This window comes from Oceanicella actignis (assembly GCF_008124525.1).
Lineage (GTDB): Bacteria > Pseudomonadota > Alphaproteobacteria > Rhodobacterales > Rhodobacteraceae > Oceanicella > Oceanicella actignis.
Genome location: NZ_VNHJ01000003.1, coordinates 111,722 through 166,914, shown reverse-complemented (window position 1 = coordinate 166,914; position 55,193 = coordinate 111,722). Strand labels below are relative to the sequence as shown.

At 74.3% G+C, this 55,193-nt stretch carries 49 protein-coding genes and 2 tRNA genes (2 of these 51 running past the window's edge); 14 read left to right on the top strand and 37 right to left on the bottom strand.

What is annotated here, in order from left to right; translation table 11 throughout:
- From hisD to LY05_RS06015, 4 genes are all read right to left on the bottom strand, one after another.
- Positions 1–311 carry the start of a histidinol dehydrogenase gene (gene hisD / locus LY05_RS06030; RefSeq protein WP_148922491.1) on the bottom strand. 1,009 nt of this gene lie to the left of the window's left edge, so 311 of the gene's 1,320 nt are visible here — the first part of the coding sequence; its start codon is at positions 309–311; the stop codon falls past the left edge of the window.
- Positions 312–356: 45 nt separating this feature from the next.
- Positions 357–836, bottom strand: coding sequence for a DUF2948 family protein (locus LY05_RS06025; protein WP_148922490.1), 480 nt, complete (start codon positions 834–836; stop codon positions 357–359).
- Between the two features lie 235 nt (positions 837–1,071).
- Positions 1,072–2,352 carry a UDP-N-acetylglucosamine 1-carboxyvinyltransferase gene (gene murA / locus LY05_RS06020; RefSeq protein WP_072745870.1) on the bottom strand — a complete coding sequence of 427 codons (1,281 nt, stop codon included), beginning with the start codon at positions 2,350–2,352 and terminating at the stop codon, positions 1,072–1,074.
- Positions 2,353–2,413: 61 nt separating this feature from the next.
- Positions 2,414–2,608, bottom strand: a complete 195-nt coding sequence (locus tag LY05_RS06015; RefSeq protein ID WP_148922489.1) for a hypothetical protein — start codon at positions 2,606–2,608, stop codon at positions 2,414–2,416.
- Positions 2,609–2,837: 229 nt separating this feature from the next.
- On the opposite strand from LY05_RS06015, the gene LY05_RS06010 reads away from it, so the two are divergent.
- Both LY05_RS06010 and LY05_RS06005 read left to right on the top strand, forming a co-directional pair.
- Positions 2,838–2,912: transfer RNA gene (locus tag LY05_RS06010), tRNA-Thr, on the top strand.
- Positions 2,913–3,114: 202 nt separating this feature from the next.
- Positions 3,115–4,053, top strand: coding sequence for an alpha/beta hydrolase fold domain-containing protein (locus LY05_RS06005; protein WP_148922488.1), 939 nt, complete (start codon positions 3,115–3,117; stop codon positions 4,051–4,053).
- Positions 4,054–4,074: 21 nt separating this feature from the next.
- Here LY05_RS06005 and LY05_RS06000 read toward each other — a convergent pair whose 3' ends face one another.
- From LY05_RS06000 to LY05_RS15535, 11 genes are all read right to left on the bottom strand, one after another.
- Complete coding sequence (locus tag LY05_RS06000) at positions 4,075–4,914, bottom strand: alkaline phosphatase family protein (RefSeq protein WP_148922487.1); 840 nt, start codon at positions 4,912–4,914, stop codon at positions 4,075–4,077.
- A 9-nt stretch (positions 4,915–4,923) separates the two neighbouring features.
- The gene (locus LY05_RS05995) at positions 4,924–6,606 is read right to left on the bottom strand and encodes an ABC transporter ATP-binding protein (RefSeq protein WP_148922486.1); all 1,683 of its coding nucleotides are present in this window, start codon (positions 6,604–6,606) and stop codon (positions 4,924–4,926) included.
- The gene (locus LY05_RS05990; protein WP_148922485.1) at positions 6,599–7,417 is read right to left on the bottom strand and encodes an ABC transporter permease; all 819 of its coding nucleotides are present in this window, start codon (positions 7,415–7,417) and stop codon (positions 6,599–6,601) included. The genes LY05_RS05995 and LY05_RS05990 overlap by 8 nt, the downstream gene beginning before the upstream one ends.
- On the bottom strand, positions 7,414–8,370 hold the full coding sequence (locus LY05_RS05985; RefSeq protein WP_072746094.1) for an ABC transporter permease: 957 nt from the start codon (positions 8,368–8,370) through the stop codon (positions 7,414–7,416). Before LY05_RS05985 ends, LY05_RS05990 begins: the two co-directional genes overlap by 4 nt.
- A gap of 10 nt (positions 8,371–8,380) precedes the next feature.
- Positions 8,381–9,967 (bottom strand): ABC transporter substrate-binding protein, encoded by a 1,587-nt coding sequence (locus tag LY05_RS05980; protein WP_148922484.1) that lies wholly within the window; start codon positions 9,965–9,967, stop codon positions 8,381–8,383.
- Positions 9,968–10,097: 130 nt separating this feature from the next.
- Positions 10,098–10,475: a c-type cytochrome gene (locus LY05_RS05975; protein WP_148922483.1), complete on the bottom strand. Its 378-nt coding sequence runs from the start codon at positions 10,473–10,475 to the stop codon at positions 10,098–10,100.
- Positions 10,472–11,716: a PQQ-dependent sugar dehydrogenase gene (locus tag LY05_RS05970; RefSeq protein ID WP_148922482.1), complete on the bottom strand. Its 1,245-nt coding sequence runs from the start codon at positions 11,714–11,716 to the stop codon at positions 10,472–10,474. The genes LY05_RS05975 and LY05_RS05970 overlap by 4 nt, the downstream gene beginning before the upstream one ends.
- A 175-nt stretch (positions 11,717–11,891) precedes the next feature.
- Positions 11,892–13,775 carry a glycosyltransferase family 39 protein gene (locus tag LY05_RS05965; RefSeq protein WP_148922481.1) on the bottom strand — a complete coding sequence of 628 codons (1,884 nt, stop codon included), beginning with the start codon at positions 13,773–13,775 and terminating at the stop codon, positions 11,892–11,894.
- Between the two features lie 7 nt (positions 13,776–13,782).
- Positions 13,783–14,145 (bottom strand): preprotein translocase subunit SecG, encoded by a 363-nt coding sequence (secG, locus tag LY05_RS05960; RefSeq protein ID WP_072745862.1) that lies wholly within the window; start codon positions 14,143–14,145, stop codon positions 13,783–13,785.
- A 54-nt stretch (positions 14,146–14,199) separates the two neighbouring features.
- Positions 14,200–15,255 carry a tyrosine recombinase gene (locus LY05_RS05955; RefSeq protein ID WP_148922480.1) on the bottom strand — a complete coding sequence of 352 codons (1,056 nt, stop codon included), beginning with the start codon at positions 15,253–15,255 and terminating at the stop codon, positions 14,200–14,202.
- Between the two features lie 36 nt (positions 15,256–15,291).
- Positions 15,292–15,426, bottom strand: a complete 135-nt coding sequence (locus LY05_RS15535; protein ID WP_256598358.1) for a hypothetical protein — start codon at positions 15,424–15,426, stop codon at positions 15,292–15,294.
- 214 nt (positions 15,427–15,640) lie between these two features.
- Between LY05_RS15535 and LY05_RS05950 the strand changes: the two genes are divergently transcribed.
- From LY05_RS05950 to LY05_RS05940, 3 genes are all read left to right on the top strand, one after another.
- A complete protein-coding gene (locus tag LY05_RS05950) occupies positions 15,641–16,297 on the top strand; it encodes a shikimate kinase (protein WP_249041871.1) in 657 nt (218 codons plus the stop codon).
- Positions 16,294–17,424, top strand: coding sequence for a 3-dehydroquinate synthase (aroB, locus tag LY05_RS05945; protein ID WP_148922478.1), 1,131 nt, complete (start codon positions 16,294–16,296; stop codon positions 17,422–17,424). Before LY05_RS05950 ends, aroB begins: the two co-directional genes overlap by 4 nt.
- A 118-nt stretch (positions 17,425–17,542) precedes the next feature.
- A tRNA-Met gene (locus LY05_RS05940) sits at positions 17,543–17,619 on the top strand.
- 282 nt (positions 17,620–17,901) lie between these two features.
- Here the strand turns inward: LY05_RS05940 and ubiV are convergent.
- The 4 genes from ubiV to LY05_RS05920 are packed head-to-tail and all read right to left on the bottom strand — an operon-like array spanning position 17,902 to position 20,933.
- Positions 17,902–18,813 (bottom strand): ubiquinone anaerobic biosynthesis protein UbiV, encoded by a 912-nt coding sequence (gene ubiV / locus LY05_RS05935; RefSeq protein ID WP_148922477.1) that lies wholly within the window; start codon positions 18,811–18,813, stop codon positions 17,902–17,904.
- A 4-nt stretch (positions 18,814–18,817) separates the two neighbouring features.
- Entirely contained in the window at positions 18,818–19,816 is a 999-nt protein-coding gene (ubiU, locus tag LY05_RS05930) for a ubiquinone anaerobic biosynthesis protein UbiU (protein WP_148922476.1), read from the bottom strand.
- Positions 19,813–20,343, bottom strand: coding sequence for a ubiquinone anaerobic biosynthesis accessory factor UbiT (gene ubiT, locus LY05_RS05925; RefSeq protein ID WP_148922475.1), 531 nt, complete (start codon positions 20,341–20,343; stop codon positions 19,813–19,815). Before ubiT ends, ubiU begins: the two co-directional genes overlap by 4 nt.
- Positions 20,344–20,360: 17 nt before the next feature.
- Positions 20,361–20,933 carry a DUF2478 domain-containing protein gene (locus LY05_RS05920; RefSeq protein ID WP_148922474.1) on the bottom strand — a complete coding sequence of 191 codons (573 nt, stop codon included), beginning with the start codon at positions 20,931–20,933 and terminating at the stop codon, positions 20,361–20,363.
- Positions 20,934–21,129: 196 nt separating this feature from the next.
- On the opposite strand from LY05_RS05920, the gene LY05_RS05915 reads away from it, so the two are divergent.
- Positions 21,130–21,843 (top strand): Crp/Fnr family transcriptional regulator, encoded by a 714-nt coding sequence (locus LY05_RS05915; protein WP_148922473.1) that lies wholly within the window; start codon positions 21,130–21,132, stop codon positions 21,841–21,843.
- Positions 21,844–22,170: 327 nt separating this feature from the next.
- Here the strand turns inward: LY05_RS05915 and LY05_RS05910 are convergent, their stop codons facing one another.
- The 5 genes from LY05_RS05910 to LY05_RS05890 form a co-directional block, all read right to left on the bottom strand.
- The gene (locus LY05_RS05910; RefSeq protein WP_148922472.1) at positions 22,171–23,004 is read right to left on the bottom strand and encodes a universal stress protein; all 834 of its coding nucleotides are present in this window, start codon (positions 23,002–23,004) and stop codon (positions 22,171–22,173) included.
- A gap of 111 nt (positions 23,005–23,115) precedes the next feature.
- Positions 23,116–23,604, bottom strand: coding sequence for a cyclic pyranopterin monophosphate synthase MoaC (gene moaC, locus LY05_RS05905; RefSeq protein ID WP_072745846.1), 489 nt, complete (start codon positions 23,602–23,604; stop codon positions 23,116–23,118).
- The gene (trpC, locus tag LY05_RS05900; RefSeq protein ID WP_148922471.1) at positions 23,601–24,431 is read right to left on the bottom strand and encodes an indole-3-glycerol phosphate synthase TrpC; all 831 of its coding nucleotides are present in this window, start codon (positions 24,429–24,431) and stop codon (positions 23,601–23,603) included. Before trpC ends, moaC begins: the two co-directional genes overlap by 4 nt.
- A 29-nt stretch (positions 24,432–24,460) precedes the next feature.
- On the bottom strand, positions 24,461–25,480 hold the full coding sequence (gene trpD / locus LY05_RS05895; protein ID WP_148922470.1) for an anthranilate phosphoribosyltransferase: 1,020 nt from the start codon (positions 25,478–25,480) through the stop codon (positions 24,461–24,463).
- On the bottom strand, positions 25,480–26,091 hold the full coding sequence (locus tag LY05_RS05890) for an anthranilate synthase component II (protein ID WP_148922469.1): 612 nt from the start codon (positions 26,089–26,091) through the stop codon (positions 25,480–25,482). Before LY05_RS05890 ends, trpD begins: the two co-directional genes overlap by 1 nt.
- 166 nt (positions 26,092–26,257) lie before the next feature.
- Here LY05_RS05890 and LY05_RS05885 point away from each other — a divergent pair, with 166 nt between their 5' ends.
- Entirely contained in the window at positions 26,258–27,928 is a 1,671-nt protein-coding gene (locus LY05_RS05885; RefSeq protein WP_148922468.1) for a hypothetical protein, read from the top strand.
- Between the two features lie 240 nt (positions 27,929–28,168).
- Here LY05_RS05885 and trpE read toward each other — a convergent pair whose 3' ends face one another.
- The 4 genes from trpE to LY05_RS05865 form a co-directional block, all read right to left on the bottom strand.
- Positions 28,169–29,674: an anthranilate synthase component I gene (trpE, locus tag LY05_RS05880; protein ID WP_148922467.1), complete on the bottom strand. Its 1,506-nt coding sequence runs from the start codon at positions 29,672–29,674 to the stop codon at positions 28,169–28,171.
- 81 nt (positions 29,675–29,755) lie between these two features.
- Positions 29,756–31,636, bottom strand: coding sequence for a peptidylprolyl isomerase (locus tag LY05_RS05875; protein WP_148922466.1), 1,881 nt, complete (start codon positions 31,634–31,636; stop codon positions 29,756–29,758).
- A gap of 67 nt (positions 31,637–31,703) precedes the next feature.
- Entirely contained in the window at positions 31,704–32,897 is a 1,194-nt protein-coding gene (locus LY05_RS05870; RefSeq protein WP_148922465.1) for a DNA cytosine methyltransferase, read from the bottom strand.
- Between the two features lie 4 nt (positions 32,898–32,901).
- On the bottom strand, positions 32,902–34,146 hold the full coding sequence (locus LY05_RS05865; protein ID WP_148922464.1) for an aminotransferase: 1,245 nt from the start codon (positions 34,144–34,146) through the stop codon (positions 32,902–32,904).
- An 801-nt stretch (positions 34,147–34,947) separates the two neighbouring features.
- On the opposite strand from LY05_RS05865, the gene LY05_RS05860 reads away from it, so the two are divergent.
- Complete coding sequence (locus tag LY05_RS05860) at positions 34,948–36,792, top strand: ABC-F family ATP-binding cassette domain-containing protein (RefSeq protein WP_148922463.1); 1,845 nt, start codon at positions 34,948–34,950, stop codon at positions 36,790–36,792.
- 79 nt (positions 36,793–36,871) lie between these two features.
- Here the strand turns inward: LY05_RS05860 and LY05_RS05855 are convergent, their stop codons facing one another.
- From LY05_RS05855 to LY05_RS05830, 6 genes are all read right to left on the bottom strand, one after another.
- On the bottom strand, positions 36,872–37,420 hold the full coding sequence (locus tag LY05_RS05855) for a hypothetical protein (RefSeq protein WP_148922462.1): 549 nt from the start codon (positions 37,418–37,420) through the stop codon (positions 36,872–36,874).
- Positions 37,417–38,016 carry a hypothetical protein gene (locus tag LY05_RS05850; protein ID WP_148922461.1) on the bottom strand — a complete coding sequence of 200 codons (600 nt, stop codon included), beginning with the start codon at positions 38,014–38,016 and terminating at the stop codon, positions 37,417–37,419. The genes LY05_RS05855 and LY05_RS05850 overlap by 4 nt, the downstream gene beginning before the upstream one ends.
- A gap of 140 nt (positions 38,017–38,156) precedes the next feature.
- The gene (locus LY05_RS05845) at positions 38,157–38,939 is read right to left on the bottom strand and encodes a hypothetical protein (RefSeq protein WP_148922460.1); all 783 of its coding nucleotides are present in this window, start codon (positions 38,937–38,939) and stop codon (positions 38,157–38,159) included.
- A 22-nt stretch (positions 38,940–38,961) separates the two neighbouring features.
- Positions 38,962–40,989 carry a DNA topoisomerase IV subunit B gene (parE, locus tag LY05_RS05840; protein ID WP_148922459.1) on the bottom strand — a complete coding sequence of 676 codons (2,028 nt, stop codon included), beginning with the start codon at positions 40,987–40,989 and terminating at the stop codon, positions 38,962–38,964.
- Positions 40,990–41,215: 226 nt separating this feature from the next.
- Positions 41,216–42,139: an alpha/beta fold hydrolase gene (locus LY05_RS05835; protein WP_148922458.1), complete on the bottom strand. Its 924-nt coding sequence runs from the start codon at positions 42,137–42,139 to the stop codon at positions 41,216–41,218.
- A gap of 144 nt (positions 42,140–42,283) precedes the next feature.
- Positions 42,284–43,402 carry a bifunctional alpha/beta hydrolase/OsmC family protein gene (locus LY05_RS05830; protein WP_148922457.1) on the bottom strand — a complete coding sequence of 373 codons (1,119 nt, stop codon included), beginning with the start codon at positions 43,400–43,402 and terminating at the stop codon, positions 42,284–42,286.
- A 190-nt stretch (positions 43,403–43,592) separates the two neighbouring features.
- Between LY05_RS05830 and LY05_RS05825 the strand changes: the two genes are divergently transcribed.
- On the top strand, positions 43,593–44,825 hold the full coding sequence (locus tag LY05_RS05825; RefSeq protein ID WP_148922456.1) for a class I SAM-dependent methyltransferase: 1,233 nt from the start codon (positions 43,593–43,595) through the stop codon (positions 44,823–44,825).
- Complete coding sequence (locus tag LY05_RS05820; protein WP_249041870.1) at positions 44,822–45,781, top strand: heme-dependent oxidative N-demethylase family protein; 960 nt, start codon at positions 44,822–44,824, stop codon at positions 45,779–45,781. The genes LY05_RS05825 and LY05_RS05820 overlap by 4 nt, the downstream gene beginning before the upstream one ends.
- A 280-nt stretch (positions 45,782–46,061) precedes the next feature.
- On the opposite strand, the gene LY05_RS05815 is transcribed toward LY05_RS05820, so the two are convergent.
- Complete coding sequence (locus LY05_RS05815) at positions 46,062–47,012, bottom strand: radical SAM protein (RefSeq protein ID WP_148922455.1); 951 nt, start codon at positions 47,010–47,012, stop codon at positions 46,062–46,064.
- A 559-nt stretch (positions 47,013–47,571) separates the two neighbouring features.
- Here LY05_RS05815 and LY05_RS05810 point away from each other — a divergent pair.
- Positions 47,572–48,531 carry an alpha/beta hydrolase fold domain-containing protein gene (locus tag LY05_RS05810; RefSeq protein ID WP_148922454.1) on the top strand — a complete coding sequence of 320 codons (960 nt, stop codon included), beginning with the start codon at positions 47,572–47,574 and terminating at the stop codon, positions 48,529–48,531.
- 123 nt (positions 48,532–48,654) lie between these two features.
- Here LY05_RS05810 and ggt read toward each other — a convergent pair whose 3' ends face one another.
- Positions 48,655–50,433, bottom strand: coding sequence for a gamma-glutamyltransferase (gene ggt, locus LY05_RS05805; protein ID WP_148922453.1), 1,779 nt, complete (start codon positions 50,431–50,433; stop codon positions 48,655–48,657).
- A gap of 79 nt (positions 50,434–50,512) precedes the next feature.
- Between ggt and LY05_RS05800 the strand changes: the two genes are divergently transcribed.
- From LY05_RS05800 to LY05_RS05790, 3 genes are all read left to right on the top strand, one after another.
- Positions 50,513–51,760 (top strand): RsmB/NOP family class I SAM-dependent RNA methyltransferase, encoded by a 1,248-nt coding sequence (locus tag LY05_RS05800; RefSeq protein ID WP_148922452.1) that lies wholly within the window; start codon positions 50,513–50,515, stop codon positions 51,758–51,760.
- A gap of 88 nt (positions 51,761–51,848) precedes the next feature.
- Positions 51,849–54,053, top strand: coding sequence for a hybrid sensor histidine kinase/response regulator (locus LY05_RS05795; RefSeq protein ID WP_170258859.1), 2,205 nt, complete (start codon positions 51,849–51,851; stop codon positions 54,051–54,053).
- A 63-nt stretch (positions 54,054–54,116) separates the two neighbouring features.
- On the top strand, positions 54,117–54,863 hold the full coding sequence (locus LY05_RS05790; protein ID WP_148922451.1) for a glucose 1-dehydrogenase: 747 nt from the start codon (positions 54,117–54,119) through the stop codon (positions 54,861–54,863).
- A gap of 9 nt (positions 54,864–54,872) precedes the next feature.
- On the opposite strand, the gene LY05_RS05785 is transcribed toward LY05_RS05790, so the two are convergent.
- Positions 54,873–55,193: the 3' end of an ABC transporter substrate-binding protein gene (locus LY05_RS05785; RefSeq protein WP_148922450.1), read on the bottom strand. The gene runs 1,332 nt beyond the window's last position; only the last 321 of its 1,653 coding nucleotides appear in the window; the start codon falls outside the window, past its right edge — the gene reads right to left on this strand; it ends in the stop codon at positions 54,873–54,875.

The following is a 55,193-nucleotide window of genomic DNA, read 5'->3' as shown; positions in this document are numbered from 1 at the left end:
GGCAGCTGGCGGCGGTGGTAGGCGGCGATGCGCTCGGCCGCCAGTTCGAGCGCGGCGCGTTCCTCGGGCGGCACGCGGGCGACGGCCGCGTCGATCTCCGCGTCCGAGAAGGCCAGCGTCTCGGGCGTCAGGCGCAGGCGGTCGAAGCGCTCGGTCAGTTCGAGCAGCGCCTCCACGCCGCGCGCGCGCACATCGGCCAGGATCCGCGCCGCCGCCTCGTCCACATCGGCGTCCGCCTCGCGCTTGGCGGCCAGAAGGGCGGCGAAGCGGTCCTCGAAATCAGGCTCCTGCGCGGAAAGGAAAACGGGCATGTCGGATCCTTGCGTGTCGGCGCGGCGCGGGCCGCGGCGGGCGGGTCAGTCGGCGGGATGGGCGGGGGCCTTGCCCGAAGGGGCGGCGTAGGGGCGCGTGACGTCGTCGAGGCGCAGGTTCAGGCACTCGGCTTCGACCGCCAGCTCGGCGCCGCCCGACAGCACCAGGCGCAGCGCGCCCGCGCCGTCCTCGGCGGGCTCCCAGGTCATGGTCAGAAGGTTGAAGGGACGTTCGCCGTCGGCCGGATCGAGCCCGAGCGCGCGCACGCGCGAGACGTCCTCGATCACCAGCAGGGCGCGCACGCGCTCGAAGGGGCGCCCCTGGCGGGCGGCGCGCTCGCGATCCTCCCAGCGGAAGCGGTTGAGCAGCAGCGACAGGCGCCGCTGCGCCGGCGTCCAGGCGATGTCGGCGGGCTTGCCGACCGCGTCCTGCAGAAGGGCGGCCATCACCTTCAGATCCTCGGCGTCGGCGGCCAGAAGGCGCAGCGGCCGTTCGGCGGCGTCCTCGAAGCGGGCGTCTTGCATGGCGGTCCTCCTTCGGCGGTCCGTCGCGTTGCGTCGCGGTTCAGATAGGCCCGCGGAGGGCGCGAAGGCAAGGGCGCGCGGCGCGCGCCGCCCCTGCATGCCGCGCGCAGGCGCCGCGGCGCCGGGCGCATCCTGGGGCGGGGGAGGGCGCATCCTGGGGCGCGGGCAGCGCCCTTCCTGCCGCGCCGATCCAGCGGCCAACCTCGGTCCTGCCGATCGCGCGCGGGCGGCGCCCTCAGTCCGCCTCGGCCTTGTCCGACAGGCGCTCGATATGCGCGCCGCAGGCCGACAGCTTCTCTTCGACCCGCTCATAGCCGCGGTCGAGGTGGTAGACGCGGCTGACCACCGTCTCGCCCTCGGCGGCCAGGCCCGCCAGGATCAGCGAGACCGAGGCGCGCAGATCCGTCGCCATCACCGGCGCGCCGCGCAGCTTGGGCACGCCCGTCACCGTCGCCGTCCCGCCATGGACCTCGATGCGCGCGCCCATGCGCATGAGCTCGGGCGCATGCATGAAGCGGTTCTCGAAGATGCGCTCCTCGAGCACGCTGACCCCGTCGGCCAGGGTCAGCATGGCCATGATCTGCGCCTGCAGGTCGGTCGGAAAGCCCGGATAGGGCTCGGTGACCACGCGCAGCGGGCGGATGGCGCCGTTGCGCCGGCGCACGCGCAGCCCCTCGGGCGTGTCCTCGACGGCGATGTCCGCCTCCTCGAGCTTGTCGCACAGCGCTCCGACCAGTTCGCGCGAGCCGCCGATCAGCTCGACCTCGCCGCCGGTGATGGCCGGGGCCAGCATGTAGGTGCCCAGCTCGATGCGGTCGGGAATGACCGCATGAGTCGCCCCGCCCAGCGCCTCGACCCCCTCGATGACGATCTCGGAGCCGCCCGCCCCCTCGATGCGCGCGCCCATGGCGTTGAGGCAGCGCGCGAGGTCGGCGATTTCGGGCTCGCGCGCGGCGTTGCGCAGAACGGTCGTGCCGCGCGCCAGCGACGCGGCCATGAGCAGGTTCTCGGTCGCGCCCACCGACACCACCGGAAATTCGAACTCGGCCCCGCGCAGGCCCTTGGGTGCGCGCGCATGCACATAGCCGTCGCGCAGCTCGAGCTCGGCGCCCAGCGCCTCGAGCCCGCGCAGATGCAGATCGACCGGCCGCGCCCCGATGGCGCAGCCGCCGGGCAACGAGACCTCGGCCCGGCCCTCGCGCGCCAGTAGCGGGCCCAGCACCAGGATCGAGGCGCGCATGCGCCGCACGATCTCGTAATCGGCGCGGTGGCTGGCGATGCGCTCGGCGCCGATGGCCAGAACGCGCCCGCCCTGCAGCGCCGCCACCTCGCAGCCCAGCGATTCCAGCAGCTGGGTCATGGTGCGGATGTCCGACAGACGCGGCGCGTTGGTCAGCGTCAGCGGCTGGTCGGTGAGCAGCGCCGCCGGCATGAGCGCAAGGCATGCGTTCTTTGCGCCGCCGATGGCGATGCGGCCCTTGAGCGGAACTCCTCCGCGAATCGCGATTCTGTCCATGGCTGCTCCCGTGCTCGGCGCGCTGCGTCGTCGGTGGGTCTATCGGCGCGGGCCGGGCGGTTCAATGACCGTCCTGCGGCGGCGCGTCGTCGGGCGGCCCGCCCGCGTCCGCGGCGTCGGGCGCGGCGCCGTCCTCGGCCGCGCGCGCGCGCAGCTGCGCCTTGCGCCGGCGCAGATTGGCCCGCAGCGCCTCGGCCAGCCGGCGGGCGCGCGCCTCGGCCGGGGTCAGGGGGCGGTCGTCGTCGGTCTTGCTCATGGGCGCGGTGATAGCGCGCCGGCGCGCCGGCGTCCATGTCCCGGTCCGGCCCCCTATGCAGTCTCGCGGTCCGGTCCCGCGGCGCGCCCCGGGCGGCGCGGGCGCGGGGCCGGCGGCGGGGCTCGGAGGCGGGCGCGGAGCCGGGCGCGGGGAAGGGCGTCGGGAAGGGCGCTGGGGGCCGAAATTCCCCCTTGCGTTCGCCGCGCCATCGGGTAAAAGGCCCCCCGACGCCGCAGTAGCTCAGAGGTAGAGCACTCCCTTGGTAAGGGAGAGGTCGAGAGTTCGATTCTCTCCTGCGGCACCATCCCATCCGCAGATCCGCGATCGAAGCCGCGCCGCAGGGCCCGCCGCGGCGCCCTGTCCGGGGCGCGCATCCGTCGGGCGAGGCGCGAAGCCGCCGAGACGCCCGCGCCGGAGCGCGCGCCCTTGCGGCGAGGCCTGCGCGCCGCTTGCCGGCCGGCGCCCCGCCCTTGCGCCGGGCGGCGGGCGCGGCGATCATGCGGCGCATGACCAATTACGCGCGCATCCTCGACCCCGAGGTGCTGGCCTTCGTCCGCCGCACCGAGCAGTTCTATCCCGCCGACGCCGCGACGCGGCCCATCGCCGAGCAGAGGGCCTTCTACGACGCCATGTGCCGCGCCTTTCACGCCGGACGGCCGCCCGGCGTGACGACGCGCGACGTGCGGATCGGGGACATGGGCGCGCGCATCTACCTGCCGCCCGGCGGCGAAGAGGCGCCCGCGGCCGTGCTTTACCTGCATGGCGGCGGCTTCTTCCTTGGCGGGCTCGAGAGCCATGACGACGTGTGCGCCGAGATCTGCGCCGGGGCGGGGCTGCCCGTGGTCGCGGCCGATTACCGCCTGTGCCCCGAGCATCCGCACCCCGCCGCCTACGAGGACGCGCTGAGCGCCGCGCGCTGGACGCTGGCGCGCTTCAACCTGCCGCTGATCCTGGCGGGCGACAGCGCCGGCGGCGCGCTGGCGGCCTCGGCCGCCCATGCGCTGCGCGCCGAGGCGCCGCTGGCGGGGATGGCGCTGATCTATCCGGGGCTGGGCGGCGAGACGGATTCGGGATCATGGGTGCGGCACGCCCATGCGCCCCTGCTCACGCGCGACGAGGCGCTGGCCTGCAACGCCCTGCGCCATGGCGGCGCCCCGCCCGCGGCGCCGGGGCCGGATGCGGCGCCGCTCCGCGACGTCGATTTCTCGGGCCTGCCGCCGACGGTCGTGTTCCATGCCGAGTGCGACCCGCTCTCAGACGACGGCCCCGCCTATGCCGCGCGCATCCTGGCCGCGGGCGGTCGGGCGCTGGCGGTCGAGGAAAAGGGGCTGGTGCATGGCTATCTGCGCGCGCGGCGCATGTCGGGGCGGGCGGCGGACGCCTTTGCGCGCATCCTCGCCGCCATCGGCGCGCTGGCCGAAGGGCGCTGGCCGCCCTTGCCCTGAGCGGCGGCTTGTCGTGCGCGGTCAGGCGCTCAGGAACGGCGCGGCGCCCATGCCGGGGGGAACCGGCGCGCCCAGCCGGGTCAGGATCGTGGGCGCCAGCTGAAGCTGGTCCAGCAGCGCATCTTCGGGCGGCCCCTCGGCCGGGCCGAAATAGTAAAGCGCGAAATCCTGCTGATCGGCCCCGCGCCCGCCGTGATGGCCGCGGTCGCTCTGGCCGTGATCGGCGGTGACGATGACCTCGTCCCCCGCCTCGCGCCACATGCGCAGGAAGGGCGCCAGCATGGCGTCGGCGGCCGCGCAGGCATGGTCCATCTCGACGCAGTCATGGCCGAAACGGTGGCCCATGCTGTCGAGCGTGCAGCTGTGCAGCAGCCCGTAGTTCAGGCCGAAGCGCCGCGACAGGCTGGTTAGCGTGGCGAACAGGTCAAGGTCGCACGGCGTCATCTGGTTCGCATGGCCGTAGCCCGTCATGGTGTGAAAGCGGCCGTGGTTGATGGCGGGCGAGTCGGGCTCGTCATACTCGATGTCGCGCACCGGATCGAAAGGCGCGCGGTTGAAGAAGGCCGACCAGAACGAATGCGCCACCGCCCCGGTCGTTCCGCCCGCCGCGCGCACCTGCGAGAACACGTCGGGCATGGGAATGCGGAAGATGGTCTCGTTCGAGGTCACCCCATGCACCTGCGGCGGCGCCCCGGTATGGATGGTGGCGTAGCACGAGGCCGAAATCGAGGGCAGGCGCGCGCGCATGCGCCACACCCGCGCCTCGCCCGACTCGACCCAGCCTTCGAGATTGCCGAACAGCCGCCGCCATGCCCGCCAGGGCACGCCGTCGAGGATGATGAGCTTGAGCCGCCTTTCCATGCGCCGCCCCTAGTGCCCCGCGCTTTCCATGCGCCGATGGGCCAGGACTTCTTCCAGCCATCCCAGCTTCATCTCGGGCGCCGAGGACAGCAGCAGGTCGGTGTAGTCGTCGAAGGGCGGGGTCAGCACCTGGGTCTTGGTCCCGTAGCGCACCACCTTGCCGCGATGCATCACGGCGATGGAATCGGCGATGGCGCGCACCGTGGCCAGATCGTGGGTGATGAACAGATAGGCCACGTCCTCGATGCGCTGCAGATCGAGCAGCAGCTTGAGGATGCCGTCCGCCACCAGGGGATCGAGGGCGCTGGTTACCTCGTCGCAGATGATGAGCCGGGGCTTGGCCGCCAGCGCGCGCGCGATGCACACGCGCTGCTTCTGCCCGCCCGACAGCTCGGCCGGATAGCGGTCGGCGAAGCCGCGGCCCATCTCGATCTCGTCCAGCAGCTCGTTCACCCGCTTGTCGCGTTCGGCGCCGCGCAGGCCGAAATAGAATTCGAGCGGCCTGCCGATGATGGTGCGCACCGTCTGGCGCGGGTTCATGGCGGTGTCGGCCATCTGGTAGATCATCTGCAGCTGGCGTAGATCCTCGCGCGAGCGCTGCTTGAGCCGCGGGGGCAGGGGGCGGCCGTCGAACAGCACCTCGCCCTCGCGCGGGGGCAGCAGGCCGACGATGGCCCGCGCAAGCGTCGACTTGCCCGAGCCCGACTCGCCCACCACCGCCAGCGTGCGCCCGGGGTGCAGATCGACGCTGACGTCGCTGAGCACGTCGACCGGCACGCCAGGATAGGCCGCGCTGACCCCGCGCACGCTCAGCAGCGGCGCGCCCTCGGGGGGGTTTTCGGGGTGCTCGATGGCGCGCACCGAAACCAGGGCGCGGGTGTATTCCTGCCGCGGGCGTTCGATGATCTGGGCCGTGGGGCCGTATTCGACCGTCTCGCCATGGCGCAGAACCATGATGTCGTCGGCCACCTGCGCGACCACGGCCAGGTCGTGGGTGATGTAGATGGCCCCGACGCCGGTGGCGCGGATGGCGCGCTTGATGGCCGCCAGAACGTCGATCTGGGTTGTGACGTCAAGGGCGGTGGTGGGCTCGTCGAACACCACGAGGTCGGGCTCGGGGCACAGGGCCATGGCGGTCATGGCGCGCTGCAGCTGCCCGCCCGAGACCTGGTGCGGATAGCGGCGCCCGAAATTCGCGGGGTCCGGCAGGCCCAGCTGCTCGAACAGGCTGACCGCGCGCGCCTCGGCCTCGGCGCGCGAGGCCACGCCGTGTTCGAGCGCGCTTTCCACGATCTGGTCCATCAGGCGGATGGCCGGGTTGAAGGCCGCCGCCGCCGACTGGGCGACGTAGGTCACCTCCTTGCCGCGCACGCGCCGCAGGCCGCGCGCAGGCAGGCGCAGGATGTCGCGCCCGTTCAGCAGCACCTGCCCGCCGCTGATGCGCACCCCGCCGCGCCCATAGGCCAGCGCCGCAAGGCCGATGGTGGACTTGCCCGCGCCCGACTCGCCGATCAGGCCCAGAACGCGGCCCTTGCGCAGGCGCGCCGAGACGCCCTTGACGATCTGCTGCGTGCGGGGTCGCTCGCCGGGCGGGTGCACGGTGGCCTCGATGCGCAGATCGCGGATGTCGAGCAGCGGGGCTTCGTCCCCGGGCGCCTCGGGCGCCGGGATGGCGGGGTTCGGGTCACTCACCGCGGCCTCCCTTCAGGCTGGTCGTTCGGGTCAGGATCCAGTCGGCCACGAGGTTGACCGAGATGGCCAGCGCCGCGATGGCGATCGCCGGCGTCAGCGCGGCCGAGATGCCGTAGACGATGCCCTCCTTGTTCTCCTTCACGATGCCGCCCCAGTCGGCGTTGGGCGGCTGCACGCCAAGGCCGAGGAAGGACAGGGTGGACAGGAACAGCACCATGAAGATGAAGCGCAGCCCCATCTCGGCCACCAGGGGCGACAGGGCGTTGGGCAGGATCTCGCGGAACACGATCCAGCCGCGCCCCTCGCCGCGCAGGCGCGCGGCCTCGACGAAGTCCATGACCGTGATGTCCACCGCCACCGCCCGCGCCAGGCGATAGACGCGGGTGCTGTCCAGAAGGCCCATCACCAGCACCAGCGTGGTCATGGTGGTGGGCAGCACCGACAGCACCACCAGCGCGAAGATCAGGGTGGGGATCGACATGACCAGGTCCACCAGCCGCGAAAGCGCCTGATCGACCCAGCCGCCGGCCACCGCCGCCGTCAGCCCGAGCACCGAGCCGGTGAGGAAGCTGAGCATCGTCGCCAGCGTCGCGATCCAGATGGTCGTGCGCCCGCCATAGATCATGCGGCTGAGCAGGTCGCGCCCGATGCTGTCGGTGCCCAGAAGGTGCTCGGCCGAGGCCGGCTCCCACACGTCGCCGACGATCTGGGTCATCGGATAGGGCGCGATCCAGGGCGCCAAGGCGGCGCCGGCGAAGAACAGCGCCGTCACGGTCAGTCCAAGCAAGGCGGAAAGGGGAATTCGGATCATTTGGGATGCCTCAGCCGCGGATTGGCCAGGATCGAAACCACGTCCGCCACGGTGTTCAGCCCGATATAGACGGCGGCGAAGATCAGCCCGCAGGCCTGCACCACGGGCACGTCGCGCTTGGCCACGTGATCGACCAGATACTGCCCCATGCCGGGGTAGACGAAGACCACCTCGATCACCACCACGCCGACCACCAGATAGGCCAGGTTCAGCATGATGACGTTGACGATGGGCGCGATCGCGTTGGGCAGGGCGTGGCGCGCGATGATGCGGATCGGCGCCAGGCCCTTGAGCTCTGCGGTCTCGATATAGGCCGACTGCATCACGTTCAGGATGGCCGCGCGGGTCATGCGCATCATGTGCGCCAGCACCACCAGCGTCAGCACCGCCACCGGCAGCGCGATGGCCGACAGCTTCTGGCCCAGCGTCATCGCGTCGCTGATCATCGCCACCGAGGGGAACCAGCGCAGCTGCACGGCGACGTAGAAGATCAGCACATAGGCGATGAGGAATTCGGGGATCGAGATCGACGCCAGCGAGACGGCCGAGATCAGCCGGTCGGGCCAGCGGTTGCGATAGCGCACCGACACGATGCCCAGGATCAGCGCCAGCGGCACCGACACCGCCGCCGCGCAGGCCGCGAGGAACAGCGTGTTGCCAAGGCGCTTGCCCAGCGACTGGGCGATGTCCTCGCCATTCGAAAGCGCCGTGCCAAGATCGCCATGCAACGCACTGAAAAGCCAGTTGAAATACCGCTGCACGGGCGGGTCGTTCAGGCCCAGCTCGGCGCGCAGATTGGCCAGCGCCTCGGGCGTGGCCGACTGGCCCAGGATCGACTGCGCCACGTCGCCGGGCAGCAGCTGCGTGCCCGCGAAGATCAGCGCCGACGCGGCGAAAAGAAGGAGGAGGCCCAGCGCGATGCGCTGGACCAGGAGCTTGACGATGGGATGCAGCATGGCCGCCTCAGGCCAGCCAGCACTTCACCATGGCGAAGCCGTTCATCATCTCGCCGTTGGGATCCTTCTCCCAACCCTGCACGCGGGCGTCGGTGGCGTCGATGAAGTCGTTGAACATCGGGCAGATCAGACCGCCCTCGTCGCGCACGATGCGGCCCATGCGACTGTAAAGCTCCTTGCGGCGCGCCTCGTTCAGCTCGGCGCGGGCCTCGAGCAGCAGGCGGTCGAACTCCTCGTTCTTGAAGCGGGTGTCGTTCCAGTCCGCGGTCGACAGATAGGCCGTCGAATACATCTGGTCCTGCGTCGGACGCCCGCCCCAATACGAGGCGCAGAAGGGCTGCTTGTTCCAGACCTCGGACCAGTAGCCGTCGCCCGGCTCGCGCTTGATCTCGAGCGGGATGCCGCAGGCGGCCGCGCTCTGCTGGAACAGCTGCGCCGCGTCCACCGCGCCGGGGAAGGCCACGTCCGAGGTGCGCAGCACGATGGGCGAGCCGTCATGCCCCGACTTCTTGTAGTGGAAGCGCGCCTTGTCCGGGTCGTAGCGGCGCTGCGGGATCGTGTCGTCGAACAGCGGATAGGCCGCGTTGATGGGCATGTCGTTGCCCAGCCCGCCATAGCCGCGCAGGATCTTGTCGACCATCTCCTCGCGGTTGATGGCGTATTTCAGCGCCAGCCGCAGGTCGTTGTTCGCGAAGGGCGGCGTGTCGCAGTGCATGATGAACACGTAGTGCCCGCGCCCGGACACGTTGCGCACCTGCACGCCGGGCACGCGCTTGACCAGGCTGACGATCTTGGGCTCGAGGCGGTTGATCATGTGCACCTGGCCCGACTGCAGCGCCGAGGTGCGGGCGGTGGCGTCGTTGATGACCAGGATCTCGGTCGTCTCGGCATGGCCGCGCGAATCATCCCAATAGTTGGCGAAGCGGCGGAAGCCATGGCGCACGCCGGGCTCGTTCACCTCGACCACATAGGGGCCGGTGCCCACGCCCGCGGCCGGATCGTCGCGCCCGCCGCCCGGCTGGATGACCAGATGGTAGTCGGCCATCAGATAGGGCAGGTCGGCGTTGGGGGTTTCGAGCGTGACGGTGAAGGTGTCGCCCGAGGCCTTCATCTCCTTGATGCCGCGCATGATGCCCAGCGCGCCGGATTTCGAGTTCTCGTCCGAGTGGCGGCGCATGGTCTCGAGCACGTCCTCGGCCGTCAGCGTCTTGCCGTTGTGGAACTCGACGCCCTTGCGGATCTTGAAGCTCCAGGTCGCGGCGTCCGGGGTGGAGGAGAATTCCTCGGCCAGGCGCGGCATGAGGCGGTTGTCGGGGCCGACCTCGACCAGCGTCTCGCCGAAATGGCGCAGCACCACGAAGGGCACGTTCGAGGCCGACAGCGCCGGATCGAGCGAGTTGGTGCTTTCGCCGCCCTGAAGGCCGGCCTTCAGATGCCCGCCCTTGACCGGTCCGGCGGCGCGCACGGCCGAAGCCAGCAGCGCGTTCGCCCCCGCGGCCGTCACGCCAAGCGCGGCCGCTCGGCCCAGAAAGTCGCGTCGGTTGACCAGGTTGAGCGCGGCGCGGCGCGCCAGATCCTCGAGTTCGCGGCTCATTTGCGTTGATTCTCCCTGTCCGCCGCCCGAGGGGGCGGCTTTTTGTTGATCCACGGATCAACAATGCGCGCCAGCGCCCGTTCGTTCAACCCCTTGACAGGTTGCCGCAACGTCGCGCCGGGCCGCGCGGTCACTTCTGAGCAAGATCTGGCGGATGCGCCTCGATTCGAATCGCGCTGTACCAGGCGGCCAGATCGGCGATGTCCTCGTCGCTGAGGCCACGCGCGACCACGCTCATCATCTCGTGCTCGCGCTTGCCCGAGCGAAACGCCTTGAGCTGCGTTTCAAGGTAGATCGCGCTTTCGCCGGCAAGATTTGGCGCGATGGGAATGCGCGCGATGCCGTCGATGCCGTGGCAGACCTTGCATTTGCGCGCCTTCTCGCGCCCGGCCGCCAGATCGGCCGCCGAAGCGGGCGCCGACGCCGCCAGCGCCAGCGCCAGCAGCGCGGCCGCGGCGCGGACCGGGGCCGCAGCCCCGCCCGCCCCGCGAAGAAGCCGCGCCGTCATTGCGCGCCCTCATACCAGATGCGGTAGAGCGCGCCCGCGAGGTCGTCGGACACCAGCAGCGAGCCGTCGCGCAGCTGCGCCACGTCCACCGGGCGGCCAAGATACTCGCCCGTCTCCTCGTCCAGCCAACCCTCGGCGAACGGCTCCATGCGCGCGCCGCCCTCCTCGTCGACGAAGGTGACCATCACCCGCGCGCCCACCGGCTCGGTGCGGTTCCACGAGCCGTGCTGCGCCGAGAAGATCGCGCCGCGATAGCGCGCGGGGAACTGCTTGCCGGTGTAGAAGACCATGCCCAGATCGGCCGCATGCGCCACGGTCTCGACCACCGGGAAGACGACGTCGGCGGGCGGCTCCTCGTCCTTGTATTCGTTGGTGCGCACCGAACCGCCGCCATACCAGGGAAAGCCGAAGTTCTGGCCCGCCTCGGTGGCGCGGTTCAGCTCGCCCGGCGGGATGTCGTCGCCCATGCCGTCGACCTGGTTGTCGGTGAACCACAGATGCCCGGTCGAGGGCTGGAAATCCATGCCGACCGAGTTGCGGATGCCCGAGGCGAAGACCTCGCGCTCCGATCCGTCGGCGTTCATGCGGATGATGCCGCCGATGCCCCACTTGGCGTAAAGCTCGCGCTTGGACTTGGGCGGCACGTTGAAGGGCTGGCCGAGCGAGATGTAGAGCTTGCCGTCCGGCCCCACGTCGCACACGCGCGCGGTGTGGTTGTAGCTGACCTCGTCGGGCGGGATCAGCTCGCCCTCGGGCACGACGTTGAAGGCCGCCACGTCCGGGCTTTCGTAGAAGAACTCGGCCGCCGGATAGACCAGCACCCGGTTCTGCTCGGCGATGTAGAGGAACCCGTCGGGCGAGAAGCACGGCCCGTTGGGGATCTTCATGTCGATCGAGGGCGCGAAGTCCTTGACCTCGTCGGCGACGCGGTCCTTGTCGCGGTCGGTCACGGACCAGACCTTGGTCTTGCGCGTGCCGACGAAGGTGACGATGCCCTGCGGGCCGACGGCGATGTGGCGCGCGTCGGGCACGATGGCGTAAAGCCCGATGCGGAAGCCCTCGGGCAGGCGGATGCGTTCCAGCGTGCGGCGGATCGCCTCGGCCTTGGCGCCGCCCTGTTCGACATAGGTGAAGCCGGCGCCGCCTGTGACCTTGAACTGACTCAGCTTCTCGAGATTGTCGGCCGCCTGCGCCTGCGCGGCCAGTCCCAGCGCGGCGCTCATGGCGATGATCGTGCGCATTCTTCCCTCCCTTGACCCTTGTCGCGCGGGCGCGCGCCCGCGGCGCCGCTTCGCGCGGCCAGGGCATCGTAAGGCGCCGTGACGGAAAAGGGGGGCGGCGACGCGGCGATTCGCCGCGCCTGTTTCATCTGGCGGAAGCCGGCGCCGCATGGCGCGGGCCGGGCTGAACCTGCGATTAACCCGCTCGCGACGGGTCGGGATTCGCGGGCGAATCGGCGGACGCCGGCGCCGCCGGGCCCAGGCAGGCGCTCCAGAGCGCGTCGTCGGCGCGGGCCAGCAGGCGCAGCGTGGTCGCCTTGCCCCGGTTCGGGTTGAAGGCATCGACCCGCGCCAGCTCGCGCAGCGCCGGCGGAGCGCCGCCCGCCGCCTCGGCCAGGGCGCGATCGAAGCGCGCGCGCGCGCGGTCCTCGACCCAGACCGAGGCGCCGGGCAGGGCGATCAGCCGCCGCGCGGCGTCCTCGTGGCTCAGGAACGCGACCGCGCCGTCGGTCAGAAAGACGAGGCTCGGCTCGCGATAGGTGACCGAGGCCGGCGGCGGCGCCGCGCAGCGCGCCAGCGGCGCGGCGGCCTGGGTCATCAGCGCGCTGGGAAACAGCGTGCGCGCCGCCGGCAGCGTGTGCGACAGCGTGGCCGCCGACAGCAGCGCGCTGGCCGCCGCGCCAAGCGCGCCGAAGGCCGCCAGCCGCCCGCCCCCCAGCGCCGCCGCCCCCAGCGCCGTCGCCGCCAGCCCCGCCAGCGCCAGCGCCGCGCCCCAGGGCGCGGGCGCCTGCCCCAGCCAGAGCAGCCCGGCAATGTTGGCCAGCGCCAACGCGCCGCCGACCAGCGCGAACAGCGCCGCGCCCGCGCGCAGCGTCCAGCGGCGCGGCGGGCGAAGCGGGTCCGCGGCCAGCCGCGCCGAGGGGACGAGGTCATGCGGCAGCCCCGGCGCGCGCGCGGGGGCGGCGTTGCGGCGCGCCTCTTCGGTCAGCCACAGGGCCAGCAGTCCGGCCAGGGCGGGCAGGGCGGGCATGACGTAATGCGGCAGCTTGGTCGGGGTGAGCTCGAAGACCAGCCAGGTCGGAACGGCCCATCCGAGCAGAAAGCGCGCCTCGGGCCGCGCGCGCATGCGCCAGACGGCGGCGGCCGCCGCCGGCGCCAGCGCCGCCCAGGGCCAGAAGATCGCCCAGAACGCCGCCAGATACGTCCCCGGCGGCGCGCCGTGCGATTCCCGCCCCTGCGCGACCTTGCCCAGCAGATCGTCCAGCAGCGCCTCGCGGAAGAAGGCGCCCTCGGTGCGCAGCGCGATCAGTGCATACCATGGCGCGGCCAGCGCAAGGAACAGGAGCGGCCCGCGCCGCCAGTCGGGCGCGCGCAGCGGCGCAAGGCTGCGCTGCGCGACCGCCAGCCACGCCATGCAGCCGACGAGCGGGATGAACACGATGGGGCCCTTGAGCGCGACCCCCGCCGCCAGCGCCGCCCACATGCCCAGCGCCGCGCCGCGCCCGCCCGCCAGCGCGCGCGCATAGGCGCCCATGGTCAGCACGATCGCGGCCAGAAGGGCGGCGTCCGTCTTGGCGATATGCGCCTCGGCCACGACCACCAGCGCCGTGGCCGTCATCGCCGCCGCGCGAAAGGCGGCCGCCCGGCCCGCAAGCGGCGTCAGCGCCCAGAACAGCCCCAGCGTCGCCAGCGTCGCGCCCAGCGCCGAGGGCAGCCTCCAGGCCCACATCCCCACCCGTTCGACCGGCACGTCCAGCGCCTTGGCCGCCGCCGCCGCGGACGCCGCCTGAAGCCAGTAGATGCCGGCGGGCTTCTTCCAGCGCGGCGCGTCCTGAAAGCGGATGTCGACGTAGTCGCCGCTCTGCAGCATCTGGCGCGAGGCCTGCACGAAGCGCGCCTCGTCGCGATCGGTGACGGGCAGCGCGTCCAGCCCCGGCGCGAACATGGCCAGGCACAAGAGCGCCAGCGCCGCGACCTGCCGCCAGGCGGCGCGGTCGAGCCAGGCCGCGGCCGCGCGCGCGCGCCCGTCCAGCGCCGCCGGCGCGCGGCGCAGGCGCCCGCGCTCGGGGTCGGGGGTCATGCGGGCGTCAGTCGGCCGCGGGCGGCGCGGAGGGGTCCTCGGCCGGCGGCGGGACCAGCAGGCCCTTGAGATCGTCGGCCAGCGGCGCGGCGTCGGGGGCCGGGGCCTCGGCGGCGGGAACCTTCTCGAGCACCGAGCGCGAGGCGGCGTTCTGCGCGGCCAGGATGGTCAGCGCCAGGCTGGTGGCGACGAAGCCGGCGGCGATCATCCAGGTCGCCTTGCTCAGCGCCGTCGCCGCGCCGCGGCCGGTGACGAGGCCGCCGCCGCCGCCGCCGATGCCCAGCGCGCCGCCCTCCGAGCGCTGCAGCAGCACCAGCCCGATCAGGAACACCGCAAGAATGAGGTGGACGATGAGCAGAACGTTTTCCATCGGGTCGGCCTTCCTGAATGCGCCCAAGCCGGGCGGCGGGTCTGGCGGCGGTTTCTACCGCCTCGGCGGGCGCTTGTCGAGACGGGGCGCGGCGCGATCGGCGCCGGGGCCGTCGGGGTCGGCCGGGCCGCCGCCGTCCTCCGCGGCGGCGAGGGCCGCGCGTTCGTCCGCGGGGCGCGGGCCGCCGCCCCCGCCGGCCGCCAGAGGATGACCCGACAGCACCAGCGCCCGCAGCCGCGCCTGCATGACATGGGCGTAGATCTCGGTGGTCGAGATGTCGGCATGGCCCAGCAGGGTCTGGATCGCCCGCAGATCCGCGCCCCCCGCCAGAAGATGCGTGGCGAAGGCGTGGCGCAGCGTGTGCGGCGAGACGCTGGCCGGGTCGATCCCGGCCCGCGCCGCCGTCTCGCGCACCAGCTGGAAGAAGCGCGCCCGCGTCAGCCGCCCCGCGCGCCCGCGCGAGGGAAACAGCGCCGCCGCGCCGCGCAGGCGCGGGTCCGCGTCGCGATGGGCCAGCCAGGCGGCGAGCGCCGCGCGCGCGGGCTCGGACAGCGGAACCATGCGCTCGCGCCCGCCCTTGCCGCGCACCAGCAACATGCGCGGATCGCCCCGCGCGGCGGCGGCGGGCAGGTCCAGAAGCTCGCTCGCGCGCATGCCCGTGGCGTAGAGCAGCTCGAGCATGCAGCTCAGCCGCAGCGCCGCCGCCTGCGCCGCCGGGCCGGGGCCCGCGGGCCGGCGCGCGGCCTCGAGCAGCGCCTCGACCTGCTCGGGCGACAGCGTGCGCGGCAGCGGGCGGCGCGCGCCGGGGCCGCGAAGACGCGCGGCGGGGTCGTCCTCGCGCCAGCCCTCCTCGCAGGCGAAGCGGTAGAACTGGCGCGCCGCCGACAGGCGCCGCGCGCGCGTGGCCCGGCTCAGCCCGCGCGCCTCCATCGCCGCCATCCACGCGGCGATGTCCGCGCGCTCCAGCGCCAGCAGATCGCCGCCCCCATGCTCGGCCAGGTCGGACAGATCGCGCGCATAGGCCGAGATCGTGTTGTCGGCCGCTCCGCGCTCGGCGCGCAGCGCCTCGAGAAAGCGCGCGACGGGATCGGCGGGCGCGCGCGCGCTCATGCCGCCCCCGGGTGCGCCGCGGCGCGGCGCGGGGGCTCAGTCGCCGGGCGCGGGCGCATCGATCGTCACCGTGGCGCGCGGGGCGGGCAGATCGGCCACCAGCGCATAGCCCGCCAGCGCCAGCGCGCCCAGAACGGCAAGGTATAGAAGGTATTTGAGCGCGGTGCGCATGACGTCTTCCTCCTTGTCCCGCGGCCCGAGCGATGCGGACTTGGCGCCGCGCCCGCGGCTGGTGTAACGAGGGACCCGCCCAGCCCCGAGCGTCGGCGCGTCGCGCGCCGCGACCCTAGCGCCGGCCGCGCCGCGCCGCAATGGCGCGGGGCCGGGCGAAGCCCCATGCCGCCGGCCTTCGGAGCCGCGGCCAGCCGAAGGACGCCGCGCGATCGTGAGCACGCCCGACACGCCGCCCAGCCCAGACGACGCGCCGGCCGCCTTGCCGGACGGCCCCCGGGCTCCCGCCGCGCGGCCCCGGCTGCTGCGCCCGGTCGCGCTGGTCGGGCTGATGGGCGCGGGCAAGACCACCGTCGGCCGGCGGCTCGCCGCCATGCTGGACGCACCCTTCGTCGACAGCGACGAAGAGATCGAGGCCGCCGCGCGCATGAGCGTGGCCGAGATCTTCGCCTCGATGGGCGAGGACGCCTTTCGCCAGGGCGAACGCCGCGTCATCGCGCGCCTTGTGCGCCAGCCGCGCCCGGCGGTGATCGCAACCGGCGGCGGCGCGTTCATGAACGACGACACCCGCGCGCTGCTGCTGAGCCGCGCCGCGACCGTGTGGATTCGCGCCGAGCTCGACACGCTGGTCGAGCGCGTGGGGCGCAAGAACACCCGCCCCCTGCTGGCCGGCGGCGATCCGCGCCGGATCCTGGCCGAGCTGATGGCCCGCCGCCACCCCGTCTACGCCGAGGCCGCGGTCGTCGTCGACAGCCGCCGTGGCGAGAAGCACGAAGCCGTCGCCGCCCGAATCCTCGACGGTCTGCGCGCGCTCGGCGACGTGATCGAAGAGGGGCCCGACGCCCCCCAGAGCCAGGAGACGCCCGCATGAGCCCCCAGCGCAGCACCGTCGAGGCGCCCTTCGGCGCGCGCAGCTACCGCATCGAGATCGGCCCCGGCCTGCTGGCCGAGGCGGGCGCGCATGCGGCGCCGCTGCTGCCGCGCCCGCGCACCGCCGTCATCACCGACGAGAACGTCGCCCGCGCCCAGCTTCCCGCCCTGCGCGCGGGTCTGGCCGCCGCCGGCATCGAGGCCGACGAGCTGATCGTGCCGGCGGGCGAGGGCAGCAAGTCCATGGCCGAGCTGACGCGCGTGGTCGAGTGGCTGCTCGATCGGCGCATCGAGCGCGACGATCTGATCATCGCGCTGGGCGGCGGCGTGATCGGCGATCTGGTCGGATTCGCCGCCGCGATCCTGCGCCGGGGGGTGGGATTCGTGCAGATCCCGACCTCGCTGCTTGCGCAGGTGGACAGCTCGGTCGGCGGCAAGACCGGGGTCAACGCGCCCCAGGGCAAGAACCTGATCGGCGCCTTCCACCAGCCGCGCCTGGTGCTGGCCGACACCGACGCGCTGCGCACGCTGCCGCGGCGCGAGCTGCTGGCCGGCTATGCCGAGGTGGCGAAATACGGGCTTCTGGGCGACGCGGACTTCTTCGCCTGGCTCGAGACGCACGGCCCGGCGCTGCGCGACGGCGACGACGCCGCGCGGATCGAGGCGGTGCGCCGCTCGGTCGAGGCCAAGGTGCGCATCGTCGCGCGCGACGAGACCGAGCGGGGCGAACGCGCGCTGCTCAATCTGGGACACACATTCGGCCATGCGCTCGAGGCTGCGACCGGCTATGGCGAGCGCCTGCTGCACGGCGAGGGCGTGGCGATCGGCTGCGTGCTGGCCTTCGCGCTGTCGGCGCGGCTGGGGCTGTGCGCGCAGGAAGAGCCCTCGCGCGTGGCGGCGCATCTGTCGCGAATGGGCCTGCCCACGCGCCTTGCCGACATTCCCGGCCCGCTGCCCGACGCCGAGGGGCTGATGGCCCTGATGGCGCAGGACAAGAAGGTCAGGGCCGGACGTCCGACCTTCATCCTGGCGCGCGGAATCGGCCGCGCCTTCGTCGCGCGCGACGTCGATCCCGAGGCCGTGAGGGCCGTTCTGAACGAGGCCCTGGCCGAGCGCGGCGCGGCCTGAAGGGCGCGGCGCAAGGCGGTTCGGGCGCGGGGGAATGCGGGGGGACGGCCGGCCGGATTTTCGCGCGATTTCGCGCTTGACGCCCCCCGGCCGCATGGATAAAAGCCCCCTCGCGAGCGGCGGAGTAGCTCAGTTGGTTAGAGCAGCGGAATCATAATCCGCGTGTCGGGGGTTCGAGTCCCTCCTCCGCTACCAGATCTTCCTCGAAAATCCGTTGCTGGAAGAGGCGATCGCGACGCGCGTCAGGGGCGTGCCGTCCATCGCTTCCGTCTGCGCGTGCGACCTGCTCTGCCAAGGAGATTTCGGCGAGCGCCCGGGCGATGTGCGCCGAGCTGCGCGCAGGGCCTTCGCGGCGGCCGCAGGCCGGGAGGCGCGGGCGCCTTGTCCGGTTCCGGCCCTTGCCTTCTTCGCAGCGAAGCGGCGAGCGCCGAATCCCCCCGCCGACGGGAGCGGGACCCCGCCGCGTCGGCGTCGCGTTCATGCGGCCGGGGCGCGGGCGATGCGGCGGTAGCCGGCCTTGCCGTGGTAGAAGCCGTTGCTCAGAGGCGCGTCGCCGCAGATTTCGCGCAGGCGCGCCTCGGCCTCGGCCGCGCTCAGCCTTGCGTCAAGAAGCGCGCGGAACAGGTTCGCCGCCGCCGCCATGTCGACCGCCTGCGGCATCAGGCGCAGATGCGTGACTCCGGCGGCGACGAGCTCGGGGATCTCGTCGATCAACGCCAGATAGGATTCCGATTGGGTCTGGATGCCGTTGACGCGAAGGATCGGTCGGTCGTCCGTGGTGCGCAGGGGCATTCCGTCGGGATCCTCCTCGCACACATGGCGGCAATTGTCCTTGGTCCGGCCATGGGCGCGCGCGTGGTAGCAGCGCGCCGACACCGCCAGCGAGGCGCGCCCGAACACCTGCGCCTCGACCCCCATCCCCAGCGCCCGCGCCGCGCCGGCGGCGACGGCGACGGCCGGGCCGGGCAGCTCGACGGGCAGGCAGACATGCGTCGCCCCCTGGGACGCCATCCAGGCGATCGTCGCCTCGTTGTAGGCGTTCATGAACGGGCCGATGCGATGGGGCCGCCGCCCGCGGGCGAACAACCCGGCGGCGTTGTTGATCTCGATCTCGGGCGCCTCCAGCGACGCCAGCTCGGCGGTCGCCTTGCGCTCGCGCACGAGCATCACCTCGGCCAATGTCGAGAGGATCACGGTCTTGCCCGCGCGGCGCAGACGCTCGATCGTCTCGGGAAGATCGGGCTCGTGGAAGGGCGCGCGCTTGGAGCAGATGACCTCGCCCAGATAGACCTCGTCCACCGCCGCCTCGTCGGCGATGCGCGCGTAGAAGTCGCGCCGCCTCTCGGGCGGCCAGTGATAGGCGATCGGTCCCAGCGTCAGCTTCGTCATGCTCTCACCGCCATTTCTTCGTGGCAAAGGCGCCCTGGGTCTGCTTGCGGCCCTCGGTCAGCGCGACAAGGCCGTCAAGGTCGGCGCGCCGCCCCGCGCGGATCTCGTCCACCGCCTTGCGGAAGGCCGAGACGACGGTGCGCACATAGCTTTTCGACCGTTGCCGCCCCTCGATCTTGAACGCGTGAACGCCCGCCTCGATCAGCTGGTGAAGCATGGGCGCGAGGTTGAGGCTGATCGGCTCTTCGAAGGCGTAGTATCCCTCGGGGCGATGGGGCGCGTTGTAGCGGCCCTTGCAGATGGTGGGATAGCCGGCCTTCTCGTCGGGCCCGAAGCGGTCGATGGCGAACCCGGCCAGCCGCGACGTCATCGCGCCGTCTTCGTGACGCACGTATTCGACATGGGACGCCGGCGAGCAGACGCCGTCCATGTTGGTGGACTGGCCGGTCAGGTAGCTGGTGAGGCTGCATCGCCCCTCGACCATCAGGCCGTGATTGCCGAAGATGAAGGTCTCGATCTCGCAGGGGATCTCCTTGCGGATTTGCCGGATCTCGGCGATCGTCAGGATGCGCGGCAGCACCACCCGCTTCACGCCGAAATGCGCGCAATAATAGCGGATCGCCTCGGGCGAGGATGCGGCGGCCTGCACGGACAGGTGCAGCCGGATCCCGGGATGGGCGCGCGCGATGTGGTCGGCTACGCCCATGTCTGCGACGATGACGGCGTCGACCCCGACCCGCGCGCCGATCTCGGCGGCCTCGCGCCACAGAGCCGTCCGGCCGGCCGGCGGGTATGTGTTCAGCGCCAGCAGCACCTTGGCGCCGCGGCCATGCGCGTAGGCGACGGCCTCTTCCAGCTCTTGCGGCGTGAAGTTCAGCCCCGGAAAGTTCCGCGCGTTGGTGGCGTTCTGAAAGCCGCAATAGACGGCGTCGGCCCCCGCGTCGACGGCCGTGCGCAGGGCCGAGGGCGTTCCGGCCGGGCAGATCAACTCGGCCACGCTCATCGCCCGTCTCCTTGGGGTTCGACATGCCGATAGCGCCGGCGAAGCTGCGCAAGGATGGCGCGGCCGGGCGGGCCGAACATGTCGGCCGCCTCCTCGGCGATCGAGCCGTCCACGTCGTCGAGCGCATTGCGCAGGCGAACGACCGCCTCGGTGTCGCCGCCGATCTCCAGATCGCGCGAGAAGAAGGCGGCGTCGCCGTCCTGTTCGGCGTCGATCAGTTCGAGCAGCAGCAGGAAACGCCCCCGAATGCTTGCGCCCGCCGGCGGCAGCCGGTCGCGCGGCGTCGCCCTCAGGATCAGCCGTTCGGGATCGGGGCGCAGATGCAGCGCGAAGGGCAGCTCGACGGGATCGATCACGTAGTCGGTCCTGCAGTGCGCGCCCAGCCGCGCGAACAGCGCGGGATGGCGCTGCGCGATGCGGCGCACGATCCGCGTCAGGAAGGGCTGCGCCACCAGGCAGGCGACGCGCGAGAGCGCCCCGCCCGGCGTCGGCGGTCCCGCTTCGATTCGGGTCGCGATTTCGGACATCTTCGCGTGCTCCATCGTCAACGCGCCGCGCCGGCGCCGGCAAGCGCCGGGCGGCCTGTTCCGAGCGCGGCCAGACACCAGCCGAGCGCGGCTTCCTCGCGGGGCGCAACCTGCTCGGCCAAGCCGCCGCAGAAGGCGTCGAAGGCGGCGCGGCGAATCTCCGAGACCCCGATCATGACCGGAACGCCCCGGCTGACCGCCGCGCCGATCAGCGCGCGAAAGCCGCGGCCCTCGGCCTCGCTGACGCCGAACCTGTTGAGCAGGACGATGTCCGCCCCGCGTTCGAAGGCGGCCATGGCCAGGCCGGCGGCGTGCTCGATCGCTCCGGCGTCGAGGCGGCACGCGGTCGAGCACGCGCCCAGATCCTGCGTGATCCGCACTTCGGGCCCGTCGGGCAGCACGCGCAGCACCGCTTCGCAATGCGCGGGCGCGGCGGCGGGGCTGCGCAGCGCGCCGGCCACGCGGAAGCCGCGCGCGATCAGGGCCGCGTGCAGCCGCTCGAGCAAGGCGTCGGTGCGGCCGTCGCCCGATATGGGAAGGGCGGCGATGGCGGGAAGTTCGTCTTCGGCGTCCGTCGTCGGTCTGGACATGTGCGTTCTCCTCGGGCCGCGGCCGGTCTGGGCGCTTGGGGCTTCGGCGGGCTCTTGCGCGATTCCGGGGCTCTGTAGCAGCGCGCGGGCGGCGAAAAACTGACGATGGTCAAGATCCGCCGCACTTCGTCGCGCGCCGGACATCGGCGGTCGCATCGCCTTGGCACGGCGCGGCGAAGGGGCGATCATCGCGACCATGACAAGCCCGAGCGATGATTCCGACCCACCGCGCCATCCCTGCGGCGCCTGCGCCTTCGGCGAGGCCAGCGTCTGGCGTCCGGTCGCGCCCGAGCTGCGGGCGCGGCTGGCGCAGGGGTTTCGCCGCCGCCAGCTGGCCCGCGACGAGGCGATCTATGCGCAAGGCGCGCCGGCCAACACGGTCTATTGCCTGTCGCGCGGGCTCGTGGCCTTGCGCACGACGCGCGAGGACGGCCATTACAGCTTCGTCCGCCTCGTCCGGCCGGGCGAGATCTTCGGCTTCCGCTCGTTCCTGGCAAGGCAGCCGCACGACACGGAGGCGCGCGCGCTGACGGCGGCGCGGGTGTGCGTCGTGGCCGCGCGCGAGGCGAGGGAGGTGGTCGAGGGCTCGCCGCAGGTGCTCGGGGGGCTGGCGCTGCGCTGCGCAATCGAGCTGCGGCGCAGCCGCGACTTGCGGGCCCATTCGCGCCGCGGCGACGCCGGCGGCCGCCTGCTGCGGCTGATCCGCGATCTGTCGGCCGATCAGGCGCCCGACGCGGACGGGGTCGTGCGCTTTCGCTTGCCCTTGTCGCGGGCGGACATGGCCGCGGCGCTGGGCCTGGCGCCCGAGACCGTGACGCGGCGCCTGCGCCGGCTTTGCGAGGCGGGCGCGCTCAGGATCTCGGGCCGGCAGGTCGAGCTGCCTGCGCCGGCGGCCGAGGGGGGCGGCTGAGCGCGACCCCGCCGCCGGGCGCGAGGCGGCTCGCGCTGCGCCTGCGCCCACCCGCCGGCGTGCGACGCGTGGCGGACGGGGGCGGTCGGCGCGGAGCGTTCGGGGCCGCCGCCGCCACGACGGGCGGTTTGGCCCGAGCGAAAGCTCGCATGACGCCTCTGGCGCGGTCATGCGGCGGGGGCGGCAAGGCGCGGCCCGGCGGGGCGGGCGCGTTGTTCGGTTCGCCGCCTTCGGGCGCGCCGCCCGCCGGCGCGGGGCATCGGCGCCCGGGCGCCGCGGCCGCGCGCGCCCGGCGCTTGCCGGGCGCCCCTGCCGCGCCCGCCGCGTTCAGTGCGCCATCAGCACGGGCAGGGGCGTGTCGCGGATGATGTCGCGGGTCACGCCGCCGAGGATCAGTTCGCGAAAGCGCGAGCGGCCATAGGCGCCCATGACCATCAGGTCCGCCCCGATCTCGATCGCGCGCCGGCGCAGCGCCCCGCTTGCGCCCAAACCCTCGTCGGGCAGGGGCGCCAGCTCGACCGGCAGGTCGTGGCGCGACAGCATCAGCGCCAGCGCCTCGCCCGAGGCGGCCATGTCCTCGTCCGGGTCGATCATGACGATCTCGATCTTCTCGGCCTCGGACAGGAAGCCCATGGCATGGCGCACGGCGCGCAGCGCCTCGCGGCTGTCGTTCCAGGCGATGAGCGTCGTCGAGCCGACCTTCTCGGGCAGCTCGCGCGGGGCCAGAAGCACCGCGGCGTCGCCGTCGAAGAGCGCGCCCTCGAGCAGCGCCTCGGACAGCTCGGCGCCGTCTCCGCCCTGGCCGTCGCCGCCGGCCAGCACGACCAGCTCGGAAAAGCGGGCGCGGGCCCCGAAGGCCGGGCCGGCGCCGGCATAGGTGGCGACCAGGGGCGCGGCGTCGCCGCGCGCGCCCTCGCGCTCGAGCCGCTCGGCGGCGGCCTCGGCCAGCGTCTCGGCGCGCTTGCGCGATTCCTCATACCACTGCGTCATCGCCAGGGACGGCGCCTCGCCATAGGCGTAGGCGGGCAGGTCGGGCTCGTAGCCCAGCGCGACCACCGACAGATGCGCGTCGAAGCGGCGGCTGAGCGCGATGGCCGCGGACATGCGCCCGCGCCCGTCGGTTTCGCCGTCGGTGCAGGTGAGGATGGTCTTGTAGGTCATGGCGGACTCCGGTTTGCGGCGCCCCCTGCGGCGCCTTTCGCCACACACTATCGCGCGCCGCGCCGTCTGGCGACTTGATCCGCGTCAAGCGTCCGAGCGCCCGCCCCGGCGTCAATCGGCCTGATAGCGCCCCGACTTGCCGCCTTCCTTGAAGACAAGGCGCGTGTCGGTCAGGCGCATGGCCTTGTCCACCGCCTTGACCATGTCATAGACGGTCAGCTGCGCGACGGCGACGGCGGTCAGCGCCTCCATCTCGACGCCGGTCGGGCCGGTCGTGCGCACGGTGGCCTCGATCTCGACGCGGTTGCGGGCGGGATCGGGCGTCAGCTCGACCGCCACCTTGGACAGCGGCAAGGGGTGGCACAGCGGAATCAGCTCGGAGGTGCGCTTGGCGGCCATGATGCCCGCCAGCCGCGCCACGCCCAGAACGTCGCCCTTGCCGGCGCGCCCCTCGACGATCATGGCCAGCGTGGCGGGCGCCATCTCGACCGCGCCGCGGGCGACGGCGGTGCGCACGGTGGCGGGCTTGGCCGAGACGTCGACCATCTGCGCCGCGCCCTTGGCGTCGAAATGGGTCAGGCGGGGTTCGGCGTCGCTCATCGGGCGGCTCCTTGCGGGTCCTGGGCGGGCAGGGGATCGGCGAGGATCGCGCGCGTGGCGGCCTCGACGTCGGGCTGGCGCATCAGGCTTTCGCCGATCAGGAAGCAGCGCGTCCCCGCCCGCGCCAGCCGCGCCAGATCGGCGGGCGAGGACAGGCCCGACTCGGCCACCGCGATGCGCTCGGCCGGGATGCGCGGGGCGAGGCGCTCGGTGGTCTCGAGCGTGGTGACGAAGCTGCGCAGGTCGCGGTTGTTGACCCCGATCAGCGGCGAGCGCAGCGCCAGCGCGCGTTCGAGCTCGGCCTCGTCATGCACCTCGATCAGCGCGTCCATGCCCCAGGCCAGCGCGGCGTCTTCGAGCTCGCGCGCCTGGGCGTCCGAGACGCTGGCCATGATGATGAGGATGCAGTCCGCGCCCAGCGCCCGCGATTCGGCCACCTGCCAGGGATCGTAGAGGAAATCCTTGCGCAGCGCGGGCAGCGAGACGGCCGCGCGCGCGGCGCGAAGATACGCGTCCGCGCCCTGGAACGAGGGTTCGTCGGTCAGCACCGACAGGCACGCGGCGCCGCCGCGCTCATAGGCGCGCGCCAGGGCCGGCGGGTCGAAATCGGCGCGGATCAGGCCCTTCGAGGGGCTGGCCTTCTTGACCTCGGCGATGAGGCCGTAGCGGCCCTCGGCCAGCGCGCGGCGCAGCGCGGCGACGAAGCCGCGCGGGGCGGGGGCGGCGCGCGCGGCGTCCTCGAGCGCGCGCAGCGGCGTGCGGGCCTTGCGCGCGGCGATTTCCTCAAGCTTGTAGGCCTTGATGCGGTCCAGAACGGTTTGGGTCACGCGGATGTCTCCGTTTGCCGGGGCGGCGCTCAGCCGGCCGCGGATGTGACGCGCGCCAGCGCCGCGACGCGCGCCTTGGCCGCGCCCGAGTCGATGCTTTCGCGCGCGCGCTCGACGCCCTCGCGCAGATCGGCCGCCGCGCCCGCCACCACCAGCGCCGCCGCCGCGTTCAGCAGCACCGCGTCGCGATAGGCCGAGCGCGCGCCCTCGAGCAGCGCGCGCAGCGCCGCGGCGTTCTGCGCCGGCGTGCCGCCGAGGATCTGCTCGAACGGGTGCACGGGCAGGCCGGCGTCCTCGGGGGCCAGCTCGAATTCGCGCAGCGCGCCGTCATGGGTCTCGACCACCTTGCTCGGGGCCGAGATCGACAGCTCGTCCGTGCCGTCGCCGCCATGCACCAGCCAGGCGCGCTCGGCGCCCAGCGTCGCCAGCGTCTGGGCCATGGGGCGCAGCAGATCGGCCGAGAACGCGCCCGTCAGCTGCCGGCGGACCCCCGCGGGGTTGGTCATCGGGCCGAGGATGTTGAAGATCGTGCGCGTGCCCAGCTCGGCGCGCGCGGGGCCGACATAGCGCATCGCCGGATGGTGCATGGGCGCCATCATGAAGGCGATGCCCGCCTCGGCCAGCGCCGCCTCGACCACGGCGGGGCCGACCATGACGTTGACGCCCAGCTCGGTCAGCGCGTCGGCGGCGCCCGATTTCGAGCTCAGATTGCGGTTGCCGTGCTTGGCCACCGGCACGCCCGCCCCGGCGACGACGAAGGCGGCCGCGGTCGAGATGTTCAGCGTGCCCTTGCCGTCGCCGCCGGTTCCGACGATGTCGATCGCGCCCTCGGGGGCGCGCACGCGGGCCATCTTCGCGCGCATCACCGAGGCGGCGGCGGCGTATTCGTCCACCGTCTCGCCGCGCGTGCGCAGCGCCATCAGGAAGCCGCCGATCTGGGCCGGCGTGGCCTCGCCCGACATGATGGCCTCGAAGGCGCGCGCGGCCTCGTTGCGGGTCAGGGGGCCCTCGGCGGCCTTGCCGATCAGGGGCTTGAGCGCTTCGGACATCAGGCGGCCCTCGTCAGCGGCCGCACGGGGATGCCGGCGATGCGCAGGAAGTTGGCCAGCATGTCGTGCCCGTGCTCGGAGCGGATCGACTCGGGGTGGAACTGCACGCCGTGGATGGGCAGCTCGCGATGCTGAAGCCCCATGATGACGGCCTCGTCGCCCTGGCCGGTCTCGGCCGTGATCTCGAGCGCGTCGGGCAGGCTTTCGCGCTCGACGCACAGCGAGTGGTAGCGCGTGGCGGTGAAGTCCTGCGCCAGGCCGGCGAACACGCCCTTGCCGGTGTGGCGGATGGTCGAGGTCTTGCCGTGCAGCACCTCGTGGCAGCGCACGACCTTGCCGCCGAAGGCCTGGCCGATGGTCTGGTGCCCCAGGCACACCCCCAGAAGCGGCAGGCGTCGCTCGGCGGCGGCGGCGACGAGGTCGAGGCAGATCCCGGCCTGGTCCGGATCGCACGGCCCGGGCGAGAGCACCACCGCCTCGGGGCCCATCTCCAGCGCCTCGGCGACCGAGATCTGGTCGTTGCGGCGCACCTCGACCCGCGCGCCCAGCTCGCCGAAATAGTGGACGAGGTTGTAGGTGAAGCTGTCGTAATTGTCGATCAGCAGCAGCATGTCGGCATGTCCTTGTCGGCGGGCCTCCGGGCGGCGGTGGCCGGGGCGCGGGCGTCGGCGGGGCGCGCGGGCTGGTTCCGCGGCGCGATCGGGGCTAATACATGCGAGGAAGGGCGGGGCGGCGTCAAGCGCGCCCTGCGCCGCGTTGCATCACGGAGGATGGCGTATGGCCTATGGCGTTGCAGGTTTCGCAAGGGGCTTCGTCGCCGGCGCGCTGGCGGTGGGAACGGCGGCCGCGCTGGCGGCCCTGATCGCGCCGCCTCCCGAGGCGCCTGCCATGGCGCCCCCCATCGCGCCGCCCGCCGCTACGCCAGCCGCCCCCGCGGCCGGTCCCGAGGCGGGCCCCGAGGCGCCCATCGCCGCCGACAAGGCGCGCCCCGCGGCCCTTCCCGGCGCCGTCGCCGACGCCCCTTCGGCGGCCGAGGCAGTGGGCGCGGCGCCCATCCTCGACCGCGCTCCGGCGGCGCTCGCCATGGCGCCGGCGGCGAACCCGCCCGCGGCCGAGGCGCCGGGCGCGCCGCCGCCCGCGCCCTCGCGCCCGATCCCCGCGCCCGAGCAGGCCGCCGCCATTCACGCCGCCGACGGCGCAGCCGGCGCGGGCCGCGCGCCGGCCCCCGAGGACGTGGCGGCGGCCGAAACGCCGCCCGCGCCGAAGGCCGAAGATTCGTCGGGCGCGCGGCCTGTCCCCGGCGGCGAGAAGGCGGCGGGCATCGCGGCCGCGTCCCCCTCGGCGGCGGAAGCCGCGGCGGCGTCCGTGGTCGAAGCGCCGGCGTCCCCGACGCCCCCCGAGGCCGCCGCGCCCGCCGGGCTTTCGGCCGCATCCGCGCCGACTCTCGGCGCCGCCGCCTCGCCCCCGGCACCCGACGCAGCGGCGGCGCCGCCCCTCGCGCCCGCAACGCCCGCGACGCCCGCCGCGCCCGACGTGGCGCCGGTTCTGGATCTGGCCCAAGCCGCCGCCGTGTTGCGGTCGGCCGCCGGAACGGGAGCGGGGGCGGCGGCGCCCAAGGGCGAGGCCGCGTCAAATGCCGCGGCGCGCGCGCCCCAGGGTCCGGCGGCCGCCCCGGCGCAAGCGCCCAAGGCGGCGGATGACGCGCAGCCTGGCGCGCTGGGCGCCGCCGCCCTTGCGCCGGGGACGGGCGCGGACCCCGCGCCGGCCGCGCCGCCGGCCGATGCCGCGCCGGCGCCCGCGTCCATGCCGGCAGGTTCGCCCGAGGCGGGCGCGGCGGCCCCGGTCGCGCGATCCGCTCCCGCGGCGCCGGCCGGGCGGGCGCTGGACCTGGCCGAAGCGGCGGCGGCGCTGCGCGCGGCGGCCCAGCCGCCCGCGCGCGCGGCGGCAGGCGCGGTTGCCCCCGTCTCCGCGAGCGGCGCAGGCGGTGCGGAGGATGCCGCGCCCGGCACGGCGCTTGCGCCCGGCCAGACCCGGGCGCAGGCCGACGCAGCCAGCCCGCTTGCCGCCTTGCGCCAGCGTTCCGCCGGGCAGGAGGGCGGGTTCGCGCCGCGGCGCGTCGCCGCCCCGGGCGCGCTGCCCGAGCTGCTTGTGCACATCGCCCGCGGCGCCGATCGAAGCTGGATCGATCGCGCCATCGCCGGGCTCGAGGCGCGCGGCTACCGCGTGCGTCTGGTCAAGGTGGTGCCTTTCGACCAGCCGGGCGACGAGATCCGCTACTACCGCGACGAAGACGCGGCCGCCGCCGCCGAGCTGGCGCGCGCGCTGCAGGCCGAGGCCAGCGCCGCGCGCGGCGCGCCGCGCCCCGCGCCGGCCGTGGCCTCGCTGGCCAAACGCTTTCGCAACCTGCCGCGCAACATGATGGAAATTTGGATCGGGGCAGGCGGCTGACCGGGGCGGCCGCGCCTGCGCGCCGACCCGGCTTGGCCCGTCTGCGCCTGTCCGCGCCCGCCGCCGGGCGGGACCGTGGCCGCCCCTTGCCGCGTGGAGATCGGCCCGCCGCCCGCGCCGAGGGACGCGCTTGCGCCGGCCCGCCCGCCTGCCGCGCCGGCCTTTCGCGCCAGGGCCTTCCGCCCCGGCCCCTGGCGGCCCGGGTCGGGAGCGGCGTCGGGAGCGGGGGCGAGGGCGCGCTCAGTTGCCGCCGCGTCCGGCGAAGCGCGCGGCCTCTTGCGCGGCGCGCATCAGGGCCTTGGCCTTGTTGACGGTTTCCTGATGTTCGGCCTCGGGGTCGCTGTCGTGAACGACGCCGCCGCCGGCCTGGACATGCATCTTGCCGTCCTTGATGACGGCGGTGCGCAGGGCGATGCAGGTGTCCATCTCCTGCGCCGAAGAGATGTAGCCGACCGCGCCGGCATAGACGCCGCGCTTGTGCACCTCGAGCTCGTCGATGATCTCCATGGCGCGCACCTTGGGCGCGCCCGACACCGTCCCCGCCGGCAGACCGGCCAGCAGCGCGCCCAGCGCGTCGACGTCCTCGCGCAGCGCGCCCTCGACGTTCGAGACGATGTGCATCACATGCGAGTAAAGCTCGACCGTGAACTGCTGGTTCGGGTTCACCGTGCCGATGCGCGCCACGCGCCCCACATCGTTGCGCCCCAGATCCAGCAGCATCAGATGCTCGGCCAGCTCCTTGGGATCGGAGAGCAGGTCCTTGCGCAGGGCCTCGTCCTCTTCCGGAGTGGCGCCGCGCGGGCGGGTGCCGGCGATGGGGCGGATCGTGACCTTGCCCTCGCGCACGCGCACCAGGATCTCGGGCGAGGCGCCGACGATCTGGAAGTCGCCGAAGTTGAAGAAGAACATGTAGGGGCTGGGATTGGTGCGCCTGAGCGCGCGGTAGAGCGCGAAGGGCGGCAGCGGAAAGTCCAGCGTCCAGCGCTGCGAGGGCACGACCTGGAAGATGTCGCCGGCGCGGATGTATTCGCGCGCCTTCTCGACCATCTGCAGGTAACGCTCGCGCCCGGTGTTCGAGACCGGCTCGCCCGGCGCCGCGCCGGGGGCGGCGACCTCGTGCGCCACGGCGCGGTCCAGATCCATGACCACGTCCGACAGACGTTCGGCCGCGCGCGCATAGGCGGCGCGCGCATTCTCGCCCGAGCCGGCCCAGACGGGGGTGACGATGGTCACCTCGTCCTTCACCGCGTCGACGGCGGCGACGATGGTCGGGCGCATCATCACCGCGTCGGGCAGGCCCAGCGGATCGGGGTTGACGTTCGGCAGCCGCTCGACCAGGCGGACCATGTCATAGCCCAGATAGCCGAACAGCCCCGAAACGCCCGGCGGCAGCGCGCGGGGCAGGTCGATCTGGCTTTCCTCGAGCACGGCGCGCAGGCTGGTCAGGGCGTCGCGCGGGTCGGCCTCGAAGGCGTGCGGGTCGTAGCGCGCGGCGCGGTTGATCTCGGCGCGCCCGTCGCGGCAGCGCCACACAAGGTCGGGCTTGAAGCCGATGAAAGAGTAGCGCCCGCGCGTGTCGCCGCCGGTGACGCTTTCAAGCATGAAGCTGTCGCGCCGCGCCTGCGCCAGCTTGAGCATCAGCGACACCGGCGTGTCCAGGTCGGCGGGCAGCGTGGTCCACAGCACCTGGTTCTCGCCGGCCTCGAAACGGCGGGCGAAGGCGTCGAAATCGGGTTCAATCCGCATCGCTCGGCATCCTGCTGTTCGTCCGGGCCGCGGCCCGGGGCGGCCTGCGCGCGCGGCGGCGCGCAGGCCCGGGGGCGCGGCTCAGCGCAGCCCGTTGAGCACGCGCCGCAGCGCCGCCTCGTTGACCGTCACCTCGGCGCGCGAGAACAGCGCCTGCGCGTAAAGCGCCTGCAGATCGCGCCCGGTCGAGCGGTCCAGCGCCTCGCGCCAGCGGGCGAGGATCTGCGCGTAGGTCGGATCGGCCAGATCGGCGGGAATGACGTTCAGCACCACGCCCGCCGCCGCGGCCGAGCCATCCTCGGCCACGGTCGAGCGGGCCTGCCCCTTGGCGGCGCGGAAGAGCGCGGCGATCAGCCCGTCGGGCGCGCCCTCGACCGCGGCGTCGCGGGTCACGGGGCCGGTGCGCACGGCCTTGGCGGCGTAGATGCGCGCCAGCTCGTCCGCGTCGGCGCCGGCGGCCAGCGCATCGGCGATCGCCGCCGCCTTGTCGGCCAGCGCCTTGCGCCGCGCCTCGGCGGTCCAGTCGCGCAGGACGCGCTCGCGCGCCTCTTCGAAGGACAGCGGCCGCTCGGGGCGCTCGCCGTCCACCCGCAGCGCCGCCCAGGCGCCGCCGGGCAGCGAGAACGGGTCGCTTTCGAGCCCCTCTTCGGCGGCGAAGGCGGCGGCGAGGAACTCGGACGAGGCCGCCGGCCCCTCGACCCCCTCGCCGCTCAGCGTCACGCCCTTGGCCGTGCGCAGCTCGAGGCCGAGCTCGGCCGCGGCGTCCTCGAGCCGCGCGCCCGCCGCGATCAGGTCCGCCAGCTGCTCGGCCTTTTCGGAGGCCAGCGCCTGGGCGCGCGCGCCCGCGCGTTCGGCGCGCAGCGTCTCGCGCGCCTCTTCGAAGGGGGTGACGCTGGCGGGCAGGATGGCGCGCACATTGATCAGCGCCGGGCCGAGCGGGGTCGACGCCGGGCCCTTGACGCCGGTCCCGTCCGAGAAGGCGAGGTCAGCCAGCTCGGGCGGGGCCGCCTCGCGCGACAGCGCGCCCAGCGTCACGTCCTCAAGCGTCAGCCCGCGCTCGCGCGCCAGGTCCTCGAAGGTCGCCTCGCCCGCCTTGATCCTCGCCAGCGCGGCGCGCGCGGCGTTCTCGTCGGGGAAGGGCAGGCGGTCGATGACGCGGCGCTCGGGGATGTTGAAGCGCTCGGCGTCGGCTTTGTAGTCGGCGCGCAGCTCGTCCTCGGGGATCTCGACCTGCGCGGCCAGCTTCGCCGGGTCGATCAACGCATAGGTCAGGTCGCGTGCACGGGGAGCGACATAGGCGTCCTTGCGCTCGTCGAACCAGGCGCGCAGGGCGGCCTCGTCGGGCGCCGCGGGGGCGGGAAGCGCGGCCGGGTCGAGGATGACCAGCGCCAGCTCGCGCTTCTCGAGCCGGGGGGCGAGCTGCAGCTCGGCATAGCCCGCCGGGGCCCGCGCGCCGGCCGAGGCCGCGCCCAGCAGCACGTCGCGCGCCAGCGAGCGGCGCATGTCCTCTTCGAAGCGGGCGGGCTTGAAGCCCAGCTGGCTCAGGATGAACTCGTATTGCTGCTTGTCGAAGCGCCCGTCCAGCCCCTTGAACGAGGGCGATTCCACGATCGCGTCGCGCACGGCCTCGTCGGGGGCCGACACGCCCAGGCGCCGCGCCTCCTCATCCAGCGCCGCGTCGCGCGCCAGCCGCGCCAGAAGCGCGCGGTGCACGCCGGCGGCCTCGGCCTCCTCGACGGTGATGCGGCGGCCCATCTGGCGCGACAGGGACTGGATCTCGCGCTGCAGCGCCAGGGCGAAGTCGTCGGTCTCGATGACCCGGTCGCCCACCTTCGCCACGCGGCTGCCGGCGGTGTTCAGCGTCACGTCGCCGATGCCCCAGATGGCGAAGCTGACGACGAGCAGGGCGAACAGCGCCTTGAAGACCCAGGTGCGGGCGGCATTGCGGAGAAAATTGAGCATCTGGCTCCCTCGATGCGAGCGTGAAGCGGGCGCGCGCGGCGCGCCGTGTCGGTCCGGCCTTCGCCTATTACGGCGCGCCGGCGCCGGTGACAACCGTCGCGGCGCGCGGGCGGCCCTGCGGGGCGGCGCCGGCGGCGTCCTGCGCGTCGAGCAGCGGCTCGATCAGATGCGCCGCCAGATGGCGCACCACGGGCGGAACCACGCCGTCGCCGGCCAGCTTGTAGGCGTTGGTGTAGGTCGGCGGCAGGCGGTAATCGTCGGGCAGGCCCATCAGCCGCGCCGCCTCGCGCGCGCTCAGAAGGCGCGAGCGCAGCCGCCCGTCGGGTTCGCACGCCAGCACCGTCTGCCGCGACGAGCCGCCCGCCGGCGTGCGCAGGCAGCCGGCCACGTCGAAGCGCACCTCGGCGCGCTGGACCGTGCCGCCCTTGCCGTCCGGGCGCGTGCGCCGATAGACGCCCCCGGCCACGCGCCGCCCCTCGGCGCGGGCGCGCGCGCGCGCCTCTTCGACGCGGGCGCGGTGGCGGGGGGTCATGAGCGCCAGCAGCGCGCGCGTCTGGGCGGCGCTGCGCCAGCGCTGATCGGCGGGGCGCTCTTCGAGCAGGTCGCCCAGATCGGCCCTGCGCCCGGGCGGCGGCGCCAGGCGCAGCGGCACGAAGGCGCGGTCGCTGTCGGGGCCGATGCGGATCAGCCCGCGGAACAGCGGCATGGGGCGCACGGGGGCGGGGTCGATCATGTGGGCGGGCGTCGGCCCGAGCCAGGCGAAGATGAACAGCCGCGGGCGCGACTGCGGCACGAAGCCGGCCGCATCGACCACATGCGCGTCATAGCTGTAGCCCGCCTGCGCCAGCGCGCCGGTCAGCGCCGCCAGATCCGCCGCGTCGTTCGACGAGGCCAGCCCCACCACGTTCTCGATCATCAGCGCGCGCGGCGCGCGCCCCTCGCGCAGAAGCTGCTCGATCAGGAACCAGAAGCCCCAGAACGCGCCCGAGCGCGCCGCGCTCATCCCGCGGCGCAGGCCCGCAAGCGAGAGGTCCTGGCAGGGAAACGAGGCCCAGGCCAGATCCGCGCGCCCGGGCAGATCGGCCGCGCACAGCTCGGCCACCGGGCGCTCGATCAGATGCGCGTCGCCGAAATTCTCGCGGTAGGCGGCGCATTTGACCGGGTCGTTGTCGTTGGCCATCAGGCAGCGCCAGCCCGCGCCCAGGCCGATGCGCGCCATGCCTCCGCCGGCGAAGAACTCGTAGAAGGCGCGGCGGGCCATGCGCTCAGCCTCCCTCTCGGGGCGGGCCCATGCGCCCCAGCCGCGCCAGCGCCTCGCGCACGCCGTCCTCGTCGGCGTTGGCGAAGGCCATGCGCAGCGTCGCGCGCCCGGCCGGGTCGCCCTCGGGGTGGAACATCGTGCCAGGCAGCATCAGCACCGCCGCCTCTTCGACCATGCGGCGCGCCAGATCGGCCGAGCTTTCGGCGAAGGGATGCCGCAGCCAGGCGAAATAGGCCCCGGCGCTGAGCACCTGCCAGCCCGGCGCAAGGCGCGGCGCGGCCTCTTCGAGCGCGGCGCGCCGGGCCAGCGTCGCCGCGCGCTCGCCCCGCGTCCAGGCGCGCAGGCGTCGCAGCCCCTCGAGCGCGGCGATCTGCCCGATGGCGGGCGGGCAGATGGCCACGGTGTCGAGGAACTTCTCGGCCTCGCGCAGCCGCTCGGGCGCGGCGATCATCGCCCCGACCCGGTGCCCGGTCAGGCGGAAGACCTTCGAGAAGCTGTAGAGATGGATCAGCCCCTCGCGCCAGTCCGGGCGCGCGAACAGGCCGTGGGCGGGCCCCTCGGCGGCGCGGAAGTCGCGATAGGTCTCGTCCAGCACCAGCGCCGCGCCGCGCGCGCGGGCGACGTCGAAGAAGCGCGCGACCAGCTCGGGCGGGCATTCGGCCCCGGTGGGGTTGTTGGGCGTGACCAGCACGATGGCGCGCACGCGCGGCTCGGCCTCGAGCAGGCGCGCGGCGGCCTCGGGGTCGGGCAGCATGTCGGGGCCGCAGGGCAGGGGCAGGACGCGCACGCCGCTCATCTCGAGCCACATGCGGTGGTTGAAATACCAGGGCGTGGGCAGAATCGCGGCGTCGCCGGGGCCGGCCAGCGTGGCCATGGCGGCGCAGAAGGCCTGGTTGCAGCCGGCGGCGATGGCGACCTCGTCGGCCGAGATCCTTGCGGCATAGTCCTCGGACCAGCGCTCGGCCACCGCCTCGCGCAGCTCGGGCAGGCCAAGGACGGGGCCGTAGACATGGGCGCGCGGCTGATCGAGCGCCTCGGCGATGGCCGCGCGCAGCTCGGGCGGGGGCGGATCGGCGGGGGCGGCCTGGCTCAGGTTCAGAAGCGGGCGCTCGGGCGCGAAGACGCGCCCGGCGATCCAGCGCCGCGCCTCGACGACGGGGCTGGGGGCGACCGCCGCGAGAAGCGGGTTGAGAGAGGCGCCGGGGGCCGGGGCGCGGACGGGGGCGGAGGGCGAAGCGGGCTGCGTCATGGCGCGACGATAGCGGCGCGCGCGCGCGCATGAAAGCCCCGCCTTCGCCGGCCGTGCAGCTGCCCGCGGCGCCCGGCTTCGCGCCCCGCACGCCCGTCGCGCCCCGGCGCGTCCCGCCCGCGCGGGGCGCGATGGCGGTTGCGGCGGCCCTTCGTCGATCGTGCAGCGACTTCCCGCGCGCGGGGAGTGGGGCCGAAACACTCCGGCCAATCGGCGGCGTAGCAGCAGCTCTCCGCGCGCGGGGAGCGGGGCGAGAGGCGTGCCGCCGTCCGCGACCTGATCGCCGCGACGACCCGCGCGCGGGGAGTGGGGGAAGCGCATACGCCGTCGCGCGCGCGGCTGCGCCGCGACTCCCCGTGCGCGGGGATCGGAGCCGGCGACACCCGCACCACCGCCAGCGCAATCGGCGGCTCTGCGCGCGGGGCGGCGCGGGGGGCATGGGGCGTGATGCGGACGCCTTCGCTCAGGCTCAGGCGCCGGCGCGCACGCGGGCGCCCCGCCCGCCATGCGCCCTATCCTGCCCGACGCCACGTCGCGCCGGCGCGCCCGCTCGCGCCCCCCCTGGCGGAAACGGCCTTGGCGTCACGGCCGACCTCGCGTCGGCGCGCGCCCTGCGCCGCGCAACGCGCCAGGCCGGACAGCCGCAGGCGTCCCGGCCCGGGGCGCGCCGGTCTCGCGCGCGCCGGCGCCCCCGCCGCCGTTCGCGCCGGCCGTCTCGCCCTGTCCCGGGGTTCGCCCCGGCCCTGCACGCGCCGCCGCCGCGCCTTGACGCGGCGCGCCGGGCGCTCTACCCGCTCTGCCATGGCCGAACCACCCATTCTCACCCTTTCGGACGTCTCGCTCGGCTTCGGCGGCGAGCCGGTTTTCTCGGACCTCTCGCTCGCCATCCATCCGGGCGAGCGCATCTGCCTCGTCGGCCGCAACGGCGCGGGCAAGTCCACGCTCATGCGGCTTTGCGCGGGGCTGATCGAACCCGATGCGGGCGAGCGCTTCGTGCGTCCGGGCGCGCGCATCGGCCATCTGCCGCAGGACCCCGACCTTTCGGGCCACGCGACGCTGGGCGACTACGCCGCCGCCGGGCTGGACCCGGCCGAGCGCTATCGCGCCGAGATCGCCATGGAGGGGCTGAAGGTGCGCGCCGAGGCCGACCCCGCCACCGCCTCGGGCGGCGAGCGGCGGCGCGCGGCGCTGGCGCGCGCGCTGGCCGGGGCGCCCGATCTGCTGCTGCTGGACGAGCCCACCAACCATCTCGACATCGAGACCATCGCCTGGCTCGAGGACGAGCTGGGGCGCACGCGCGCGGCCTACATGCTGATCTCGCACGACCGCGCCTTCCTGCGCAAGCTCACGCGCCAGACCTTCTGGCTCGACCGCGGGCAGGTGCGGCGCGTCTCGCGCGGCTTCGACGGCTTCGAGGACTGGCGCGACAAGCTGCTGGAAGAGGAAGAGGCCCAGCGGCGCAAGCTCGACCGCCTGATCAAGGCCGAGTCGCGCTGGGCGGTCGAGGGCATCTCGGCCCGGCGCAAGCGCAACATGGGCCGCGTGCGCCGCCTGCAGGAGCTGCGCCAGACCCGCGCCGCCCAGCGCGCGCGCATCGGCGCGGCCGCGATGGCGTTCGAGGGCGCGCCGCAGTCCGGGCGCCTGGTGATCGAGGCCGAGCGCGTCTCGAAATCCTATGCGGGGCGCAGCATCCTCAGGGATTTCTCGCTGCGCATCATGCGCGGCGACCGCGTGGCGCTGGTCGGGCCGAACGGCGCGGGCAAGACGACGCTGCTGCGCATCCTCACCGGCCGCGAGGCGCCCGATTCGGGGCATGTGCGCCTGGGCGCGAACCTGGTCGAGGCCTATTTCGACCAGAACCGCGCCCAGCTCGACCCCGAGAAGTCGTTGTGGGAGACCCTGACCGGCGACGCGGATCTGGGCGTGTCGGGCAAGAACGACCAGATCCTGGTGCGTGGGCGCCCGCGTCACGTGGTCGGCTATCTGAAGGACTTCCTGTTCGACGAGCGACAGGCCCGCGGCCCGGTCAAGGCCCTGTCGGGGGGCGAGCGCGCGCGGCTGCTTCTGGCGCGGCTGATGGCGCGCGAGTCGAACCTGCTGATCCTGGACGAGCCGACCAACGATCTGGACATCGAGACGCTGGACCTGTTGCAGGAGCTGATCGCCGACTACGACGGCACGGTGCTGCTGGTCAGCCACGACCGCGACTTTCTCGACCGCACCGCGACGGTCTGCGTCGAGCTGCCCGGCGACGGCTCGGCCGGCGTCTATGCCGGCGGCTGGAGCGACATGCAGGCGCAAAAGGCGCTGGCCCCCGACGCCGCGCCCGCCGCCCCCGCCGCGTCGGCGCCCGCGCGCAAGCCCGCGCCCGAGGACGCCGCGCGGCCCGAGCCGCGCAGGCCCGCCGCGCGCCTGTCCTACAAGCAGGCCCTGCGCCTCGAGCGGCTGCCCGCCGAGATCGAGCGCCTGGGCGACGAGATCGCTCGGCTCGAGGCCCTGCTGGCCGATCCCGAGCTGTTCGCCCGCGACCCCGCGCGCTTCAACAAGGCGGCGGCGGCGCTCGAGGCGCGCCGCGCGGCGCTGTCCGCGGCCGAGGAAGAGTGGCTCGAGCTCGAAGCCCTGCGCGAAAGCCTCGAGGGGGGCTGAGCGGTCCGAAGGCCGGCGCCGCCCCGCGGCCGTTCCGGCGCGCGCCGCCTTCGTCCCGCGTTCAAGGGGGGCGGCGCGCTCAGAGCATCTGCGTCAGAAGCTGCCGCAGGGCGCGCGCGGCGAAATCGCGGTCGGCCCGCTCGCGGGCGACGGCGCGCATGCGCGCGAAGACGATCGGCTCCATGTCGCGGCACACGGCCATGTCGACGGCGAAGCCGCGCGCCCCGGCCGGCGGCCCGCCCAGCGGCCGCGCGGTGCGGCAGATGGCCTGCGGGTCCGCGGGCGGCGCGGCGTTGAAGACCAGCACGAGGCGGTGGCGCGCGCCATCGGCCGGGTTGCGCGGATCGAAGCCGCCCGGCGGCAGCGCGCGAAAACGCATGCCCGCCGGAAATCGCTGCGGGGCGGCCAGAAGGGGCAGCGTCTCTTCGGGACGCATGCCCGCCAGCGGCGCGCCATGCAGCTCGACCCCGATGACGCCCGAGGCCGTGAAGATCGACGGCGCATAGGCCGCGTCGCGCTGCTGGTGCGTGATGACGACCTCGTCGCCATGGGGATCGCACCCGCCCAGCGCCACCGCCGCCGCGGCCAGCGCGGCGCGCCACAGTGCGCGGATCGTGGGGGCGCTCATCGCGGGGGCCGCGTCAGCGCGGGGTTGCGCTCGGGCAGGGCGGCGAGGAAGAGCTGCGTCATGGCGCGCGAAAAGCCCGCGTCGCGCGGCCCGCGCGTGGCGGCGCTGCGCAGCCGCGCCTCGACCGCCGGGCGCCCGCCCACGCACAGCGCGAACAGCGCGCGCAGCGGGCCGGGCCGCGCGGCCGTTGATTGCAGGGCGGTTGACTGCGGCGCCGTTGACGGCTGGGGCGTGGGCGGCGTCTTGGCGCAGGCGGCCTCGGCGCCGACGCCGGGCGCGAAGGACAGCGCCATGAAGACCGCGGGCGCCGGCGCTCCGGGCGCCAGCAGGGCCGGGGCCCGGCCGCCCAGCCGCGCCGGCAGCCTTGCCGCGCGCGCCGTCTCTTCGGGGGCGGCGCCGTCGGGAGGCGTTCCGATCACGCGCAAGGGCGCGCCCGCGCGAAGCATGGCCGGATCATACGCGGCGCCGATGCGCAGATCATGCACCAGGCTGGCCCCCATCCGGTCGGCGAGCGGCGCGCAGGCCGCCGCGGCCATGACCGGCGCCAGGAGCGCCCATGCCGGCGCGGGCGGGCGCGCAATTCGCGGTGACGTCATGCGGAGTCTCCTGGCTGCGGGCGCGAGGCGGCGGCCATGCTGGGCGAGAAAAGCGGCGGCGGCAAGGCGGCGCGACGGCGGCGGCGCAAGGGGCGGCGCAAGGGGCGGCGGAAGGGGCGGGGCAAGGGGCGGGGCAAGGCTCAATCCTCGGCCGGGAAGGGCGGCAAAAGGCGCGGCGGGCGCGGCGCCTCGGGGTTGCGCTCGGGCAGCATGACCGACAGCAGCGCGCTCATGGCGCGCCGCAGGGCGGGATCGTCGGGCGCGGCTTCGCGCGGGCCGATCATCTGCGCCGAAGCGATCGGCCGCGCGCCGATGCACAGCGCGGCCGTGACGCGGACCCGCGCGGGCGAGGCCTTCGCGGCGCCGCGGCCGGCCGGGGGCTCGGCCGCCACGCCGGCCCCGACGGTCTTGCCGGCGCCGTTCCCGGCGTCCAGGGCGGCGTCTGGGCGGCCCTCGGGGTTCGGTCGCGGGGCCTGCGCGCGAGCGACGGCGGCCGGGTCGGGGCCGTTGCCGCGCCCATCCGCGCCGCCGTCCCGGCCCAGCGCGCACAGACGGTCCTCGAAGATCGGGGCCAGCGGGGCGAAGGCCAGCGCAAGACGCGGGCCGGCGATGGCGGCGGGGGCGGGTCGCAGCCCCTTCGCCCCCAGCCGCGCCGGCAGGCGCAGCTGCGCCGCCAGCGCCTCGGCCCCCGCGCCGCCCGGCGCGGCGCCGAAGACCGAGAGCGGGACCGGGCCGGGCAGCGTCCGGATCAGGGCCGGGTCATAGATCAGGTCGTGCCGGACGGTGTGAATCGCAAAGCCGCGATCGCCCGCCAGCCATTGCGCCGGCCCGTCGCCCACGCCGCCCCCGACGCCGCCCCCGACGCAGCCGGCGGCGGCGAGCGAAGCCAGGGCGGCGATGGCGGCGCGGCGGCGGGCGCGCATGAGCTTTCCCTTTCCGGCGGGCTCAGACGTCCAGCGCCTCGGCGAAGCGGGCGTTCTCCTGAATGAAGCGGAAGCGCGTCTCGGCCTTGCGGCCCATCAGCCGCTCGACCAGATCGTCGGTCTCGCCGGGCTCGTCCTCGTCGATCATCACGCGCACGAGGGTGCGCGTGGCCGGGTCCATGGTCGTTTCCTTGAGCTGGCGCGGCATCATCTCGCCCAGGCCCTTGAAGCGGCCGATCTCGACCTTGCCGCGGCCCTTGAAGCGCGTGGCCAGCAGCTCGTCCTTGTGGGCGTCGTCGCGCGCATAGACCGACGTCGCCCCCTGCGTGATGCGATAGAGCGGCGGCTGCGCCAGGAACAGCCGCCCCGCGTCGATCAGCGGGCGCATCTGGCGGTAGAAGAAGGTCATCAGCAGCGAGGCGATGTGCGCGCCGTCCACATCCGCGTCGGTCATGATGATGACGCGCTCGTAGCGCAGATCCTCGAGGCGGAAGCGCGCGCCCGGCTGCACGCCGAGCGCCTGGCACAGATCCTGCAGCTCCTGGTTCTGGGTCAGCTTCTCGATCGAGGCGTTGGCCACGTTCAGGATCTTGCCGCGCAGCGGCAGCACCGCCTGGGTGCGCCGGTCGCGCGCCTGCTTGGCCGAGCCGCCGGCGGAGTCGCCCTCGACCAGGAAGATCTCGGACCCCGCGCGCGAGGCGTCGGAGCAGTCGGCCAGCTTGCCCGGCAGGCGCAGCTTGCGCGTCGCGGTCTTGCGCTGGGTCTCCTTCTCGGCGCGGCGGCGCAGGCGCTCTTCGGCGCGCTGGATGACGAAATCGAGCAGCGCGCCCCCCGCCGCCGGATCCGCCGCCAGCCAGTTGTCGAAATGGTCGCGCACCGCGCCCTCGACCAGGCGCTGCGCCTCGGCGGTGGCCAGGCGGTCCTTGGTCTGGCCGACGAATTCGGGCTCGCGGATGAAGACCGAGATCATGGCGCAGCCGCCCGCCATCACGTCCTCGCGCGTGATCTGGGCGGCCTTCTTCTGGCCCGTCAGCTCGCCATAGGCGCGCAGCCCCTTGGTCAGAGCGGCCCAAAATCCCGCCTCGTGCGTGCCGCCCTCGGGAGTGGGGACGGTGTTGCAATACGAGGCCGCGAAGCCGTCGCGCGCCGGCGTCCAGTTGGCGGCCCATTCGACCGAGCCGACGGTGTCGGGGCCGAACTTCTCGGCGAAGACGACCTTGCCGGCGAAGGGATTTTCGCTGAACGTCGCAGCGCCTTGCAGGGTGAAGTTCAGGTAGTCCGCAAGCCCGCCCGGGAAATGGAACACGGCCTCGGCCGGGGTCTCGTCGCCCTCGCGCAGCAGCTCGGGAGCGCATTTCCAGCGGATCTCGACGCCCGAGAACAGATACGCCTTCGAGCGCGCCATCTTGAGCAGGCGCGCGGGCTTGAAGCGCGCGCGTTCGCCGAAGATCTGCGGGTCGGGGCGGAACGAGACCGTCGTGCCGCGGCGGTTGGGCGCCGGCCCGACCGTTTCGAGCGGGCCCAGCGGAACCCCGCGCGCGAAGCGCTGGCGGTAGAGCGTGCGCCCGCGCGCCACCTCGACGACCAGCGATTCCGACAGCGCGTTGACCACCGACACGCCCACGCCGTGCAGGCCGCCCGAGGTCTGATACGCCTTGCCGCCGAACTTGCCGCCCGCATGCAGCGTGCACAGGATCACCTCGAGGGCGGACTTGTCCGGAAAGCGCGGATGCGGATCGACCGGGATGCCGCGGCCGTTGTCGCGCACGGTTGCGAAGCCCTCGGCGTCGAGCTCGATCTCGATGCGGGTGGCGTGGCCGGCCACGGCCTCGTCCATGGCGTTGTCCAGCACCTCGGCGACCAGGTGGTGCAGGGCGCGCTCGTCCGTGCCGCCGATATACATGCCCGGCCGCTTGCGCACGGGCTCGAGCCCCTCGAGCACCTCGATGGCCGAGGCGTCGTAGGCGCCGCTGGCCGCATCCTCGCGCGCCTGGAAAAGATCCTCGTCCTCGTCGGCCCGCGCTGCGGGGTTGGCGTTGGGGGTGGCCATGCGGCTGCGTTCTCCCGATTCCGGTTCTGCTCGGCGAGGGCGCACTATCGCAGGGGTTGGGGGGCGGGATCAACGCCCCGTTGATCTGACCCGTCGCCGCGGGGCCGGGTGCGCTCCGGGGCCCGAGCGCGGGCGCGGCGCGTCGCGGGCCTTGATCGGGTCTTCGGATGCCCGCGGGCGCCGCCGCGACGCGCCGCGGCGGCCGGCCCTTGCGCGCGCGGCGCCGTCAGCCCGCGGCCGGGGCCGGGCGGGACAGGAAAGCGCGGACCTCTTCGGCCACCTCGTCGGGCGTCTGGTGCAGGATCCAGTGATCGGCCTTCGCGAACTCGCGCACCGTCAGATCGTCGCACAGCGCGTCCAGCCCCTGGCGCGTTTCGGGCAGCAGCGCCGTGTCCTTCAGCCCCCACAGCAGCAGATGCGGCACGCGCACGCGCAGCGCCTCGGGGGGCAGGGCGGGCAGCTCTTCGGGCGGGATGGGGCTGCCGGGGCGGGCGACGCGCAGGGGCGTCGCCCGATACCAGTTGACCATGCCGCGCAACGCCCCCGGCGCCGCCCATGCGGTCTTGTAGCGCTGCAGCCGCGCGCCCGAGAGCCAGCTCAGGTCCATCTTGGCCGAGAACAGGCGCAGCATGCCGTTGAAGTCGTCCTCGGCCAGGCGCTTCTCCGATCCCTCGGCGCGCAGCCATTCGATGTATTGCGAGGCTTCGGACTGCGCGCCCCCGCGCGCCAGCTCGCGCTGGAAGGGGATCGGGTGCACGCCGTTGGCGATGATGAGCCGCTCCATGCGCTCGGGGGCGCGGAAGGACAACGCGTAGGCCACCGAGGCGCCCCAGTCATGGCCGAAGACCGCCGCGGCGCGGCCGCCGGGGCGGAAGTGCTCGAGGATCGCCAGCGCGTCGCCCGCCAGCTTGCCGCCGGCATAGGCCTCGACCGCCTCGGGCTTGGACGAGCCGGCATAGCCGCGCTGGTCGGGCGCGACGCAGAAGAAGGAATCGGACAGGCGCGCGATCATCTCTTCCCATGCGCCCGAATACTCGGGAAAGCCGTGCAGCATCAGGATCATGGGCGCGTCGCGCGGACCCGCCGTCAGGCAGCGGAAGATCAGATCGCGGACGCGGACGAATTCGTGGCGCAACTGCGCGTCGGACATGGCGTGCTCCTGCGGATTCCGGCACGGCGCCGGGTCGGGGGCGATCGGGGCACGAGGCGGGCCGCGCCGTCAAGGGGGCCGCGGCGTCAGCCCCCGGCCGCGCTCGGGCGCGCCGTCAGCCATGGGCCGCGCTAGGGGGCGGCGTCAGCCATCGGCCGCGCTCGGGGGCGGCGCCTCCTCGGTCTCGATCACGATCCGGCCCGTCAGCGTGCGGTGGACGGGGCAGCGGTCGGCGATCTCCATCAGCCGCGCGCGCTGCGCCGCGTCCAGCGGGCCGTGCAGCGCGATGCGCCGGCGGAAGCGGTCGAGCTTGCCGGCGCCCTCGGGGCAGTCGGCGCAGTCGCCGGCATGGATGCGGTCGTGGCGCAGCTCGACCTCGACATGGGTCAGCGGCCAGCCCTTGCGCCGCGCATACATGCGGATGGTCATCGAGGTGCACGCCCCCAGCCCCGCCGCCACCAGCTGATAGGGCGTCGCCCCGCGCCCGCCGCCGCCAAGCGAGGGCGGCTCGTCGGCCATGAAGGCGGCGTCGGGGGCGGCGAAGACATGCTGCGCGAAGCCGTCGGGCGCGGCTTCGGCGACCAGGACCGGACCCTCGGCGGCGGGCGGCTCGTCGGGGCGGGCCGGGGGCGGGGGCAGGCGCCGCCCCGCCCAGGCGGCGATCATCTCGGCCGCGTCGTCCGCATGGCGCGGATCGGACAGGACATGGTCGGCGTCGTCGAGCGAGAGGAAGCTCTTGGGATGGCGCGCGGCAAGGAACAGCGCGGTGGCGTTGTCGATGGCGGCGGTCGCGTCGCGCGGCGCGTGCAGGATCAGCAGCGGCCGGCGCAGCGCGCGCAGCGCCTGGTCCACCGACGGCCCGTCCAGACCCGCCGGGGCCCCCGGCCCCATGACCGCTGCGCCGTCGTGAAAAGCGTTGATCAGCGCCAGCGCGCGCGCCGATCCGATCCGATGCGCCGCGGCGGCCGCGGCCGTTCCGCCCAGCCCATGCCCCGCGATCAGCCCCGGCGCGAGACCCCGCGCCGCCATTTCCTGCGCGGCGCGCGCCACCAGCGCGGCGGGATCGGCGCCGCCGCCCGTCGGCGGCGCGCTCAGGTCAAGGCGCAGCGTCGCCAGCCCGCGCGCGGCCAGCGCGCCGGCGATGCGGCGATCGGCGCGCGAGCCGGCGAATTGATGCGCCAGCAGCGCCGCGCCGCGGGGCGCCTCCATGGGCAGGTCCAGCGCGGCCTCGGCCGCGTCGATGCGGATGGTCTGCGTGCGCATGCGCGCCTCCTTTCGATGCTTGCGGCGGCGCGGGGCTTGCATCGGCCCGCGCGGCGCCCGACAGATGCTCCGTCCGGGCCGATTCCGTGCGCCGGGGGCGCGGGCATGTTATCATCATTGTTCCGTCCCGCCCGCCCGGGGCGAGCGGGCCGCCGCGCCCATATGGGGCGCGCATTCAGGAGGCCGCGTCATGGACCCCGTCCAGGAGCAATACGAGCTCCTTCCCTATCCCGCGCGCGACCCCGCCGACGAGGATCGCCGCCTGATCGTCGGCTCGCCCTCGGAGCTGGTCGAGGTCGACCACTTCCTGTTCCGCGGCGGGCGCGACTGGTCTCAGCCCTTTCGCGCGCTGGTGGCGGGGGGCGGCACGGGCGACGGGCTGATCCTGCTGGCGCAGCGCCTGCGCGACGCCGGCTGCCCGGCGCGGATCGTCTATCTGGACCTGTCGCGCGCCGCGCGCAAGGTCGCCGAGGCGCGCGCCGCGCGGCGGGGGCTGAGCGACATGATCCGCTTCGAGACCGGCGACATCGCGCGCGCCCCCGAGCTGGCGGCCGAAGAGGGCGGGGCCTTCGACTATGTCGATTGCTGCGGGGTTCTGCACCATCTGCCCGATCCCGAGGCGGGGCTGACCGCGCTGGCGCGCGCGCTTGCGCCCGAGGGGGGCATGGGGCTGATGCTCTACGCCCCCTATGGGCGCACGGGCGTCTATCCGCTGCAAGAGGCCTTCGCCCAGCTTCTGGGCCAGGATCCGCCGGCCGAGAAGCTGCGCCTTGCGCGCGCGGCGCTGGGCGCGCTGCCGCCGACCAACTGGTTCTTGCGCAACGAGCATCTGCGCGATCACGAATCGGGAGATGCCGGGTTCTACGATCTGCTGCTGCACGGGCGCGACCGCCCCTATGACGTGCCCGCGCTGCTCGCGCTGCTCGAGGCGGCGGGCCTTGCCCCGGTCTCGTTCGTCGAGCCGGCGCGCTACGATCCGCGCCATTACCTGCCCGAGGGCGAGGAATTCGCCGCCCGCGTCGCGCGCCTGTCCGAGCCCGAACGCTGGGCGCTGGCCGAGCGGCTGGCCGGGAACATGCGCGCGCATGTGCTCTACGTCGCGCCGCGCGAGCGCGCCGAGGCGCGCGTGGCCCGGCCCGCGCCCGACATGACGCCCCATCTCAACGCCCTGCGCGCCGACGCCCTGGCGCGCGAGATCCACAAGCGCGGGCGGCTGCGCGTGAACTTCTCGGGGGTGCGCTTCGATCTGCCCATCGCGCGCGAGGCCGCGCCCATCGCCGCGCGGCTTGACGGGCGGCTGACGCTGGGGCGCGTGGCGCAGGCGCTGGGGCTGGACTGGCTGGCCTTCGGCCAGCGCTACGCGCCGCTGCACCGGGCGCTGACCTCGGCGAACCTTCTGCGTCTGTCGCGCGGGTTGAAATGAGCGCCGAGGGCTGGTTCGAGACGGCGCCCGAGGCCGCCGCGCGCGCCGCGATCGCGCTGGCGGCGGCGCCGGGGGTGGCGCTGGAGCACGCGCCGCTGACGCCTTTCATGGATCCGCGCACGGCCGGCGCGCCGGGCGTGGCGCCCCTCGATCCCGCGGATTGGCTGGTCGCCGCGGCCGATCATGACGCGCAGATGGCCGCGCGCGATGCGCTGATCGCCGCGATGCCCGACCGGGTGCTGGCCCATGATCCTGCGGCCGACGCGGCGGCGCAAGAGCTGCTGGAGCTGGTGATCGCCCATCAGAGCGCGCGCGGGCGGCTGCGGGCGCCGGGCGGCGCGGCGCTGCGCGCGGACGGGGTGCGCGTGCCACTCGAGCAGGGGCCGCCCATCGCCGTGGCGGCGCGCCTTGCGCAGGAGGATTTCGTCATCCTCGACCGGCCGGCGGGCGCGGCCGAGCATGTGCTGCTGTCGGCGGCGGTGTGCTTTCCGGCGCACTGGACGCTGGCCGAGAAGTTCCGCCGTCCGCTGGTGCGCATCCACCGCCCGGTCCCGGGATACGAGGGCGAGCTGGCGCGGCGCGTGCAGCGTCTGTTCGACGGCGTGCGGGCGGGGCGGCCGCTGGTGCGCGCCAACTGGAATTTCCAGAGCGAACGCGCCCTGTGGACGCCGGTTTCCGAGGCCGAGAAGATGGCCGCCGCGTCCGCGCCTTGCGCGCCGCGCGCGCCCGAGCGCTGGCTGCGGGTCGAGCGGCAGACGATCCTGCGCCTTGCGCGCAGCGGGGCGGTGGTTTTCGCGATCCGAACCTTTCTTTCCCCCATCGAGGCGCTGACCCCCGCGCAGCGCCGCGGCCTTGGGCGCGCGCTGGCGGCGCTGGGCGAAGAGGAGCGCGCCGCCAAGGCCGGCCCGGCCCTGCGCGCCTGGGCGCAGGCGGCCGAGGGCTCGGCGCCGGGTTGAGGCCGCCGCGCGTCGCCGCCCCCGGCCTGCGCCTTGCGCGGATCGGGGTCGCGGGGCCGGCGGCGCCTGATGCCGGAGCCTCGCCCGGCCCGCGCCTCGACCCCCCGGCGGGGGCCGACGACCGTCGGGCCTGCCGTCCATCGCGCCGCGCGGCGCCTGGTCATGGCCGGGGATGTCCGGGCGGCCGCGCGCCAGGCTGCGGCGATGCGGATGCCCGAGCGCCGCCCGCCGCGAGGCCCGGTCATGGCGCAGGGGGCGGTCGTCGCCGGCCAGCCCCGGCTCAGGCCGAGCAGCTGCCCCCGCCCAGGACGCAGAAGGTCGCGCAATGCGGGTGGTTGAGCGGCACCGGGCGCAGGGCTTCGGCCAGGGTGCGCCCGAGCTCGAATCGCGCATCGTAGGGCAGCAGCGTGCAGGCGACCACGCTCGGGCCGTCGGCGCCCTTGCGCCGCACCACCATGCGCGAGCTGGCGCACATCACCTCTTCGGGGCGCTTGTTCAGGATCTGCCAGCAATCGACGGTGATCTCGGGCGGATCGCCGCTTTCGTCCATCTCGGGGAACAGCACCAGGCGGGCGGGGTCCCAGGCGTCGATGTCGAGCCCCTCGCGCGCGAACAGGGCGGCGTAGCCGGCGCGCGCGTCGCGCTCGTCCTCGCCCCACAGGGTGCGGCCGGCGATCGCCGTGCGCACGCCCGCCTCGCGCAGCCAGCGCAGACCGGCCAGCGCGATCTCGAACGCGCCCGCGCCGCGCTCCTCGTCGTGATGGCGCGCCTCGTGGTGATCGAGCGAGACGCGCAGAGTCAGCCGCCCGCCATGCGCGGCCGCCAGGCGCCGGATGCCCGCCTGCACGCGCGGCCGCATCATCGGGCGCATGGCGTTGGTCAGCACCAGCGCCTCGCGCCCGCGCTCGAGCGCGGCGCCGATCATGCCGATGATCTCGGGCGCCATGAAGGGCTCGCCGCCCGTGAAGCCGACCTCGCGCAGCTCGAGCCCCAGCGCCTCGGCCTCGTCCAGATAGGCGCGCACCTCGGCCTCGGTCAGATAGACCAGCGCGTCGTTGGTGGGGCTGGACTCGATGTAGCAGCGCAGGCACTCGATGTTGCACAGCGTGCCCGTGTTGAACCACAGCGTCTTGAGCCCGACCGGCGCGACGCGCGCGCGCGGACGCCCCGAAAGGGCCAGCTCGGGATCGACGAACTTGCCGGGGGCGGGGCCGGCGGCGTGGTCCTTCATCGGCTTTCCTTCTTCTGCTGGAACCGCGCGCCCGTCTGGGCGCTTGCGGCAGGTTTTCCGCCCGCGCGGGGGCTGTCAATGCGCGCGCGCGCGGGTCACGCGCTTGTGCGCGGGGCGCGGCGCCGCCGGCGCCTTGGCGGCCCGTCATGGCGTGGCATGGCTGGCGTCTTCCGGCGCTCGCACGGGCGTCGGGACGGCACGCATGTCATCGCGCCGCGCCAGCGCGTCTTCCGCGCCGGCCGGAGCGTCGGCGTCATCCGCGCCAAAGTCGCGCCGATCGTGCCGCGTTTTCCGCGCGCAGGGACGTCGGCGCTCCGGCCGAGATTGCGGCGTCTCCACGCGCGCGAGGGGACGTCCGCCGGGCGCCGCGCGCGATCTGGCTTTGCCGTTCCCTCGCCTGCGAGGGGTGGTCGCTCGTCAAACCGCCGTTCCGCCTCGCGCGCCTGGCGTTTCCCCGCGCGGGACGTCGTTCCGTCTCGCGCGTCGCCGGGGCCTGTCTTGCGCGCGGCCGAGGGTCGCGGGGGCTTTTCGCGCGCCGGCGATTTGCTAGCATGCGGGCATGCTCACGCTGGACACCGCATTGTTCGCGCCCGCCGCCGCCGACGAGGAAACCCTCGCCTTCAACGCCCGTCTCGAGGAGGCGCTGCGCGCTGTTCCCCCCACGCATGCCGTGCCGGTCGAAGAGACCCGCCGCGCGCGCGAGGAGGGGCGCGGCCTGTTCCCGCCCGCCGGCCCGCTCGAGGGGTCGCGCTGGCTCGAGCTGCCCGGCGGCGGGCGGGTGCGAGTCTCGGCGCCCGAGGGCGCGCCGCGGGGGGTCTATCTGCACATCCATGGCGGCGGCTGGACCCTGGGCAGCCCGGCGCATTACGACCTGCACAACCAGCGCATCGCGCGGCGCACGGGCGCGGCGGTGGTTTCGGTGGCCTATCCGCTGGCGCCCGAGCATCCCTGGCCGGCGGCGCCCGAGGCGTGCCTTGCGGCGGCGCTATGGACGCTGGACGAGGGCGCGCGGGCGCTCGGGGCGGGGGACGACGCGCCCATGATCGTGGGCGGCGAGTCGGCGGGCGCGCATCTGGCGGCGCTGACCCTTCTGGCGCTGCGCGATGCGGGACGGATGGAGCGCGTGCGCGGCGCGATCCTGAACTATGGCATGCATGATCTGCGCATGACGCCCTCGGCGGCGAACTGGGGCGCGCGGCAGCTGATCCTGTCCACCCCGACCATCGCCTGGTTCGTGGGCAACTTCGTTCCCGACCGGGCGCTGCGCGCCGATCCGCGCGTGTCGCCGCTTCTGGCCGCGCTCGAGGGCATGCCCCCCGCGCTGTTCCAGGTCGGAACCTGGGACCCGCTGCTGGACGACACGCTGATGATGGCCGCGCGCTGGGTCGCGGCGGGCGCCGAGGCGGATCTGCGCGTCTATCCGGGCGGGGTGCATGCCTTCAACATGTTCGATCTGAAGATCGCGCGCGACTATCAGGCGGCCGAGGACGCCTTCATTCGCGCGCGGCTGGGCGGCTGATCGCCCGCTCCGGCGGCGGGCGCACGCGGCGGGGGCATGCGCGCCCCCCGGCGCGGCGCGCGCCGGCCGCGAGGATCGGGCGCCCGCCCCCCGGCGCGGCTGCGCGCAAGGCGCGGGCGGCGCTCAGTCGCCCAGCGCGACGCCCTCGCGCCGCGGGTCGGCCGCGCCAAGCAGCCCTTCGGGCGTCAGCGCGATGGCATGCAGGCCCGAATTGAGGTCGCGGATCGTCACCTCGTGCCCCAGCGCCCGCAGCCCGTCCGCCAGCGCCTCGGCCTCGGTTCCGCGCTCGAGCTCGACCGGTCCGCCGCGGCTGATCACATGCCCCGCCGAAACGGCCGCCTGCGGGTCCATGCCCCAGTCGAGGATGCGCACCAGCGCGCCGGCGACGTAGCCGATGATGCGCGAGCCCCCCGGCGAGCCGATCAGCAGCACGGGCCGCCCCTCGCGCAGCACGACGGTCGGCGCCATGGACGAGCGCGGCCGCTTGCCCCCCTCGACGCGATTGGCCACCGGGCGGCCGTCGCGCTCGGGCGCGCGCGAGAAATCGGTCAGCTCGTTGTTGAGCAGAAAGCCGTTGGTGACCACGCGGCTGCCGAAGCCGGTCTCGATGGTCGTCGTCATCGACGCCATGTCGCCATGGCGATCGACGGCGACGAGGTGGCTCGTGCCGGGGCGCTCGATCTGGATCTGGGGGGCGCGCAGGGCGGCGTCGTCCCAGGGCGGCGCGCCCGGCGCGGCTCTTGCCATCGCGCGGGCGGGGTCGATCAGGCGCGCGCGCGCGGCCAGATACCGGGCGTCCAGCAGCCCGCGCACCGGCATCTTCACGAAATCGGCGTCGGCCATGTATAGCGCCCGGTCGGCATAGGCCAGCTTCGACGCTTCGGCGAACAGATGCCAGGCCCGGGCCGAGGGCCCCATCGCGGGCAGGTCGAAATGCGACAGCATCCCCAGGATCTGCCCGACCGTCAGCCCCCCGGACGAGGGCGGACCCATCCCGCACACCTCGTATCCCCGATAGGGCGCGCAGACCGGGTCGCGCAGCACGGCGCGGTAGCCCGCCAGGTCCTGCGGGCTCAGGATGCCGGGGTTGATGGGCGTGCGCACCGCCGCCACGATGTCGCCGGCCAGCGCGCCCTCATAGAAGGGGTCCGCGCCCTCGGCCGCGATCAGCCGCATGGCGCGCGCAAGGTCGGGGTTGGTCATGCGCGCGCCCGCCCGGAGCGGGGCGCCGTCGGGGCCGAAGAACAGCGCGCGCGCGGCGGGAAAGCGGTCCAGCCCGCGCCCGGCCGCCTGCGCGATCGAGGCGGCCAGGCGGGGCGAGACGGCGAACCCCTCCTCGGCCAGCCTGACGGCGGGGGCGAAGCCCTCGGCCCAGGGCAGGCGGCCATGGGCGCGATGCAGCGTCTCGAGCGCGCGCAGCACGCCCGGCACGCCCACCGAGCGCCCGCCCACCACGGCCTCCCACCATGCGACCGGCTTGCCGTCCGGGCCCAGCCAGTAGTCGGGGCCCGCGGCGGCGGGGGCGCTCTCGCGCCCGTCGATGGTAAGCAGACGCCGCGCCGAGGCGTCCCAGTAGACGATGAACGCGCCCCCGCCCAGCCCCGAGCTTTGCGGCTCGACCACGTTCAGCGCCATCTGCATGGCCAGCGCCGCGTCGGCGGCCGATCCGCCCCGCGCCAGCGCCGCGCGCCCGGCCTCGGCGGCCAGCGGATGGGCGGCCGCAACCATGAAGCTGCGCGCGCGCGCGGGGGCGGCGATGACGGCGCGTGCGTGGGTGTCCTCGGGCTGGACGGCCTCTTGCGCGCGCAAGGGGGCGGGGCCGAGCTGCCCGAGCGCGGCAAGGACCGGCGCGGCGGCCAGCGCGGCGGCCAGCGCGGCGGGGCGGGCGGTGCGAAAGGTCATGCGCTTGTCCTTTTCCGTCGCGGCGGGTAAGCCCGCCCTGATCCAGGGCCCGACCCTAGCGCAAAAGCATGAGCCTGACATGACCCCCGCCGCCCGCCTCTCCGCCGCCATGGCGCTTCTTGACGCGATCGAGGCGGCGCTGGCGCCGGCGCCGGGGGCGGGGCCCGAAGCGGGGCCGTCCGATCCGCGCCTGGCGCGCGGCGTCGACCGGCTGCTGGCCCGCTGGGGTCGCGAGAACCGCTACGCCGGCGCGCGCGACCGGGCGGCGGTGGCGGATCTGGTCTATGACGCGCTGCGCCGGCGCCGCTCGCTGGCCTGGCGGATGGGGCCCGGCGCGGCGGGCGGGCGGGCGCTGGTTCTGGCGCTGCTGGCCGAGCAGGGGCTGAGCGTCGCGCAGATCGCGGCCCTGTGCGACGGCGGGCGCTTTGCGCCGGCCCCGCTTTCGGACGAAGAGCGCGCGCGCCTGGCGGCGCCGCCGCCGCCCGCGCCGGCGCCGGTGCGGCTGGACTTTCCCGACTGGCTCGAGCCGGAACTGCGCCGCACCTTCGGCCCGCGCCTGGAAGAGACCATGGCGACGATGCGCGCGCGCGCGCCGCTGGACCTGCGCGTGAACGCGCTGCGCGCGACCCCCGAACAGGCGATCGAGGCGCTGCGCACGGACGGAGTCGAGGCCGCCCCCGGCCCGCTCTCGCCCTGGTGCCTGCGCGTGGGAGAGGGCGCGCGGCGTCTGCGGGCCGCGGCCGCCTATCGCGACGGGCTGGTCGAGATCCAGGACGCCGCCAGCCAGGCGGCGGCGTTGATGTCGCGCGCGCGCCCGGGCGAGCGCGTGCTCGACTTCTGCGCCGGCGGCGGCGGCAAGGCGCTGGCCCTGGCGGCCATGACCGGCGGTCCCATCGACGCGCATGACGCCGATCCCAGCCGCATGGCCGACCTGCCCGCCCGGGCGCGCCGCGCCGGCACGCGGGTGCGGACGCTGCATGCGGCGCCGCGCGGGCGCTACGATCTGGTCTTCGTGGACGCGCCCTGTTCGGGCTCGGGCGCGTGGCGGCGCAACCCTGACGCCAAATGGGCGCTGACGCCGGCCGAGCTGGCGGCCCTGCGCGCCCTGCAGGCGCGCGTGCTGCGGGCGGCGGCGCGCAACGTGGCCGGCGGCGGAAGGCTGCTCTACGCCACCTGTTCGCTGCTGCGGGCCGAGAATCGCGACGTCGTCGAAGCGTTCCTCGCCGAGGGGGGCTTCGCGCTCGAGGATGAGCGCGTCTTCACCCCGCGCGACGGCGGCGACGGCTTCTACGCCGCGCTGCTGCGCCGCGTCGCGCAGGAGGGGTGAGCGCGGGTTTACGATCTGTTAGCCTTTCTGGGCTCTGATCGGGCGCGATGGCGGCGGCGCGCGAGGCGTGAGGAAGGAACGGGCAGGCATGTTCACCCCCGAAGACGGCGAAGGCGCGCCGCGCCGAGGTCTGCTTGCGACGGTCGCGGCGGCGACGCTGCCCGCGCGCCGCGCCGATCGCACCCGCGCCGCCTTCGACGCCCTTTTCGCCGACAACCCCCAGCCCGCCGCGCTGACCGACGACGACGGCGCCATCCTGGCCGCGAACGGCGCCTTCGAAGCCGCCTTCGGCCCCGGCGCGGGCATGCTGGACGAGCGTCTGGCCGCCGCCGATCCGGCCGCCCAGACGCTGGCGCGCCGCGTCGTCTACCGCCTGCTGCGCGCCGCGCTGCGCGAACGGCGCGCCGCGACCGACACCCTTCCCCATGGCGGCGCGGTGTGGGAGGCCGAGGCCGCCCCCGCCGCCGGCGGCGCGCTGTGGCGCCTGCGCCCGGCGTCCGAGGGCGGGGCGGGCGATCTGGCCATCGCCGGGGGCTTCGGCGTGGCGCGCGAATCGAACGGGCGCGTCATCGTCAACCGCTGCCTTGCCGAGATGGTCGAGGGCCCCGTGCAGCGGCTCGAGGACCTGTTCGAAACCTTCCCCGAGCGCCCGGGCCAGACGGTGCGCCTGGCGCGGCCCCGAAAACCCGGCGCGCGGGTGCGGGTCTTTTTCGACGCGGCGCGCCGCGGGGCCGACGCGCCGCGCGTGTGGCTGGTTCAGCCCGTCTGCGAGGACGAGCCCGAGGCGGATGGCGGCGAGGATCTGCTCGAACATCTGCCCGTCGCGCTGGCGCGGCTCAGGCCCGACGGCACGCTGGTCTCGGCCAACGCGCCCGCGCGGCGGCTGCTGGGCCCCGGCGCGACGCCCGGCGCGCGTCTCGACGCGCTGGTCGAAGGGTTGGGTCGGCCGGTCTCGGCGCGCATCCGCGAGGCGGCGGCGGGGCGCTCGTCGGGCCGGGCCGAGATGGCGCGCGGCCGCGACCCGGACCGCGAGGTGTTCCTGCAGCTGTCGCTCACGCGCGTGACGTTCGAGGGCGAGCCGGCCCTGATCGCGGTGCTGTCCGACGCGACCGAGCTCAAGACCCTCGAGGCGCAGTTCGTCCAGAGCCAGAAGATGCAGGCGGTGGGTCAGCTGGCCGGCGGAGTGGCGCACGACTTCAACAACCTGCTCACGGCGATCAACGGCCATTGCGACCTCTTGCTGATGCGCCGCGACACCAACGATCCCGATCATGCGGACCTGATGCAGATCCGCCAGAACGCCAATCGCGCGGCGGCGCTGGTGCGGCAGATGCTGGCCTTCTCGCGCAAGCAGACGCTGCGGCCGCGGGTGATCTCGCTGGTCGACACGCTGACCGAGCTGTCGCACATGCTCAACCGCCTGCTGGGCGAGCGCGTGCGCCTGCATCTCGAGCACGAGGGCGAGATCGGCCGCGTGCGCGTGGACGAGCGCCAGTTCGAGCAGGTCATCATGAACCTGGTCGTCAACGCGCGCGACGCCATGCCCGAGGGCGGCGACGTGCGCATCCGCACGCGCAACGTGACCGTGAGCGAAGAGTTCCGCCGCGACCGCGCCGCCGTGCCCGCCGGCGAGTATGTGCTGATCGAGGTCTCGGACACCGGGCAGGGCATTCCGCCCGACAAGATCGGCAAGATCTTCGAGCCCTTCTTCACCACCAAGAAGCCGGGCGAGGGCACGGGGCTGGGCCTGTCGACCGCCTATGGCATCGTCAAGCAGACGGGCGGGTTCATCTTCGCCGACAGCGCGCCGGGGCAGGGGGCGACCTTCTCGATCTATCTGCCGCGCCTCGACGAAGAGGCCGAAGAGCCCGACCAGCCGGCCGCCGCCAGCCCCGCGCCCGATCTCGGGGGCGAGGGGGTGGTGCTGCTGGCCGAGGACGAGGCGCCGGTGCGCTCCTTCGCCGCGCGGGCGCTGCGGCTGCGCGGCTACGAGGTGATCGAGGCCGACAGCGCCGAGGCCGCGCTCGAGATCGTGCGCGAGCCGGGGCGGCGCATCGACCTGGTGGTCTCGGACGTGGTCATGCCGGGCATGGACGGGCCCAGCTGGATCCGCATCGCGCGCAGGACGCGGCCCGATCTGCGGGTGATCTTCGTCTCGGGCTATGCCGAGGACGCCTTCCGCCGCAGCCTCGACGATCTGACCGACTTCAGCTACCTGCCCAAGCCCTTCACGCTCAACGAACTCAGCAAGGCCGTGAAGGACGCGCTGACCGGCGCCCCCGCGGGGGGTTGAGCGCCGCCCTCGCCTGCGCCATCGTCGGCTTCGCGCGCCGCGCGCGGGACAGGGGAGGAGAACATGAGGCTGAAGGACAAGCGCTGCATCGTCACCGGCGGCGCGTCGGGTTTCGGGCTGGGCATCGCCCGCCGCTTCGTCGAGGAGGGCGCGCGGGTGGCGATTCTGGACATTCGCGAGGACGCCGCCCGCGAGGCGGCCGAGCAGATGGGCGAGGCGGCGCTGCCGCTCTGGTGCGACGTGTCGGACCGCGCCGCGGTCGAGGCCGCGACGGCGTCCGTCGAGGCGGCCTTCGGCGGGATCGACGTTCTGGTCAACAACGCCGGCTGGACCCACCGCAACAAGCCCGTGCTGGAGGTGACCGAGGACGAGTTCGACCGCCTGTTCGCGGTCAACGTCAAGTCGATCTATCACTTCACCCGCGCCGTCGCGCCGATCTGGCGCGCGCAGGGGGGCGGGGTGATGCTCAACATCGGCTCGACCGCGGGCATCCGCCCGCGCCCCGGTCTGACCTGGTACAACGCCACAAAGGCGGCGGCGAACCTGGCCACGCGCTCGCTTGCGCTCGAGCTGGCGCCGGACAAGGTGCGCGTCAACGCCCTGGCGCCGGTGGCGGGCGAGACCCCGCTTCTGGCCAGCTTCATGGGCGAGGACACGCCCGAGCGCCGCGCCGCCTTCCTGGCGACGGTGCCGCTCGGCCGTTTCTCGACCCCGCGCGACGTGGCCAACGCGGCGCTGTGGCTGTGCTCGGACGAGGCCGAGTTCATCACCGGCGTGGTGCTCGAGGTGGATGGCGGGCGCACCATCTGACCCCGGCGCTCAGGGCGCCGGCACCAGCCCCCACAGATCGTGGTGATGCTCGAGCATGGGGTGCATCCATGCGCCGCGCACGCGGGCGGTGAAGTGGCGCTGAAGCGTGCGCCAGTAGGGCTGGATGATGACCCCGCTGTCCTGCAGGATGCGCTCGAGACGGGCCATGATCAGCCGCCGCCGCTCGGCGTCGGGCATGCCCAGCGCCTCGGCCAGCAGGGCGTCGAATTCGGGGTCCGAGAAGCCGGTCTCGTTCCACGCCTCGCCGCTGCGATAGGCCAGCGCCAGGATCTGCACGCCCAGCGGGCGCATGGTCCAGTCGGTGATCGA

Bases quoted from the DNA above. Each gene is read 5' to 3' on its own strand.
- LY05_RS06025 (WP_148922490.1), bottom strand. From the start codon at position 836: ATGCAAGACGCCCGCTTCGAGGACGCCGCCGAACGGCCGCTGCGCCTT.
- murA (WP_072745870.1), bottom strand. From the start codon at position 2,352: ATGGACAGAATCGCGATTCGCGGAGGAGTTCCGCTCAAGGGCCGCATC.
- LY05_RS06015 (WP_148922489.1), bottom strand. From the start codon at position 2,608: ATGAGCAAGACCGACGACGACCGCCCCCTGACCCCGGCCGAGGCGCGC.
- LY05_RS06005 (WP_148922488.1), top strand. From the start codon at position 3,115: ATGACCAATTACGCGCGCATCCTCGACCCCGAGGTGCTGGCCTTCGTC.
- LY05_RS06000 (WP_148922487.1), bottom strand. From the start codon at position 4,914: ATGGAAAGGCGGCTCAAGCTCATCATCCTCGACGGCGTGCCCTGGCGG.
- LY05_RS05990 (WP_148922485.1), bottom strand. From the start codon at position 7,417: ATGATCCGAATTCCCCTTTCCGCCTTGCTTGGACTGACCGTGACGGCG.
- LY05_RS05980 (WP_148922484.1), bottom strand. From the start codon at position 9,967: ATGAGCCGCGAACTCGAGGATCTGGCGCGCCGCGCCGCGCTCAACCTG.
- LY05_RS05975 (WP_148922483.1), bottom strand. From the start codon at position 10,475: ATGACGGCGCGGCTTCTTCGCGGGGCGGGCGGGGCTGCGGCCCCGGTC.
- LY05_RS05970 (WP_148922482.1), bottom strand. From the start codon at position 11,716: ATGCGCACGATCATCGCCATGAGCGCCGCGCTGGGACTGGCCGCGCAG.
- LY05_RS05965 (WP_148922481.1), bottom strand. From the start codon at position 13,775: ATGACCCCCGACCCCGAGCGCGGGCGCCTGCGCCGCGCGCCGGCGGCG.
- secG (WP_072745862.1), bottom strand. From the start codon at position 14,145: ATGGAAAACGTTCTGCTCATCGTCCACCTCATTCTTGCGGTGTTCCTG.
- LY05_RS05955 (WP_148922480.1), bottom strand. From the start codon at position 15,255: ATGAGCGCGCGCGCGCCCGCCGATCCCGTCGCGCGCTTTCTCGAGGCG.
- LY05_RS15535 (WP_256598358.1), bottom strand. From the start codon at position 15,426: ATGCGCACCGCGCTCAAATACCTTCTATACCTTGCCGTTCTGGGCGCG.
- aroB (WP_148922478.1), top strand. From the start codon at position 16,294: ATGAGCCCCCAGCGCAGCACCGTCGAGGCGCCCTTCGGCGCGCGCAGC.
- ubiV (WP_148922477.1), bottom strand. From the start codon at position 18,813: ATGACGAAGCTGACGCTGGGACCGATCGCCTATCACTGGCCGCCCGAG.
- ubiU (WP_148922476.1), bottom strand. From the start codon at position 19,816: ATGAGCGTGGCCGAGTTGATCTGCCCGGCCGGAACGCCCTCGGCCCTG.
- ubiT (WP_148922475.1), bottom strand. From the start codon at position 20,343: ATGTCCGAAATCGCGACCCGAATCGAAGCGGGACCGCCGACGCCGGGC.
- LY05_RS05920 (WP_148922474.1), bottom strand. From the start codon at position 20,933: ATGTCCAGACCGACGACGGACGCCGAAGACGAACTTCCCGCCATCGCC.
- LY05_RS05915 (WP_148922473.1), top strand. From the start codon at position 21,130: ATGACAAGCCCGAGCGATGATTCCGACCCACCGCGCCATCCCTGCGGC.
- LY05_RS05910 (WP_148922472.1), bottom strand. From the start codon at position 23,004: ATGACCTACAAGACCATCCTCACCTGCACCGACGGCGAAACCGACGGG.
- moaC (WP_072745846.1), bottom strand. From the start codon at position 23,604: ATGAGCGACGCCGAACCCCGCCTGACCCATTTCGACGCCAAGGGCGCG.
- trpD (WP_148922470.1), bottom strand. From the start codon at position 25,480: ATGTCCGAAGCGCTCAAGCCCCTGATCGGCAAGGCCGCCGAGGGCCCC.
- LY05_RS05890 (WP_148922469.1), bottom strand. From the start codon at position 26,091: ATGCTGCTGCTGATCGACAATTACGACAGCTTCACCTACAACCTCGTC.
- LY05_RS05885 (WP_148922468.1), top strand. From the start codon at position 26,258: ATGGCCTATGGCGTTGCAGGTTTCGCAAGGGGCTTCGTCGCCGGCGCG.
- trpE (WP_148922467.1), bottom strand. From the start codon at position 29,674: ATGCGGATTGAACCCGATTTCGACGCCTTCGCCCGCCGTTTCGAGGCC.
- LY05_RS05875 (WP_148922466.1), bottom strand. From the start codon at position 31,636: ATGCTCAATTTTCTCCGCAATGCCGCCCGCACCTGGGTCTTCAAGGCG.
- LY05_RS05870 (WP_148922465.1), bottom strand. From the start codon at position 32,897: ATGGCCCGCCGCGCCTTCTACGAGTTCTTCGCCGGCGGAGGCATGGCG.
- LY05_RS05865 (WP_148922464.1), bottom strand. From the start codon at position 34,146: ATGACGCAGCCCGCTTCGCCCTCCGCCCCCGTCCGCGCCCCGGCCCCC.
- LY05_RS05860 (WP_148922463.1), top strand. From the start codon at position 34,948: ATGGCCGAACCACCCATTCTCACCCTTTCGGACGTCTCGCTCGGCTTC.
- LY05_RS05855 (WP_148922462.1), bottom strand. From the start codon at position 37,420: ATGAGCGCCCCCACGATCCGCGCACTGTGGCGCGCCGCGCTGGCCGCG.
- LY05_RS05850 (WP_148922461.1), bottom strand. From the start codon at position 38,016: ATGACGTCACCGCGAATTGCGCGCCCGCCCGCGCCGGCATGGGCGCTC.
- LY05_RS05845 (WP_148922460.1), bottom strand. From the start codon at position 38,939: ATGCGCGCCCGCCGCCGCGCCGCCATCGCCGCCCTGGCTTCGCTCGCC.
- parE (WP_148922459.1), bottom strand. From the start codon at position 40,989: ATGGCCACCCCCAACGCCAACCCCGCAGCGCGGGCCGACGAGGACGAG.
- LY05_RS05835 (WP_148922458.1), bottom strand. From the start codon at position 42,139: ATGTCCGACGCGCAGTTGCGCCACGAATTCGTCCGCGTCCGCGATCTG.
- LY05_RS05830 (WP_148922457.1), bottom strand. From the start codon at position 43,402: ATGCGCACGCAGACCATCCGCATCGACGCGGCCGAGGCCGCGCTGGAC.
- LY05_RS05825 (WP_148922456.1), top strand. From the start codon at position 43,593: ATGGACCCCGTCCAGGAGCAATACGAGCTCCTTCCCTATCCCGCGCGC.
- LY05_RS05820 (WP_249041870.1), top strand. From the start codon at position 44,822: ATGAGCGCCGAGGGCTGGTTCGAGACGGCGCCCGAGGCCGCCGCGCGC.
- LY05_RS05815 (WP_148922455.1), bottom strand. From the start codon at position 47,012: ATGAAGGACCACGCCGCCGGCCCCGCCCCCGGCAAGTTCGTCGATCCC.
- LY05_RS05810 (WP_148922454.1), top strand. From the start codon at position 47,572: ATGCTCACGCTGGACACCGCATTGTTCGCGCCCGCCGCCGCCGACGAG.
- ggt (WP_148922453.1), bottom strand. From the start codon at position 50,433: ATGACCTTTCGCACCGCCCGCCCCGCCGCGCTGGCCGCCGCGCTGGCC.
- LY05_RS05800 (WP_148922452.1), top strand. From the start codon at position 50,513: ATGACCCCCGCCGCCCGCCTCTCCGCCGCCATGGCGCTTCTTGACGCG.
- LY05_RS05795 (WP_170258859.1), top strand. From the start codon at position 51,849: ATGTTCACCCCCGAAGACGGCGAAGGCGCGCCGCGCCGAGGTCTGCTT.
- LY05_RS05790 (WP_148922451.1), top strand. From the start codon at position 54,117: ATGAGGCTGAAGGACAAGCGCTGCATCGTCACCGGCGGCGCGTCGGGT.